At 37.1% G+C, this 57671-nt stretch carries 49 protein-coding genes (1 of these 49 running past the window's edge); 34 read left to right on the plus strand and 15 right to left on the minus strand.

What is annotated here, in order from left to right:
* The 16 genes from ACFILZ_RS05940 to ACFILZ_RS06015 all read left to right on the plus strand — a co-directional run.
* Positions 1-359, plus strand: a 359-nt coding sequence (locus ACFILZ_RS05940; protein WP_375610574.1) for a YadA-like family protein, incomplete at its 5' end; no start/stop codon positions are given.
* The gene (locus ACFILZ_RS05945; RefSeq protein ID WP_375606733.1) at positions 356-958 is read left to right on the plus strand and encodes an invasion associated locus B family protein; all 603 of its coding nucleotides are present in this window, start codon (positions 356-358) and stop codon (positions 956-958) included. The genes ACFILZ_RS05940 and ACFILZ_RS05945, both read left to right, overlap by 4 nt.
* Positions 959-1842: 884 nt before the next feature.
* Entirely contained in the window at positions 1843-3153 is a 1311-nt protein-coding gene (locus ACFILZ_RS05950) for a Ppx/GppA phosphatase family protein (RefSeq protein WP_375610573.1), read from the plus strand.
* A gap of 29 nt (positions 3154-3182) precedes the next feature.
* Positions 3183-3911: an RlmE family RNA methyltransferase gene (locus ACFILZ_RS05955; protein WP_375609166.1), complete on the plus strand. Its 729-nt coding sequence runs from the start codon at positions 3183-3185 to the stop codon at positions 3909-3911.
* A 198-nt stretch (positions 3912-4109) separates the two neighbouring features.
* Positions 4110-5135, plus strand: a complete 1026-nt coding sequence (gene obgE, locus ACFILZ_RS05960) for a GTPase ObgE (RefSeq protein WP_375606736.1) — start codon at positions 4110-4112, stop codon at positions 5133-5135.
* Position 5136: 1 nt separating this feature from the next.
* A complete protein-coding gene (gene proB / locus ACFILZ_RS05965; protein ID WP_375610580.1) occupies positions 5137-6276 on the plus strand; it encodes a glutamate 5-kinase in 1140 nt (379 codons plus the stop codon).
* Between the two features lie 45 nt (positions 6277-6321).
* Positions 6322-7578 carry a glutamate-5-semialdehyde dehydrogenase gene (locus tag ACFILZ_RS05970; protein ID WP_375606737.1) on the plus strand — a complete coding sequence of 419 codons (1257 nt, stop codon included), beginning with the start codon at positions 6322-6324 and terminating at the stop codon, positions 7576-7578.
* Between the two features lie 29 nt (positions 7579-7607).
* Entirely contained in the window at positions 7608-8201 is a 594-nt protein-coding gene (locus tag ACFILZ_RS05975) for a nicotinate-nucleotide adenylyltransferase (protein ID WP_375606738.1), read from the plus strand.
* A gap of 111 nt (positions 8202-8312) precedes the next feature.
* A complete protein-coding gene (rsfS, locus tag ACFILZ_RS05980; RefSeq protein ID WP_375610572.1) occupies positions 8313-8699 on the plus strand; it encodes a ribosome silencing factor in 387 nt (128 codons plus the stop codon).
* A gap of 1 nt (position 8700) precedes the next feature.
* A complete protein-coding gene (gene rlmH / locus ACFILZ_RS05985) occupies positions 8701-9183 on the plus strand; it encodes a 23S rRNA (pseudouridine(1915)-N(3))-methyltransferase RlmH (protein ID WP_375610571.1) in 483 nt (160 codons plus the stop codon).
* Between the two features lie 133 nt (positions 9184-9316).
* On the plus strand, positions 9317-10561 hold the full coding sequence (locus ACFILZ_RS05990) for a murein hydrolase activator EnvC family protein (RefSeq protein WP_375610579.1): 1245 nt from the start codon (positions 9317-9319) through the stop codon (positions 10559-10561).
* On the plus strand, positions 10551-11861 hold the full coding sequence (locus tag ACFILZ_RS05995) for a S41 family peptidase (RefSeq protein WP_375610570.1): 1311 nt from the start codon (positions 10551-10553) through the stop codon (positions 11859-11861). The genes ACFILZ_RS05990 and ACFILZ_RS05995 overlap by 11 nt, the downstream gene beginning before the upstream one ends.
* 39 nt (positions 11862-11900) lie before the next feature.
* The gene (locus ACFILZ_RS06000; protein WP_375606742.1) at positions 11901-12428 is read left to right on the plus strand and encodes an RNA pyrophosphohydrolase; all 528 of its coding nucleotides are present in this window, start codon (positions 11901-11903) and stop codon (positions 12426-12428) included.
* Positions 12429-12529: 101 nt separating this feature from the next.
* The gene (locus ACFILZ_RS06005; protein WP_375610569.1) at positions 12530-13090 is read left to right on the plus strand and encodes an invasion associated locus B family protein; all 561 of its coding nucleotides are present in this window, start codon (positions 12530-12532) and stop codon (positions 13088-13090) included.
* A gap of 326 nt (positions 13091-13416) precedes the next feature.
* Positions 13417-13710: a YggT family protein gene (locus ACFILZ_RS06010; RefSeq protein WP_375610568.1), complete on the plus strand. Its 294-nt coding sequence runs from the start codon at positions 13417-13419 to the stop codon at positions 13708-13710.
* 22 nt (positions 13711-13732) lie between these two features.
* Positions 13733-14047, plus strand: coding sequence for a DUF167 domain-containing protein (locus ACFILZ_RS06015; protein WP_375606745.1), 315 nt, complete (start codon positions 13733-13735; stop codon positions 14045-14047).
* A gap of 52 nt (positions 14048-14099) precedes the next feature.
* On the opposite strand, the gene ppa is transcribed toward ACFILZ_RS06015, so the two are convergent.
* The 3 genes from ppa to mgtE all read right to left on the minus strand — a co-directional run bounded on the left by ppa (position 14100) and on the right by mgtE (position 19175).
* Positions 14100-14630, minus strand: a complete 531-nt coding sequence (ppa, locus tag ACFILZ_RS06020; protein ID WP_375606746.1) for an inorganic diphosphatase — start codon at positions 14628-14630, stop codon at positions 14100-14102.
* Positions 14631-14698: 68 nt separating this feature from the next.
* Positions 14699-16525, minus strand: a complete 1827-nt coding sequence (gene typA / locus ACFILZ_RS06025) for a translational GTPase TypA (protein ID WP_375610567.1) — start codon at positions 16523-16525, stop codon at positions 14699-14701.
* Between the two features lie 1273 nt (positions 16526-17798).
* Positions 17799-19175 (minus strand): magnesium transporter, encoded by a 1377-nt coding sequence (gene mgtE, locus ACFILZ_RS06030; protein ID WP_375606748.1) that lies wholly within the window; start codon positions 19173-19175, stop codon positions 17799-17801.
* Between the two features lie 552 nt (positions 19176-19727).
* Between mgtE and ACFILZ_RS06035 the strand changes: the two genes are divergently transcribed.
* Positions 19728-21752 (plus strand): M3 family metallopeptidase, encoded by a 2025-nt coding sequence (locus ACFILZ_RS06035; protein ID WP_375610566.1) that lies wholly within the window; start codon positions 19728-19730, stop codon positions 21750-21752.
* 162 nt (positions 21753-21914) lie between these two features.
* Here the strand turns inward: ACFILZ_RS06035 and ACFILZ_RS06040 are convergent, their stop codons facing one another.
* Positions 21915-22991: an SGNH family hydrolase gene (locus tag ACFILZ_RS06040; protein WP_375606750.1), complete on the minus strand. Its 1077-nt coding sequence runs from the start codon at positions 22989-22991 to the stop codon at positions 21915-21917.
* A 14-nt stretch (positions 22992-23005) separates the two neighbouring features.
* A complete protein-coding gene (locus ACFILZ_RS06045; RefSeq protein WP_375610565.1) occupies positions 23006-24265 on the minus strand; it encodes a lytic murein transglycosylase in 1260 nt (419 codons plus the stop codon).
* Positions 24266-24531: 266 nt separating this feature from the next.
* On the opposite strand from ACFILZ_RS06045, the gene ACFILZ_RS06050 reads away from it, so the two are divergent.
* A complete protein-coding gene (locus tag ACFILZ_RS06050) occupies positions 24532-25422 on the plus strand; it encodes a UTP--glucose-1-phosphate uridylyltransferase (RefSeq protein WP_375606752.1) in 891 nt (296 codons plus the stop codon).
* Positions 25423-25461: 39 nt separating this feature from the next.
* Positions 25462-26454 carry an SIS domain-containing protein gene (locus tag ACFILZ_RS06055; RefSeq protein ID WP_375610564.1) on the plus strand — a complete coding sequence of 331 codons (993 nt, stop codon included), beginning with the start codon at positions 25462-25464 and terminating at the stop codon, positions 26452-26454.
* Between the two features lie 277 nt (positions 26455-26731).
* Here ACFILZ_RS06055 and ACFILZ_RS06060 read toward each other — a convergent pair whose 3' ends face one another.
* Positions 26732-27091, minus strand: a complete 360-nt coding sequence (locus tag ACFILZ_RS06060; RefSeq protein WP_375610563.1) for a hypothetical protein — start codon at positions 27089-27091, stop codon at positions 26732-26734.
* Between the two features lie 253 nt (positions 27092-27344).
* On the opposite strand from ACFILZ_RS06060, the gene ACFILZ_RS06065 reads away from it, so the two are divergent.
* The 3 genes from ACFILZ_RS06065 to guaB all read left to right on the plus strand — a co-directional run bounded on the left by ACFILZ_RS06065 (position 27345) and on the right by guaB (position 32365).
* Entirely contained in the window at positions 27345-28730 is a 1386-nt protein-coding gene (locus ACFILZ_RS06065) for a sigma-54-dependent transcriptional regulator (RefSeq protein ID WP_375606755.1), read from the plus strand.
* 414 nt (positions 28731-29144) lie between these two features.
* Positions 29145-30716, plus strand: coding sequence for a phospholipase D family protein (locus ACFILZ_RS06070; RefSeq protein WP_375606756.1), 1572 nt, complete (start codon positions 29145-29147; stop codon positions 30714-30716).
* A 149-nt stretch (positions 30717-30865) separates the two neighbouring features.
* Complete coding sequence (gene guaB / locus ACFILZ_RS06075) at positions 30866-32365, plus strand: IMP dehydrogenase (RefSeq protein WP_375610562.1); 1500 nt, start codon at positions 30866-30868, stop codon at positions 32363-32365.
* Positions 32366-32541: 176 nt separating this feature from the next.
* Here guaB and ACFILZ_RS06080 read toward each other — a convergent pair whose 3' ends face one another.
* Positions 32542-32688 (minus strand): hypothetical protein, encoded by a 147-nt coding sequence (locus ACFILZ_RS06080; RefSeq protein WP_273722522.1) that lies wholly within the window; start codon positions 32686-32688, stop codon positions 32542-32544.
* Positions 32689-33201: 513 nt separating this feature from the next.
* Here ACFILZ_RS06080 and ACFILZ_RS06085 point away from each other — a divergent pair.
* The 3 genes from ACFILZ_RS06085 (at position 33202) to ACFILZ_RS06095 (ending at position 37073) form a co-directional block, all read left to right on the plus strand.
* Positions 33202-34491, plus strand: coding sequence for an RsmB/NOP family class I SAM-dependent RNA methyltransferase (locus tag ACFILZ_RS06085; RefSeq protein WP_375610561.1), 1290 nt, complete (start codon positions 33202-33204; stop codon positions 34489-34491).
* 132 nt (positions 34492-34623) lie between these two features.
* Complete coding sequence (guaA, locus tag ACFILZ_RS06090) at positions 34624-36180, plus strand: glutamine-hydrolyzing GMP synthase (RefSeq protein WP_375610578.1); 1557 nt, start codon at positions 34624-34626, stop codon at positions 36178-36180.
* Positions 36181-36350: 170 nt separating this feature from the next.
* Positions 36351-37073 (plus strand): glycerophosphodiester phosphodiesterase, encoded by a 723-nt coding sequence (locus tag ACFILZ_RS06095; RefSeq protein ID WP_375610560.1) that lies wholly within the window; start codon positions 36351-36353, stop codon positions 37071-37073.
* Between the two features lie 271 nt (positions 37074-37344).
* Here the strand turns inward: ACFILZ_RS06095 and ACFILZ_RS06100 are convergent, their stop codons facing one another.
* On the minus strand, positions 37345-37632 hold the full coding sequence (locus ACFILZ_RS06100) for a hypothetical protein (protein WP_375682357.1): 288 nt from the start codon (positions 37630-37632) through the stop codon (positions 37345-37347).
* 414 nt (positions 37633-38046) lie between these two features.
* Between ACFILZ_RS06100 and ugpB the strand changes: the two genes are divergently transcribed.
* The 4 genes from ugpB (at position 38047) to ACFILZ_RS06120 (ending at position 42272) form a co-directional block, all read left to right on the plus strand.
* A complete protein-coding gene (ugpB, locus tag ACFILZ_RS06105) occupies positions 38047-39381 on the plus strand; it encodes a sn-glycerol-3-phosphate ABC transporter substrate-binding protein UgpB (RefSeq protein WP_375610559.1) in 1335 nt (444 codons plus the stop codon).
* Between the two features lie 95 nt (positions 39382-39476).
* The gene (gene ugpA / locus ACFILZ_RS06110; protein WP_375606761.1) at positions 39477-40361 is read left to right on the plus strand and encodes a sn-glycerol-3-phosphate ABC transporter permease UgpA; all 885 of its coding nucleotides are present in this window, start codon (positions 39477-39479) and stop codon (positions 40359-40361) included.
* Between the two features lie 10 nt (positions 40362-40371).
* Positions 40372-41223: a sn-glycerol-3-phosphate ABC transporter permease UgpE gene (ugpE, locus tag ACFILZ_RS06115; RefSeq protein ID WP_375606762.1), complete on the plus strand. Its 852-nt coding sequence runs from the start codon at positions 40372-40374 to the stop codon at positions 41221-41223.
* A gap of 2 nt (positions 41224-41225) precedes the next feature.
* Positions 41226-42272 carry a sn-glycerol-3-phosphate import ATP-binding protein UgpC gene (locus ACFILZ_RS06120; RefSeq protein ID WP_375610558.1) on the plus strand — a complete coding sequence of 349 codons (1047 nt, stop codon included), beginning with the start codon at positions 41226-41228 and terminating at the stop codon, positions 42270-42272.
* A gap of 1928 nt (positions 42273-44200) precedes the next feature.
* Here ACFILZ_RS06120 and ACFILZ_RS06125 read toward each other — a convergent pair.
* The 3 genes from ACFILZ_RS06125 to ACFILZ_RS06135 are packed head-to-tail and all read right to left on the minus strand — an operon-like array spanning position 44201 to position 46751.
* Positions 44201-45115, minus strand: a complete 915-nt coding sequence (locus ACFILZ_RS06125) for a metal ABC transporter solute-binding protein, Zn/Mn family (RefSeq protein WP_375610557.1) — start codon at positions 45113-45115, stop codon at positions 44201-44203.
* A 10-nt stretch (positions 45116-45125) separates the two neighbouring features.
* The gene (locus ACFILZ_RS06130) at positions 45126-45995 is read right to left on the minus strand and encodes a metal ABC transporter permease (RefSeq protein ID WP_375610556.1); all 870 of its coding nucleotides are present in this window, start codon (positions 45993-45995) and stop codon (positions 45126-45128) included.
* A 3-nt stretch (positions 45996-45998) separates the two neighbouring features.
* On the minus strand, positions 45999-46751 hold the full coding sequence (locus ACFILZ_RS06135) for an ABC transporter ATP-binding protein (RefSeq protein ID WP_375610555.1): 753 nt from the start codon (positions 46749-46751) through the stop codon (positions 45999-46001).
* Positions 46752-47431: 680 nt separating this feature from the next.
* On the opposite strand from ACFILZ_RS06135, the gene nrdH reads away from it, so the two are divergent.
* From nrdH to nrdF, 4 genes are read left to right on the plus strand one after another with little or no spacing between them, the layout of a single operon-like run.
* Positions 47432-47656, plus strand: a complete 225-nt coding sequence (nrdH, locus tag ACFILZ_RS06140; RefSeq protein WP_005774163.1) for a glutaredoxin-like protein NrdH — start codon at positions 47432-47434, stop codon at positions 47654-47656.
* The gene (nrdI, locus tag ACFILZ_RS06145; protein ID WP_375606767.1) at positions 47656-48054 is read left to right on the plus strand and encodes a class Ib ribonucleoside-diphosphate reductase assembly flavoprotein NrdI; all 399 of its coding nucleotides are present in this window, start codon (positions 47656-47658) and stop codon (positions 48052-48054) included. The genes nrdH and nrdI overlap by 1 nt, the downstream gene beginning before the upstream one ends.
* Positions 48036-50186, plus strand: coding sequence for a class 1b ribonucleoside-diphosphate reductase subunit alpha (gene nrdE / locus ACFILZ_RS06150; RefSeq protein WP_375606768.1), 2151 nt, complete (start codon positions 48036-48038; stop codon positions 50184-50186). The genes nrdI and nrdE overlap by 19 nt, the downstream gene beginning before the upstream one ends.
* An 11-nt stretch (positions 50187-50197) precedes the next feature.
* Positions 50198-51172: a class 1b ribonucleoside-diphosphate reductase subunit beta gene (nrdF, locus tag ACFILZ_RS06155; protein WP_273722534.1), complete on the plus strand. Its 975-nt coding sequence runs from the start codon at positions 50198-50200 to the stop codon at positions 51170-51172.
* On the opposite strand, the gene prmC is transcribed toward nrdF, so the two are convergent.
* The 4 genes from prmC to secA form a co-directional block, all read right to left on the minus strand.
* The gene (gene prmC / locus ACFILZ_RS06160) at positions 51169-52035 is read right to left on the minus strand and encodes a peptide chain release factor N(5)-glutamine methyltransferase (RefSeq protein WP_375610554.1); all 867 of its coding nucleotides are present in this window, start codon (positions 52033-52035) and stop codon (positions 51169-51171) included. The two genes, nrdF and prmC, sit on opposite strands and share 4 nt — an antisense overlap.
* Entirely contained in the window at positions 52032-53108 is a 1077-nt protein-coding gene (prfA, locus tag ACFILZ_RS06165; RefSeq protein ID WP_375606770.1) for a peptide chain release factor 1, read from the minus strand. Before prfA ends, prmC begins: the two co-directional genes overlap by 4 nt.
* Before the next feature lie 222 nt (positions 53109-53330).
* Positions 53331-53750: a Fur family transcriptional regulator gene (locus tag ACFILZ_RS06170; protein ID WP_375606771.1), complete on the minus strand. Its 420-nt coding sequence runs from the start codon at positions 53748-53750 to the stop codon at positions 53331-53333.
* A gap of 10 nt (positions 53751-53760) precedes the next feature.
* Positions 53761-56478 (minus strand): preprotein translocase subunit SecA, encoded by a 2718-nt coding sequence (gene secA, locus ACFILZ_RS06175; protein ID WP_375610553.1) that lies wholly within the window; start codon positions 56476-56478, stop codon positions 53761-53763.
* A 434-nt stretch (positions 56479-56912) separates the two neighbouring features.
* On the opposite strand from secA, the gene ACFILZ_RS06180 reads away from it, so the two are divergent.
* On the plus strand, positions 56913-57671 hold the 5' portion of the coding sequence (locus tag ACFILZ_RS06180) for a peptidylprolyl isomerase (protein WP_375610552.1). The gene runs 195 nt beyond the window's last position; the window shows 759 of its 954 coding nt (coding positions 1-759); its start codon is at positions 56913-56915; its stop codon lies beyond the right edge, outside the window.

Here is a 57671-nt window from a genome sequence, read left to right on the forward strand (position 1 = left end):
TTGAAGATGCCAATAAGTATACGGATGAGAAAATTAGTGGTCTTGTCAATGATGGTGTTAACGAGTCGAAATCCTATACGGATATGAAGTTTGAGACATTGAATTATGCTATTCAGGATGTTCGGAAAGAAGCAAGACAAGCTGCTGCTATTGGCCTAGCGGTGTCCAACTTACGTTACTATGATATACCAGGATCTTTAAGTGTTTCATTTGGGAGTGGTTTGTGGCGCAGTCAATCTGCACTTGCTATTGGTGCTGGTTATACATCTGAAGATGGAAATATTCGCTCGAATGTGTCTGTGACAAGTGCTGGAGGTCATTGGGGAATAGGTGCTGGAATTACTCTGAGGTTGAGATGATAATAGAAAAAATGGCTGTTATTGTAAAAACGAGAAGTATGTTAGTAAAGATTCTGTTTGCTCTTGCCTTAATAGGCAAGAGCGAAAGCTTTGCCAACGAGAACAATAATATTTATACAGTGCATCCACCGCACTTATCGATACCTAAGGGAGAACCTGGCGAAACACGTCGAATTATTATGCAGTTTTATGATTGGACTTTGATTTGTGACGAAAAACAAAAGCTCAAACATAAGCAAGGTATATGTAATGTGACACAGACGGTTCATGATCAAGAAGGAAATACCATTTTTAGTTGGTCTCTTGTTTCTACGACAAGTGGTCAAGCAGTGATGCTTTTTCGAACATTGCCAAATTCTGATATAAATGTTCCGATTCAAATGTTTGTAAAAGGTGTTAAAAAACCTGTTCTTATTAATTATACGCAATGTAATGAAACGGTTTGTTTGGCACAATCACCTGTAGGGCCGGTTTTGACTAAACAAATAGAGCAGAACAATAAGGTACGTATTTCCTATAAAACTAAAGAAGGTAAGGTATTTTCTTTTACTGTACCATTTAAAGGGTTAAATGCAGCACTTAATTCTTTCCGTCCTTAGAATCCATCGAGTATTTTTAACAAGAGTCATTTTTCCATAAATTGTTGTATTATATTTCTGAGTGTAAATTATAAGATTAAATAAGTAAGAAGTTTTATATAATATGATATCGAGATGATTTGTTGGAAATAGTGAGAGTTTTATGAAATATAAAGTCACAGTAAGTTCTTTATATGTAATAGAAAATCAAGTTAGTGTTTCCCGTAATGCTTAAAGAAAGATTTCGTTAGTTATTAAAAATAAAAAAGATTAGAAATAATCGATTTATTTCTTACAATAATGAGTAGACTAAATTCTTTTTTTAAGCGGTCTGGTTATGTATTAATATTTTTCAGATAAATTTATAATTCTAGAGATTTTTTTGAACGATAGTTTTTATTGGTATTCACAAAATAACAGCTATTGTAATTGCATTGTGAGTACTACAGAACTTTTATTCCAGCATAATCAAAGCTATTTCATTGTATATAACAAACGAGGCTCGTGTGTGGATAACGAGATTAAAAAAATTTTTCTTATAAGCCGTACTAATGTATAGGTTGTTGTAACCTTAAGAGTCAGCAAATAGTATGATAGTGTAGGTTTGTTACAATAGAGGTGTGCTCCGGTAAATGGTATAAAGAAAAGAGCATAATTTATAAAAATTAATGTGAACGTAAACGATTAATTTATAGTTTTCAATTCATAAAGAGAAGAATGATTTCATGAAAACAACCAAAAGATTATACCAAAATCTGAATAATGCTAGCGTAGAAAATTTTGATGATAGAAAAAGAAGGAATGGTTTCTTTTATCATTTGATGCTGCATTGTTGCTTTATTTAGGAGTGAGTAGAAAAGTTTTTGCGTTTATTTATTGGGGGAAACGCTCAAGGGATGAGAGAAATGACCCCGTTAAATTATGGTTCAAAAGAGTTGAAGCGAGGAGAAACATGCGATACTAAAGCAGATCAGTTCTATGATCCGTGTGGTAGTAATAAAAACAATCGTTCTGCATTGTCACGAACAGAGGCACACTCCATATTTGTTGATATAAAGGGACAACAGAGAAAAAAATATTGTAAACAGAAACAGGTTTTTATTCAATCGGAAACAGCTTTTGAGTTTCATGGTCAGACAATGATAGGAGCTCAAAAAACAAAAAAACTCAAAGTTCCTTTTCTTCGACGGTTTTCTCAAGTAAAATCCCCACCTCTTTATGCGGCGCTTGATCTGGGAACGAATAATTGTCGTCTTCTTATCGCATCTCCCAGTAAACCTGGATATTTTCGTGTTGTTGATGCTTTTTCTCGTATTGTACGATTGGGAGAAGGTTTAATAAATAACGGTTTTCTTAATACGCAAGCTATGGATCGTGCGATTGAAGCATTAAAGATTTGTCATTTAAAGTTAAAACAAAGGCATATTAAGCGTTATCGTTTGATTGCAACGGAAGCTTGCCGTTCAGCGGAAAATGGTAGGCATTTTATTCAGCGTGTTTTGGATGAAACAGGTCTTGAATTGGAAATTGTTGATCGGCAAACAGAAGCGCGTTTTGCGGTTACAGGGTGCAGTACGCTTGTTGAGCCAAATATTGATGCAATTGTGCTTTTTGATATTGGAGGAGGATCATCAGAAATTGTTCTCCTTGATGTTTCTCAAAAACGTTCTTTTCGTTTATCTGGACAGATTATCGCTTGGACTTCTCTTCCTGTTGGTGTTGTTACACTTGCTGAACGTTTTGGAGGAAATAATATTAGTTTAGACGATTTTGAAAAAATGAAAAGCTATGTACGAAGGTTGTTAAATAATTTTTCAGATCGTCATAAATTAGGAGAGTTAGCGCAAGGTCCGAAGTTTCATCTTTTGGGAACCTCTGGTACAGTTACGACTTTAGCAGGAATGTATCTTAATTTAGAGCGTTATGATAGAAGAAAAGTGGATGGCATTTGGATGAATGATGCAGACATTACTCTTATGACAAAACGCCTATTGTCATGGGATATAGAAAAACGCGTAATAAGTCCTTTTATTGGGCGAGAGAGAGCAGATTTAGTTTTAGCTGGTTGTGCAATTTTAGATGTTATTCGAGAAGTTTGGCCAAGTCAGCGTTTAAGGGTTGCTGATCGTGGATTAAGGGAAGGAATTTTAATAGAGCTGATGTTACGCGATGGTGTATGGTGTCGTCATAGAAAGAGCAGAGATTTCAAGCGTTAGAGAACTAAATATGGAGACAATGAATAACGATGAAAAAAATAACAAAAACACCCAAGGGTGGCTATGGAGGTTCAGGGTCACATGAATTATATCAGCGCGTAAAAAAGAAAGCAGGAACCATTAAAGCTTCATCACGGCGATGGTTAGAGAGGCATCTGAATGATCCTTATGTTCATCAGTCAAAAGTAGATGGTTATCGTTCACGTGCGGCTTATAAACTCATTGAAATTAATGAACGTTATAGTTTTTTGAAAAAAGGACAAAAGGTTATTGATCTAGGAGCAGCACCTGGGGGATGGTGTCAGGTGGCTGGGCATATAGTAGGGTCAAGTGATGAAAAGCCTAGCGTGGTTGGTATTGATTATTTGCATGTTGATCCGTTGCCTGGGGTTGTAATGCTGGAAATGGATTTTTTACATGCAGATGCACCGCAGAAATTAATTGATGCTTTAGGAACAAAGCCGGATGTTGTGCTTTCTGATATGGCTGCACCAACAACAGGACATCGTCAAACAGATCATTTAAGAACGATTTATTTATGTGAAGTTGCTGCTGATTTTGCTCTTTCTGTTCTAAAACCTGGTGGGCATTTTTTGGCAAAGGCTTTTCAAGGTGGAGCAGAAAACACTCTTCTCACAATACTAAAACAGCATTTTAAAAAAGTCTATCATGTTAAACCACCCGCAAGCCGATCAGAATCAGTGGAGCTTTATCTTTTAGCGCTTGAATTTAAGGGAAAAACAAAAATACAAGAATAGCACCTTCTTTTAAGAAGGCTTAACTTTACTTACGTATTTGAAAAAGCTTAACTTTACGCATGTATTTAAGTATGATGATTTTTTCAAATAGTTATTCAGAGATATTTAGAGTTTCTCTGTTAACAATGATGAAAAACTGGTAAAATTAATATATTGCCTATAGAGGTAGAAAGATTGATTCCTCAGTGAGCGCTTCCAATGAAATTTCTTGATCAAGCTAAAGTTTATATTCGTTCTGGTAATGGAGGTTCCGGAGCAGTATCATTTCGTCGTGAAAAATTCATAGAATTTGGGGGGCCTGATGGGGGGAATGGGGGGCGGGGAGGTGATGTCTGGGCGCTTGTTGTTGATGGGCTTAACACGCTGATTGATTATCGATACCAACAACATTTTAAAGCAAAAACAGGGGGACATGGCAAGGGGCGTAATATGACGGGTGAGAAGGGTGATGATGTCATCCTTAAAGTTCCGGTTGGGACGCAAATTTTTGAAGAAGATAATACAACGTTAATCTGTGATTTAACGGAAGTGGGACAGCGCTATCGCCTTGCAAAAGGCGGGAATGGCGGTTTTGGCAATCTTCACTTTACAACATCGACAAATCGGGCACCGCGTCGTGCAAATCCAGGTTTGTCTGGAGAAGAGCGTGCAATATGGCTTCGTTTGAAGTTAATTGCTGATGCGGGACTTGTTGGTTTACCAAATGCTGGGAAATCGACTTTTTTAGCTTCTGTGACGGCTGCAAAACCAAAAGTTGCAGATTATCCTTTTACCACTCTACATCCTCATCTTGGTGTTGTACGAATTGATGGTCGTGAATTTGTTTTGGCTGATATTCCGGGGTTAATCGAAGGAGCCCATGAAGGGGTGGGAATTGGAGACCGTTTTTTAGGACATGTGGAACGTTGTCGTGTCCTCCTTCATTTGATTTCTGCTCAAGAAGAAGATGTTGCAAAAGCATATCAAATTGTGCGTCATGAACTTGAGTCTTATGGAAACAATCTAAGTAATAAGACTGAAATTGTCGCTTTAAGCCAAATAGATACGCTCACGGTTGACGAGCGTAAAACGAAACAGGAAGCTTTACAAAGAGTAACGGATCAACCTGTTATGATGTTTTCTGCGGTTAGTCGCGAAGGTTTAGAAAATGTGCTGCGTGCTGGTGCACGTATTATTGAAATTTCACGTAAAGAGGAGAACGGTGGGGATAGCAGGATTGATTGAGATGGCTGTTGGATTGCAAAAACTCACACACTATAAACGTATCGTGGTCAAAATTGGATCTGCACTTTTGGTTGATCCTCAGACAGGGTTACGGGTTGAATGGCTTAAAAGTTTGATCAGTGATGTTGTTGGATTACACAAAAAAGGTGTAGAGATATTATTGGTGTCTTCAGGGGCTATTGCTTTAGGAAGGACATTGCTACAGCTTCCTAAGGGGGCTTTGAAATTGGAAGAAAGTCAGGCATGTGCTGCTTTGGGGCAAATTGAGTTAGCGAAAACCTATGGTGATGCGCTTGCTCAACATGGGCTCAAAACAGGCCAAATTTTGCTTACTTTATTTGATACGGAGGAGCGAAGACGTTATCTCAATGCACGTGCAACGATTGAGATGCTTTTATATTTGGGAGCTGTGCCTGTTATTAATGAGAATGATACTGTTGCGACAACTGAAATTCGTTATGGTGATAATGACCGTTTAGCTGCACGTGTGGCAACAATGGTGAGGGCAGATCTTTTAATACTTTTATCTGATATTGATGGTCTTTATACAAAGTCTCCCCATAGAGATCCTACGGCTGAATTTATACCTTTTGTTGCATCCATTACGCATGATATCGAAAAAATGGCAGATGTTGCTGCTTCAGAGTTTTCGCGGGGAGGAATGAAGACTAAGCTTGATGCCGGAAAAATAGCTAATGCTGCTGGAACGGCGATGATTATCACTTCAGGCAAACGTATGAATCCCCTTGCTGCAATTGACAAAGGTGAACGCAAGAGTTTTTTTGCAGCAAGTAAGAAATCTGTCAATGCTTGGAAAACATGGATTTCTGGTCATTTAGATCCATCTGGTGTTTTGACGATTGATCAAGGAGCCATTAGGGCTCTTGAATCAGGAAAATCATTATTAGCAGCAGGGGTTATTGGCGTTGAGGGAAATTTCCAGCGTGGGGATACGGTTGCAATTGTTGGTACAGATGGAGTTGAGATTGCGCGTGGACTTGTAAGCTATGACAAAGATGAGGCTGTACGCATTATAGGACATAAAAGTGAAGAAATTGAAGCTATTCTTGGGTATGAGGCGCGCTCTGCTATGGTGCATCGTAATGATATGATTGTACGTTGCTTGATCAATTCTGTTTAAAAAAGTTACTTTTGTTTTTATTATTTTGGCAGAGTGGATGATACGATGACTTTAGAAGAAAAAATGAAAGATATGGGACAAAAAGCACGCTATGCCGCTGCAGCATTGGCTGTTGCTTCTTCTGAGCAAAAGAACAATGCATTAGAAATGATCGCTTTAAGCCTAGAGGCTTACTCAGATGAAATTTTACAGGCGAATTGTTTGGATTTAGAGAAGGCTGCTCAGAATAATTTGAAAGCAGCAATGATTGATAGGCTTAGATTAGATGAATTGCGTTTGGGTGCAATGATAGATAGTGTTCGTCAAGTTGCTCATTTATCTGATCCTGTTGGGCAGGTCATAAGTGCGTGGACACGCCCCAATGGGCTTCATATAAGTCGTGTAAGAACACCTCTTGGTGTAATTGGCATTATTTATGAGAGTCGCCCAAATGTTACAATTGATGCGAGTGCTTTGTGTTTAAAAGCGGGCAATGCTGCGATTTTGCGCGGTGGTTCGGATAGCTTTCATTCTTCTCATGCACTTCATTGTGCGTTGGTACAAGGATTAGAGCGCTCTGGTTTACCCAAAGATGCTATCCAAATGGTTGGAACGACAGATCGTGCTGCCGTTGGGGAAATGCTCAAAGGATTGGATGGAGCGATTGATGTGATCGTACCACGTGGTGGAAAGAGCCTTGTTGCCCGCGTTCAGTCTGATGCACGTGTTCCAATTTTTGCTCATTTGGAGGGACTTTGTCATATTTATATTGATAAATCGGCAGATTTAGATATGGCACGCAATATTGTTTTAAATGCAAAGCTGCGGCGAACAGGGATATGCGGTGCTGTTGAGACAGTTCTCATTGACAGCCAAGCATTAAAAAAGTTTCTTCCTGTTTTAACTGCTTTACAGGAGAAGGGATGTGAAATTCGCGCCACAGAAGATATTGTTTTTCTTATGCCAGATGTAAAATTAGCCTCTGAAGAAGATTGGTCACATGAATATCTTGATGCTATTCTTTCTGTTAAAACGGTTGAGGGGGTTGAGGGAGCTATTGCTCATATCAAGCGTTATTCATCAGGACATACGGAATCGGTTATTGCTGAGGATTTGGAAGTGGTGAAGATCTTTTTTAATCATTTAGATTCAGCTATTTTATTACACAATGCATCGACACAGTTTGCTGATGGAGGTGAATTTGGTTTTGGAATGGAAATTGGTATCGCAACAGGAAAAATGCATGCACGTGGTCCCATAGGTGTTGAACAGCTAACATCATTTCAATATCATGTTAAAGGAAATGGTCAGGTTAGAGTTTGAAAAGCCTATTTTTTCCATGGAAAAATTGTATGCCACATGTTGAAAGATCTAATGTTGTAGGTCTCTTTGGTGGTTCTTTTAATCCGCCGCATGCGGGGCACCTTCTCGTTGCAAAAATTGCCATTCGGCGTTTACATCTTGATCAGTTATGGTGGATGGTTAGTCCAGGCAATCCTTTAAAGGATTGTACACAGTTACTCCCTTTAGAGGAGAGAATGCGATTAAGTTTTAAACTTATTGACCATCCGAAAATTCGCTTGACAGGTTTTGAAAAAGCTATAGGGAGCAAAGTATCGGTAGATACAATTTTCCATATTCTTACCCATTACAGTGGTGTAAATTTTGTATGGATTATGGGAGCGGATAGTTTTACAACGATACATCATTGGTATCGATGGCGTGATATTGTCTCTATGCTTCCTATTGCGATTATTGATCGTCCTTTAGGCCATAGGTCGGCACTCTTTTCTCCTATGGCACAGATTTATCGCCGATTTCGTTTGGATGAGAGAGAAAGTGGGCGCTTACCTTTTATAAAACCGCCAGTTTGGACTTATTTGCATGGACCTTTATCTTTTCAATCTTCAACAAACCTTCGTTTGGAGAAGAATGATTTTTCTTGAACATTTCATAAGATTCTGCTTCTTTCTAAAGAAGTCTCTTTTTGACATTACACAACGATAAGAAAGGATATTGATCTGAAAAACGTTGCACACAAACACTCTTATGATATTATGCCTTCAAAAGAAAAAAAAGTTTTTTCTGTTAGTGAGAGTCTTGAAGTTATTCTCAAGAGTTTAGAAGATACAAAAGCAGAAGATATTGTTGCTATTGATATTCGAGGGAAGTCATCTTTGGCTGATTATATGGTCATAGCTTCAGCAAATTCGCAGCGTCATGTATCTTCTGTTGCTGATCATTTATTACATACTTGGAAAGATAGTGGGCAGGGGCTTGCGCGTGTAGAAGGGCTTGCTGGAGGTGACTGGGTATTGATTGATACAGGTGATATTATCATTCATCTTTTTCGTCCAGAAATTCGTCTTTTTTATAATTTAGAAAAAATATGGATGACGCCGGATTTAAACGATACGGCTTTGCTTCTCTTCGGAGATCATTAAAATGCAAATTTCTATTTTTGCGGTTGGTCGTATGAAAAGTGGGGCAGAGCAAACATTGGTTCAACATTATTTGGATCGTTTTTCTAAAAGTTCTGGTGCTGTAGGCTTTCATTTAAAAAAGTTACAAGAGATACCAGAAAGTCGTGCTCAAACAGTTTGTCAACGTATGGAGGAAGAGGGGAGAAAACTTATTGAATTTTTACCTGAAAAATGTCGATTAATTGTGTTAGATGAGCGTGGAGAATCGATTTCGTCAACTTCTTTTTCTGAAAAATTGAGGTGTTATCGTGATGAGGGAATTCGAGATGTCGTCATTGCTTTGGGAGGACCTGATGGGCATAATGAGCAAATAAGGAAGCGTGCTGATTTTCTTTTATCTTTTGGTTTGATGACGTGGCCACATCAAATTGCACGTATTCTTCTTACAGAACAACTTTATCGCGCTGTAACAATTGAAAATAATCATCCGTATCATCGTTTTTAATATTTTTGTTCAATTTTTAGCACTTATTTATATGTTTATTAATATTGTTTTAGCTGACACCATTTAAAGCATCTCTAATGTATACGATGAGGTGTCATGGTTTTTGCAAATGAAAAAGCTTCTTCATAGAAAGATGCTATATTTATATGAGGAGTGCGTCATATTTGTCATTCTGCTCTTGAGTATGTTTTTTTGCTTTTCTGTATCGCATGCGGAAGATACAATGAGGAGTACGGAAGTCCATAAAGAATTGGGAGAAATTCGCCAAAATATTTCACTTTCGCGTGAGCGTGTTGCTTTTCTTATGCATCAAGTTGAGCATTTAAAAAAAGATCAACGTGTTTTGAGTGATGCACTCATAAAGGCGGCTAAAGAAGAACGTATAGTAGCAGATGATATTGCTAAAAGGGAAGAAAAGCTTAAAAAAATGATAGAAAAGCGGGTACAAGTCTATCAAAGTTTAAAAAATCGTCGTGCTGAATTTGCAGAAGTTCTTGCAATTTTGGAGCGTATGGGATTGAATCCGCCTCCTGCTCTTATGATACAGCCAGAGGACGCGTTGGCTTCTATACGTAGTTCTGTTTTATTAGGTACAGTTATTCCTCAGATGCAGGAGAAAACACGAGATTTAACAGTAAAACTCAAGGAGTTGACCAATTTGAGTAATTCCATTACTAGGGAATATACAGGATTAAAGACAAAACTGCAAAATCAAGCAGAGCAGCGAAAACGTTTAGAGCTTTTATTAGACAAAAAAAACAAACTACAAACAAAATCAGAAAAAGAACTTACAGAACAGCAACGAAAAAATATTGCTCTTGCTAAAAAAGCGCAGTCTTTGGAAGAATTGATTTTAGAGCTTGATCGTCAGTCAAAACTTAGCTCTGATGCATCAGTACAGGTACGGAAAAGTTTGCAATTGTTAGAACAGTCCAATTTTGAAAGCCGAAAAGGTTCTTTACTTTTTCCTGTTTCAGGAAAAAGAATACATCACTCTAACAAAAGTTCGCAGATTACGCGCTTTGGTGAAACGATAGAAACAGAGTCAGGAGCTGTTGTTATATCACCTGTGGATGCTTTTGTTGCTTTTGCTGGGCCATTTCGTTCTTACGGACATTTAATCATTCTCAACGTTGGAAATGGTTATCATATCATTCTTACTGGAATGTCGAGAATTAATGTAAAACAGGGGCAGTTTGTTCTTTCAGGTGAGCCTCTGGGTATAATGGAGATGCAATTTATTTCAAACAGTGTTGCATTGGATATAGGAAAAACTTCTCCAATGCTTTACATTGAGTTTAGAAAGCAGGGAAAACCTGTAAATCCAACTCCTTGGTGGCAGACTGAAAAAATAAGAAGGAGCCAAAATGATTCGTAAAGTTATTCTTTTGGTCGCTGGGGTATTGCTCGGCGCCTGTTCAATGATTATGGTGCAGTCTGTTGCTGCGAATAATGAAGATAATGCATATAAAAAGCTAGCTATATTTGGCGATGTTTTTGAGCGTGTGCGTATGCAATATGTTACAGTTCCAGATGATAAAAAGCTTATTGAAAATGCTATCAATGGCATGCTCACATCACTGGACCCTCATTCATCTTATTTGAATGCCGAAGAAGCCAAGGATATGCGGGATTCTACGAAAGGAGAGTTCGGAGGTCTTGGTATTGAGGTCACTATGGAAAAAAACTTAATTAAAGTTGTTTCACCAATGGATGATACTCCTGCTTCAAAAGCAGGTATTCTAGCAGGAGACCTTATTTCAAAAATTGATGATGTACAAACGAATGGTCAAACATTGAATGAAGCTGTTAATAAGATGCGAGGTGCTCCTGGAACATCAATTACCTTAACAATTATTCGTTCTGGCGTTGATAAGCCATTTGAAGTGAAGATTATTCGTGATATTATCAAAGTAAAAGCGGTGAAATATCGGGTTGAGGGTGACATTGGATATGTGAGAGTTATTCAGTTTTCTGAGCAGACATTAAATAATCTTCTAGCGGCAATTAAAGATATCCAATCTAAAATTCCTGAAGATAAGCTAAAAGGTTACGTTCTTGATTTGCGGCTTAATCCGGGTGGGCTTTTAGATCAAGCTGTTAATGTTTCGAGTGCTTTTCTCAATAAAGGTGAAATTGTGTCGACTCGTGGGCGCAAAAAGAGTGATGTGACAAGATTTGATGCGAAGCCAGGTGATGTCATCAATGGAAAACCGCTCATTGTTCTTATTAATGGTGGTTCGGCAAGTGCTTCCGAAATTGTTGCGGGTGCATTGCAAGATCATCGTCGTGCAACAATTTTAGGGACGCAGTCTTTTGGTAAAGGATCTGTTCAAACAATTATTCCTTTGGGTGAAAATGGGGCTTTACGCTTAACAACAGCACTTTATTACACGCCATCTGGCACTTCTATTCAAGGAACAGGGATCACGCCTGATATTATTGTAGAGCAGCCACTCCCCGAAAAATATAAGGGTTATGATGTAAAAGTTGGTGAGTCTGCATTAAAAGGACATATCAAAGGAAAACGAGAGAGTAATAAAGGATCTGGTTCAGCTGCTTTTGTTCCCAAAGACCCTAAAGATGATATTCAATTGAATGAGGCCTATAAACTATTACGAGGTGAAATGGTAAATGCAGCATTTCCACCAGATCCCAATAAGGATGTGTTAAAGTGAGAATTGATATCTATAGCTTGCGATTTTGAGGAATATTAAATGGATGCAGGTATTAATTTGAAGATTCTTCCATATCGCAAATGTGTTGGGATTGTTGTCTTTAATCATGAGGGTAAAGTGTGGGTTGGGCGTCGTTTAATGATGCCCATTCATCCAGATGCAGATATTGACATATCTCATCGTTGGCAGCTTCCTCAAGGAGGGATTGATGAAGATGAAAAACCATTAGATGCAGCGTATCGTGAACTTTATGAAGAAACGGGTATTCGATCTATAAAGTTGATTAAAGAAGCACAAAATTGGTTTCACTATGATTTTCCACAAGAACTTATTGGGTGCACATTAAGCAATAAATATCGTGGACAAATACAAAAGTGGTTTGCTTTCCAGTTTACAGGAAAGCTTTCTGAAATTGCGATTAATCCGCCGCCAGAAGGCAATAAAGCGGAGTTCGATCAATGGAAATGGGTTGATCTAGAAACCCTTCCTTTAATTGTTGTTTCTTTTAAAAAGCATGTTTATATGAAAGTTGTTAGCGAATTTCGAGGTAGCCTTCGGTTGTTATAAAAGCTATATGATTATAAGAAAGCTTTTTGTATTGAGATGCTTTATATTAATTTATAAATAATAAATATGTTTCTCTTTTATGTAAAGAACAGGGATATAAAATGAAAAAGTTATTTAATTTACTTATAGTTTGTACTCTTTTGAGTATTTCATCTGTTGCATTTGCAACAGGTTCAAAGCCTTCTGCACCAAAAGATGCAGTAGAGACATTACCAAATGGTGCTTCTTCTTTAACTGAAACCTATGGCTTGTGGACCATTAATTGTGGGTTACAAGAAGGGAAAAAAGTTTGCTTTATGCATCGTCAAGAAGTAAATGAGCAAGGGCGTGTTGTTGTGGCTATGAGCCTTATTCTCAATGCTGAGGGTGTTGTATCAGGTAGCTTAACCGTTCCTTTTGGCATTTTGGTTTCTAAACCTGTTCGTTTGCAAGTTGATGAAGGGAAAGCTGTTATTGAAACTGGTATAAGGACTTGTGTGCCAGCAGGTTGTGTGGTTCCTGTCGTTTTTGACAAAAATCACGTAGCAGCTTTGCGTTCTGGAAAACAGTTAAAGTTGGCGATGACAATTGCTGCTGCAGGTGAACCAGCTTTGAATGATTTATTTGTTCAGCTAGATGGTTTTAGCAGTGCTCTTAATCGTTTGACTGCTTTGCAAAAATAATTTTAAAACTAAAAACGGCCTTTTAAAGGCCGCTTTTAGTTTGTTTGTTTTTTATAATTAATAATTAAAACGATGAGATTTAAGATTAATCCTATAAGGGATATTCAGATTTTTTGCCGTTTCTTCTATTTTATGTGCTATTTTTAATTTTGATATTTGTTTTCTAACTGCATCGTCATTAAATAGAGAGATGAAGAATTTAGATGTCTGGTTTTTATTCAAGAAAAAAGAGTATTGAAATATAAAACCATTTTTTGATACACAGGCCTGCTTTAATGAAGGTTTTCTATACGCTCTTCTGTTTCCTTGATTGAAAGGGATGACGCATGATTTATGCATTGCTTCGAACGATTGATTTGATTTTTGAGATTTATATTGATATTTTAATCGCTAGTGTCATTTTTTCTTGGCTTTATGTCTTTAATATCATAAATTCACGCAATCGCTTTGTTGTTTTGATAGGAAGCTTTCTATATCGTCTTACAAATCCCGTTCTAAGCCGTATCCGGCAAATTTTACCCAATTTGGGAACAATTGATATTTCACCTATTATAGTGTTCGTTATTATTTATTTTATTCGTACTTTTATGTGGCGTGTTTACGCAAACATGTATGTATAGAAATGTTACTTGAGGCGAATACATGTTTTATCAAGTTGATAAAAATAACTTGATTTTATTTGTATATCTCATTCCCAAATCATCTGTTGACAAAATAATAGGGGTTGAATGTAGGGATGGTGAAAAGCAATATCTGGTTATACGCCTTCGTGCTGTTCCTGAAGATGGAAAAGCGAATAAAGCTCTCATTAAATTTCTTGCGAAGCAGTGGAAAATCCCATCTTCTTCTATTTCTCTGAAAAGCGGCGCAATATCTCGCTACAAACAACTTTACTTTTCAACACATTTAGAAGAGCTAAAGCAGATATGGCAATCCTTTAGAGATTGCATCTCGTAGAAAAAATAAAGAACAAAGCCTATTTTTTATAGGCTTTATTTTATTAAAATCGTTATACTTTTTTATTGCGCTCAACAGCTTGCTTAATTAATTCATGAGCAAAGTTTTTATCACGCCATCCTTCAATTTTAGCCCATTTTCCAGGTTCCAGATCTTTATAATGCTTGAAGAAATGTTCAATTTGTTTGAGTGTAATCTCGGGCAGATCTGTATAGTCATGAATATTGATATAGCGTTTTGTTAATTTTGTCGTGGGAATGGCAATAATTTTTTCATCTTTACCACCATCATCTTCCATCATTAGAGCTCCGATGGGGCGAACATTGATAACACAACCAGGTATAAGTGGACGGGTATTACAGATAAGGACATCAATAGGATCACCATCATCTGAAAGCGTATGAGGGACAAAACCGTAATTTCCAGGATAAACCATCGATGTATGAAGAAAACGGTCAACAAATAATGCACCCGACTTTTTATCCATCTCATATTTTATTGGCTGACCACCAAGAGAGACTTCCACAATAACGTTAATATCTTCTGGTGGATTTTTGCCTACGGGTATTTCCTTAATATTCATAGAGACATCCTTTCTGGAATATAGTGAGGCTCAATACAATTAAATATTTTACCAAAGAGATTATGAAATTAACTTGAAATTGATGCACGTGTTTTTTCAAAACGTTTACGTTCATTGGGATCAAGATAGAGTTTGCGTAGACGAATATTTTTAGGGGTTACCTCCACAAGTTCATCATCTTGTATCCATGATAAGGCACGTTCTAATGTCATTTTAATGGGAGGCGTTAACTTTACCGCTTCATCTTTTCCGGAAGCGCGCATATTAGTAAGTTTTTTTCCTTTTAACACATTAACTTCTAAGTCATTATCGCGTGAGTGGATGCCAATAATCATACCTTGATAGACTTTCACACCTGCATCAATGATCATAGGTCCACGATCTTCAAGATTAAAAAGAGCATAAGCAACAGATTCACCGTTGTCATTAGAAATCATAACACCATTAACGCGACCAGCAATGTCTCCTTTATAAGGTTCATAAGCATGGAAAAGGCGATTCATAATTGCTGTACCACGTGTGTCCGTTAAAAGTTCAGATTGATAACCAATAAGTCCTCTAGTTGGGGCGTAAAAGACAAGGCGGACACGATGACCTCCAGAAGGACGTAATTCTACCATTTCACCCTTACGTTCAGACATTTTTTGTACAACAGTACCGGAATATTCTTCATCGACATCGATAACAACTTCTTCGATTGGCTCAAGAATTGTTCCATTTTCATCTTTTTGCATAACAACACGTGGACGTGAAACACTAAGCTCAAATCCTTCACGGCGCATATTTTCAATAAGAACTGCAAGCTGTAATTCTCCTCGTCCTGAAACGTAGAAAGAATCTTTATCGGCTGATTCTTCAATTTTAAGAGCGACATTGCCTTCAGCTTCTTTTAACAATCGGTCACGAATGACACGACTTGTTACTTTATCTCCTTCAGTTCCTGCAAGGGGGCTATCGTTGACGAGAAAACTCATCGTCACAGTAGGAGGATCAATTGGTTGGGCAGTAAGGGGTTCATTAACCGTAGGATCACAGAAAGTATCAGCGACGGTACCTTTTTGCAGACCTGCAATCGCAACAATATCACCAGCACTTCCTTCTTCAATAGGTTGCCGTTCTAGACCACGAAATGCTAGAATTTTTGAAATCCGCCCAGTTTCTAAAAGTTTTCCATCTTGTCCCAGAACCTTGACATTTTGATTGGGTTTTAGAGAGCCGGAATGAATACGACCTGTAATAATTCGTCCCAAAAACGGATCTGCTTCAAGAATAGTTCCAATCATGCGGAACGGGCCTTCTGCGACGCTAGGGGAAGGAACATGCCGCGTTACAAGATCAAATAAAGGACCTAATCCTTGATCTTTTGGTCCCTCGGGGGCTTCAGCCATCCATCCATCGCGTCCTGAACCATAAAGAATGGGAAAATCAAGCTGTTCATCAGTTGCGTCAAGAGCAGCGAAAAGGTCAAAAACCTCATTAATAACTTCATCAACGCGTGCATCAGGTCGGTCAATTTTATTAATAGCAACAATAGGGCGCAAACCTACTTTCAATGCTTTGCCAACGACAAATTTTGTTTGTGGCATTGGTCCTTCAGCTGCATCAACAAGGACGATGGCTCCATCAACCATATTGAGGATGCGTTCAACTTCTCCACCAAAGTCAGCGTGTCCTGGTGTATCAACAATATTAATTCGAGTATCTTTCCAAACAACAGATGTCACTTTCGCTAGGATTGTAATTCCGCGTTCTTTCTCAATATCGTTTGAATCCATCATACGTTCGCTTGTACGTTGATTATCACGGAAGTTTCCTGATTGCTTGAGAAGCCCGTCTACAAGCGTTGTTTTCCCATGGTCAACGTGGGCAATGATGGCAATGTTACGCAATCGCATAAATTTTCTTCTTTTCGTTTAATGAAATTTCATTTGAGGCAAAGTCTTTATATTCTTTGCCTGATTATTAGAAAACCTTTTACATGTTTTTTTATAATTTTGGAAGATGGAGGCAATATTTTTATGGCAAAACTATTTATCCAAGTCTTTAAGGCTCTATTGAGCTTCAATTTCTGAAGCTTCGTAAAAGTTTTTTATAATACGTATGTTCTATTCTCGAGCTAAGAATTATCCCAAAAATCACAGTCAATTTGATTTTTATCAATATGACACAAGAAATTTATATGAATTCTTGTAAGAGTAAGTAAGTATAAAGCTAGCGGTATTGTTGTTGTTGTTGTTTTGCAAAGAGATTGATAAAAATCCGGAATATCTCTCAATCCATAGCCAATTTATTGACAATTTTACAATATTTTTATTCTAAATAAAGCTTTTTCTTATTCAATAACTTGTCAATCAAAATCCAGATCTAATGCAATCGTGTATTTGAGGTAAATATTGAGACGATTAAGAATTTTATAAGAAGTTCTAGCTTTTGTATGCCAGATTAGGGCAAGAGTTATATCTTTTGATTTATTTATGAACCCGGAATACAGTCTTATTTAGAAAGAATATGAAGGTATCCAAAGAAAATTCCCATTTTTGCCGTTAATCCAATTTATGATTTCAAAAGCATCTAAAGTAATATTTTTTAAACCATGGAGATAGTGCATTGCCTTACACTTTTTTGTTAATTGCATTCTCTAATAGGAGTATGCTTTTCATGCCAAACAGAACACTTTAAACAGAATATACTTTTTGTTGCATATTCATGTACTTAAGAGAGATCGCTTAATGTACACTACATCCATTCCATGATAGGGCTCATAAATGATATAACATACGCGAATAGTATACTATTAACGCCTTTGTGAAGAAATATAAAGCTTGTTGAGTATCATCATTATTATTCTTTCTCAGCTGTCAATATTGCGCCAGTTTTTGATACGAGAGAGAGATGATATAAGAAGTATTTTATTTTTTCTTGAATAGTTTTTAGCCATACACCGATCTCGTTTGTGACTGGCAAGAAGATGACTTTAATCGATTTAATATGAGAAGCTTTATGATGAGGTGAAATTACGCTATTCGGAGCTATTATTCAAAAAAAATAATAAATTATCTATAGAGCGGTGCGCTAGAAAAATAAATAATAAAGCTTATTCTCTTATGGAAAGAATCTTAGGTTACATGACAAGATTTTTCCATAAGTAAGAGTTTTTACTTTACATGTTTAAAGGAGAGTTCCTGACAAAATGAGGGAAGCTACAGAAAAATAGATTATAATGCCCATGACATCTACTAAAGTTGCCACAAAAGGAGCAGAAGCACTTGCTGGATCAAATTTTAAACCTTTAAGAATAAAAGGCAACATAGATCCAGAAAGAGAACCAAAGGTAACGATTCCAACTAAAGCTGTACCCACTGTTGTCGAAATAGCAATCCAATGTTGGCCATAGTCGTAGATACCCAGTTTTTGCCAAAGAGCAATGCGCGTAACACCAATAATTCCGAGTAAGAGACCAAGGGATAATCCTGTTGGAATTTCACGAATAATAACTTTCCACCAGTCTTTTAATGTGAGTTCACGTAAAGCCAATGCACGGATAATAAGGGATGTAGCTTGTGAGCCGGAATTTCCTCCTGAGCTCATAATGAGAGGTATGAACAGTGTAAGAATAATCGCTTTTTCGAGTTCTGTTTCGAAATGCTGCATAGCGCTTGCTGTCAGCATTTCACCGATAAAGAGTAAAGCGAGCCACCCGCCACGTTTTTTCATCATTTCAGGAAACTTAATTTGCATATAGGGCTTATTAAGCGCTTCCATACCCCCAAATTTATAGGCATCTTCATTCATCTCATCGACCATAGTATCAAGCACGTCATCAACGGTTACAATGCCAATGACATGGTTACTTTCATCAACTACAGGCACAGAGAGAAGATCATGGCGTTGGAAAAGGCGTGCGATATCTTCATGATGTGTGAAGGGCGATATTGTAATGGGCGAGTCATGGGTAGGGACATTAAGAATTTGTTCATCAGGTGAGGCAAGAATAAGGTTACGCAGTGAAACAGCTTTGAGAAGAGTACCTGTTTTAGGATCAATCACATAGCTGGTATAAACTGTTTCACGTGTTCGCTCGACTTCACGAATGTGATCCAAAGTTTTTTGTATGGTCCAGTTCGAAGGAACGGCTATAAACTCTGTTGTCATCAGTGCTCCTGCTGTATGGTCAGGATAACTGGTGAGTTTTTTAAGTTCAGCGCGCGTTAAGGGGTTAAGCAAGGCATAAAGTCGTGTGCGGGTTTCTTTATCCATTTCTTGAAAGACGTCTGCAGCAGCATCGGCAGACATGCCATCAAGAATTTCAACAGCACGATTTATAGGGAGAAGTTCTAGGATGGCAGCAGGTTGCTCAAGCTCTGGTTTATCAAAAAGTTCGATAACATAATCAAGAGGTAGAAGACTAAGAATAGTGACACGTTCCATGATATCGAGATCATTGATGATATCAATAGAGTCTGCAAAATGCTGATTTTTTAATTTTTCAGCGAGAGCTTCAGGAGAAAAATTTTTGAAGTCGAAGGCCGTTTTAATTTCAGTCATGATAAAGTCCCTCCTGAAGAGTTGGGGAGTTGTAAATCTAAATAATAGATGAGATAAAAACAAAAGTTTATGGAAGATTTGAAAAAACCTCCCCGACTATATTTCCAATTGTTAATATTTTAAGTTAAAGTCAAGGATAAATTATCAGTTATGAACAAGTTTCTGAATCACTGAAACGAGAATACAGCTTAATTTGAGGATAATATAAAAACGTAAATGTAAAAATCAGTTCTGATTTTTACCATCATTTCTTTAATGAAGTTTTTGATTTTCAAAAGAATCTACAGCAATATTTTATAAAGAGTGGAGATTATGCTTTTCTCCAAGTGTTTTTGTTAATATGCAATTCTATTGTGATGTGCGAGCGAATAATCTTTATTGCTTCAATATAATATGGTTTGAAATGGAAGAACTGTACGATTTTCAGGTTTTTTATTCAATAGCGTTTTGAAAGGTAGTTTTGAAACTCACAAAATAGTTTTAGTATGTTATCAATTTGTGTCGTAAAGATAATTGTTACAGTTTAAATTTATAATGGAGACATAAAGTATTATGACAAAAGCAGCAGTGCTGGACTGGAAGGGATTTTCAGGTCTTCCTGATTTTTTTTCTATAAGTGATGAAGATTTTAAACCCGCTTTTGAACAGGCACTTCAAGAAGCAGAAGAAGAACTAGAGGCAATTGCGATGGTGCAAGAACCACCAACGCTTGAGAATTTTTTGCAGCCTTTTGAGCTTTGCGGCAAAGCGCTTGATCGTGTCTGTTCAATATTTTTCTTACGCACTAGTGCTCATACGAATGTATTAATTCAACAGCTAGAGCAAGAGTTCGTTGTAAAACTTTCTCGTTATTCTTCAAAAATGATGATGGATGCGCGGATATTTGCGAAAATAGATATGCTTTATAAACAGTCGCAACAGGGGACATTTGAGAATGAAACAACACGTGTTCTTGAATTATGGTGGAAAAAGTTTGTTTGTCATGGTGCAAAATTAGATGAAAAAGCGAAGAAACGGCTTGTAGAAATTAATGAAAGACTCGCTTTTTTAAATGCTACTTTTGGGCAAAATGTCTTAAACGATGAAGCTGAATGGATTCTATTTTTAAAACAAACAGACTTATCTGGTTTACCGGAAGATCTCATTGCTTCAATGAAAGAAATTGCGTACGAAAGAGGCAGTGAAGAAGCCTATGCATTAACACTAGCACGCTCAATTGTTGAACCTTTTTTAAAATTCTCTGATCGTCGTGATTTGCGTAAAGTTGCATTCCAAGCTTGGGCTAAACGTGGTGAAAATAATAACAAGAATGACAATCGAACCATTATTTTAGAGATTGTTGCGCTTCGAGATGAGCAAGCTAAATTATTGGGATATAAATCTTTTGCGGATTTAAAACTCGATAATACTATGGCTAAAAGTGTTGATTCTGTTATGAATTTGCTTATGCCTGTATGGGAGCGAGCAAAAGCGAAGGCTTCTACTGAGCAAATTGAATTACAAAATTTTGCCAATAATCAGGGAAGCAATGAATCTTTAACAGCTTCGGATTGGCGTTATTATGCTGAAAAACTTCGCACTGAAAAATTTTCTTTTGATGGCGCTGAAATTAAATATTATTTTCAACTTGACCATATGATTAAAGCGGCTTTTGGAGTAGCAGAAAAACTCTTTGGCATTACATTTGAAGAAAAAAATGCTGTTGCACTTTGGCATCCTGATGCACGTTTATGGGAAGTAAAAAAATCTGATGGAAGCTTACTTGGGCTTTTCATTGGTGATTATTTTGCACGTTCTTCAAAACGGTCTGGTGCGTGGATGAGTAGTTTGCAATCACAACATAAATTGGAAGGCGGACAAAAGCCCATTATCTACAATGTTTGTAATTTTGCTAAACCATCCAAAGGGGAGGTTGCTCTTTTATCTCTTGATGATGCACGTACGCTTTTTCACGAGTTTGGGCATGCATTGCATGGTTTGCTTTCTGATGTTGTATGGCCATCTGTATCGGGAACATCGGTTTCGCGTGATTTTGTTGAGCTGCCTTCTCAACTTTATGAACATTGGTTAACTGTACCAGAAGTATTAAAATCTTATGCTATACATGCAAAAACAGGGCTTCCTATGCCACAAGAGTTGATAGATAAAGTTTTAGCAGCACAGACATTTAATGCTGGATTTTCTGCGGTTGAATTTATCTCATCAGCTCTCGTGGATATGGCTTTTCACCAAGGAGAAAAAGTCACTGATCCAACAGTGTTTGAACGCCAAGAATTAGACAAGCTGCAAATGCCTGATACAATTATTATGCGCCATCGTCCTCCACATTTTACGCATATATTTTCAGGGGATGGTTACGCCGCTGGTTACTATTCTTATATGTGGTCAGAAGTGCTTGATGCTGATGCTTTTCAGGCTTTTGAAGAAACGGGAGATGTTTTTAATTCAGAGCTTGCTAATAAGTTGAAACGTTTTATTTACTCTGCTGGGGGAAGTCGTGATCCAGAGGAGCTTTATAAAGCTTTTCGGGGACGGATGCCTTTACCAGAGGCAATGATTAACAAACGTGGATTGTAAGATATAACGGCATGGTGCTAACCATGCCGTTTTCATATTCTTCGCAAAGATGTAGTTGCAATTTATGCAAATTTTCTCTTCATTATAGCTATGTAAACAGTGTTTTTATCTTATTCGCTTTTTGTTTATAGGGGAAAATAGATTTTGTATTTTAAATAGACATTATGGGAAAGAAAAATTATCAGCTCGATCTTTTTGATGTCCATTTGGTGGAAACCATGATTTTTCTATAAAACTTGATTTTTTTCTGCCTATGAGGTGGGTGTTTTGTTGTACCATATCATTAAGGCTCATTGGAGGCTGACGCATAATTTTACTTGGCTCTTGATTCTCTGATTCTTGTATAAGTTTTTTAATAACTTGATCGGTTGAGTAAGAATTTTCATGAGAAAAGGCATGAAAATTTAAAATATTTTTCAATGGCTTTTCTAAATAAGCAGCAAGTTTTTTCTTTCCTTCAGAAGTGAAATGCATGCCATTATTGGTGCGCAATTTGGTCATTTTTCCATTAATATCATAGCCTGAAAAAGAAAAGTTTCCTTCTTCATCACTAAAGCCACTCCAGATATCAAGAAAATATCCTCCTGCTGTTTCTGTTACTTGTTTGTAGAGCGCATTAAAAATTTTCATTTTTTGTGTCAAAAGGTCATTTCCAAAAGAAGGTTGACCTATCCATATCCACGATTTTCCAGAGGCATGAAGACTTTCAGCAATTTCGATAATTCTTTGTTTGTAGATGTGCATCCATTCTGATTGATCTGTGTTAATCGTGCTATGAGAGTCTATGATGGGTTGATTATCATTGGCCCCGATCATCATGATAATGACATCGGGGTTATTTTGATTAATGAGTTTAGAAATATTGCTTTGCCAAGAATAATAATCAGTTCGAACTAATCCGGAAGCTGGCATTGTGTTGTTCATAATAACGATATCACTATTATCTATAAAAAACTTCTTAAGTGCATCGGCAACAGCAGAAGCTGTAAAATCTCCTATGACAAGAATGCGCTTTGCGTTCTCATTTTTTAGCTTTTGTATGTTTTTTTGTGTTACGATCTTTTTTTGCGGCTTGTTTATTTTTTGTTCTATAATTTGCGGTGGTTGTTGCGTCTGTTTGTTATGTTGTGACAACCATTTGAAGAAGTTCGTTGCTTTACTTGGGGATGGTTGTATGATCCCCACAATAGAAAATGAAAACAGTAAGAATATCAAGTATATAAGACGCAAAAGAGACAAGACCTTATTCTCCATTATTGTTGGCGAAGGAGAAAAAGCACTTGAGATGATGGATATCCATTTTCTTTTAGACCGTAATGCAGCTGAAAAGCTTTGATTGCTTTGCGAGAGGCTGTTCCGATTTTTCCATCAATATCTCCTTTATAATATCCCAATGCACTTAAGCGAGATTGCAGTTCTTTACATTCTTGGAAGGTAATAGGCTGAAAAGGTCTTTGCCAATCATGCACTAATCCAGGACGTCCAGCAATGCGATCAGCAAGAAGGGCAACGGCAAGAGCATAACGATCTGCATTATTATAACGTTTTAGAACAAAGAAATTTTTTGTGACTAAAAATATAGGTCCTTTTTCTCCATCTGGATATTTTAACATTGCTTGTTCAGCTAATGTAGGAAGAGGATGCCCATTAGCGTATTTTACACCTAATTTTTTCCATTGTTCAAAGGAATACCAGCCTTCAGGAAGTTTTTTTCCCTGCGGCACTTTTACCTCTACTCCCCAAATAAGATTAGGTTGCCAGCCATTTTTGTGAAGAAGATTAGCAGCAGTAGCCAGAGCATCTGGAACAAAGTTCCAGATATCACGCCGTCCATCTTGATTTATATCAACAGCATAGGCGAGATAACTGCTTGGAATAAATTGTGTATGTCCCAATGCTCCGGCCCAAGATCCAGTGAGTTGAGAGCGTTTAATTTCACCACTTTGTAGAATTTTCATAGCAGAAATAAGTTGTGTATGTGCGTATTTTTCGCGTTTTTTATCGGCATAGGCTAGGGTTGCAAGCGAGCGAATGGTATCATGCATGACACTTTTATTGGCTAAAATTTTCCCATAATTGCTTTCCATTGACCAAATAGCAAGCAGAATATTACGGTCAACACCAAAACGTTCTTCAATTTGAAGAAGCCATTTATTCCATTTTTTTGCTTGGCGCCGTCCTTCTATAATAGCAATATCATGGACACGATTATCGAAATAGTTCCATGAAGGAGCAATAAATTCCGGTTGGTATGCGGCGCTTTTTAAAACTTCTGGATCAATGGCATTAATGTCTTTAAATGCCATATGAAACGTAGAAGGGCTAATATTGTGAGCAATAGCTATTTTTTTAAACTCTTTAATCCAGTGTTTAAATCCGCTATCCGCATGTGAAAATGATGCAAAAAACATTAAAAAAGCAGACAAAAGAATGGCAGAGCCAGTGACAAGGGGTCTCCAAGCTATTGACTTCTCTAAAAAAAAAGAGAAACTCTTCAATTCTGTTTTTTGCATTTTGAAATCCCCATTAATATTCAATTCATTAGATGTGCAATAACTTTATTTTGTATTTAGTTTAATCGATAATATGATCAAGAATAGGAAAAAACTGAAATAAATAATTCGTTTTAATTCCTTCAATAAATTCTCAGATTCTTTTTACATTTTTGATTGCCTATTATAATGATAATCAAAACAATAAGATATCTTTTTTACCATTTCGTAAAAACATATGATAAATAAAACAAAAAAGTTATATGAATTCATTGAGGAGGGTGAGTGTGCGTAAAATCCGGAAAGCAGTATTCCCAGTAGCAGGTCTTGGTACGCGTTTCCTTCCTGCAACAAAAACGATTCCTAAAGAAATGCTAACAGTTGTTGATAAACCTGTTATTCAATATGTTGTGGATGAGGCGAGGGAAGCTGGTATTGAGCATTTTATTTTTGTGACTGGACGCAACAAAGCAGTCATTGAGGATTATTTTGATGCGCAAGTTGAATTATACACGACACTTGCTGAATGTGGAAAGAAAGAAGATCTTGCGCATTTATATCGTTTACAGCCGTTGCCAGGGACAACGTCTTTTACACGGCAACAGCAACCTTTGGGACTAGGGCATGCTCTTTGGTGTGCACGTGAATTAGTTGCAGGGGAACCTTTTGCTTTGTTATTACCGGATATGTTGATACAAGCGAAAAAGGGCTGTCTTTCTGAAATGATGAGCCTTTATGAAAAAACAGGTGGGGGGAATATTATAGCAGTTCAGGAATGCGATCCTAGAGAAACACATAAATATGGTATTGTTGGGAAAGGCAAACAGATTGCAAATGGTTTTGAAATCACAAAAATGGTAGAGAAACCAGCACAAGGAACGGCACCATCAAATTTGTACATCAATGGACGTTATATTTTGCAGCCAGAAATTTTTAATATTCTTTCCACTCAAGAACGAGGAGCAGGAAATGAAATTCAATTAACAGATGCTATGATACGGCTTTCAAATGAGCAAGATTTTTGGGGGTTGCAAGTAAAAGGGCGCACTTTTGATTGCGGTTCTAAAGCTGGTTTTATTGAAGCCAACGTTGCATTTTCTTTAGCACGCGCTGATATGCACAGCCACGTTTCTGCTTCATTGAAAAATTTACTAGAAACCATTAATGTTGAAAAGTGATATAGATCTCTCACTTAATTTTATTGATCGAATTTGATTATGACAATACCGTCTCCTCGTATGGCTTTGCAAGGTGCAGTAGCATCAGCGCTTAAAACACTTGCTAGTGAAAAGCAGGGGCTTGAAGCTCTTGAAAAAGCTCTTCTGGAAAGTCTTTCTTCTTCTTTTGAAGCGGTTGTTCAAACTATTAGAAATGCGCGTGGACATGTGGTCATTACTGGTCTTGGAAAAAGTGGTCATATAGGGACAAAAATTGCAGCAACCTTAGCCTCAACTGGAACACCTGCCTTTTTTGTTCACGCTGCAGAAGCCAATCATGGTGACCTTGGTATGATTGGCTCTGATGACGTTATTCTTGCTTTATCATGGTCTGGTGAAACTCAAGAGTTAAGTGGTATTATGAGCTATGCTGCACGTTTTCGTATCCCTCTTATTGCAATGACATCAAATGAGCATTCTGTGTTAGGACGACAAGCTGATATTGTGCTATTATTACCAAAGATAGAAGAGGCTTGCCCCCATGGTTTAGCCCCTACAACTTCAACAATTATGCAATTGGCAATGGGAGATGCATTAGCGGTTTCTCTTTTAGAAATGCGTGGTTTTACCGCAACGGATTTCAAAATATATCATCCTGGTGGTTCTCTTGGTGCAAGCCTTAAATACGTGTGTGATATTATGCATGAGGGTGATAGTATTCCTCTGGTTATGCAGGGAACAGCTATGACTGAAGCGATGAATGTTTTGGTGGAAAAACATTTTGGTTGTGTTGGTGTTGTGAATCAAGAAGGTGAACTAATCGGAATTGTAACTGATGGCGATCTTGCACGTAACATTCATTTTAATTTATCAAAATTTAATGTTGACGAGGTGATGACCAAAGCTCCTAAAGTTGTAAAGCCAAATACACTTGTTGGTGCAGCAACAGCTTTTATTAATGATCATCAGATTGGTGCATTTTTCGTGGTTGAAGATAAAAAACCGATAGGAATTGTTCATTTTCATGATCTTTTGCGCATTGGCGCTGCTTAGATTAAGGTTCCCTATCAAATAAATGTTATTTTAGGTTAAAATAGATTGAATGATACAAAGTTACAATTTTATTGTGAGGTGGCCTTACTGATATTTTGTGGAAGAAAATGAATGTTTTACGCATTTCATAATGTTTAGAAAACTCTACGGATAGAGATTGTATCAGTTTCTTTACGTATTTGAGAGAAGATTCTCTGTCAGGAGGAGAAAGGAACACCTCCTGCTTAATGTATGTATTTTGTCTATCTTATAAGAAAAACTCTATTTTATATTTTGTCTAAGATTTTCGTTTAAGAAAAAATTGTGCTCCTGTAGGTGAGGTGCAGAGAAGTTGTGTGGAGTCATATGACATTGTACAATTGACTCTAGAGATTGTTCCACGAAGAATAGAGCGTATTTCAATTTCTATATTTTGAGCATTGAGATAATTATATGCTCCTTCTGATAGCTTTTCTTCTGTATCTGCTGCATGTGTTTCAAAAACACCATTGTGGAAGGAGGAAATAATACCATTCTCATCAACCCATTTTCCATCAATTCCTGTTGGCATATTTGAGTTATAATATCGCGAAAAGTTACAGGCACTTAACAGCAAGGCGGTAATTGTAAGACATAAAATATGATAGGTATGTTTCATTTATTGCACTCTATTTAGATTATTTTGCTCTCTAGTTTCTATAACATTATTAAATTATCCCATGAGTCAATATGAAAAATTTGATGAAAATCAATGAAAAAGCAAAAAAATGGAAAAAAATGCCTTAATGTTGTATTTAATTGACAGCTTGATGAAGTTCGTAAGTGAAACACAAGAGGTAAAATATTTCTTATGGTTTACAACAATTTTTATATTAAGCTGCTGAGTAGTCTCAAAGGAGATTATTGACATTATGGTTGGTCCCATTCTTGTTGCGAGTGAAGATTATGGAAGACGTATAGAACTTTCTTCTATGCTGCGAGGTTTTGGTTATCGTGTCATTGAAGCAGAAAATGGTCTCCGTACGATTGATCTTTTACACAGGCGTAAAAACATTGTGCTCGCACTCCTTGATGTCGTTATGAGTGATTTGAGTGTGAGCGATTTGATTAAAATGATTAGAGTTGCTGGTGTTTCTGTTCCTATTGTTGTTATAGCACAACAAGAGAATCAGCATTTACTCCAGAAAGCTTTAACAGCTGGAGCTATTGATTATTGGATCCATCCAGTAACATTATTACGCGTAAGAGTTACTTTGGATATCCTTGCTCTTATTTCTGCCTTGGAGCATGAGGTTCGAGATATTCGGCGAAAAAAAGAGAATCATTTACGGTTTTCTGATCTTTGCGTAAAAAGTAGGGCTATGCAGATAGTGTTAGAACAATCGAGACAAGCAGCAACTTCTTTACAGAATCTTTTGATAGAGGGGGAAGCTGGAACAGGACGTGAGACTTTAGCTCGGATTATTCATCATGAGGGATTATTCTCGGAGGGTGTTTTTATTCGCTTTCAATGTTCAGCTATCGTTGATCCAGAAGAAGAAAATCAGCAGTGGTTTAAAGAATTCCTGCCATTGGTTTCTTCTCTTGAAAAAGGGACACTTTGCCTTTGTGATATTGATCGACTTGAGCCCATACAGCAAAAACGGTTTGCTCATTACCTTAAAGAAAGGGAAAGGGATACAAAAGGAGATTTTTTTCCTTTTCGGATCATTGCTATTTCAACATCACGTTTAAAGGATTTGGTTAATGAGAACTTTTTTTTGCATAGTTTGTTTGAACAATTTTCTCATTTGTCTATTAGCGTCCCTGCTTTACGAGAATTAAGGGATGATTTTCCAGAGATCACACAACGTTTGATTGATCGCATTATTACAGAAACAGGGCGATCACATGTCCATGGTTTAGCAGGCTCTGCTCTTTCCTTGCTTATGCAGTATGATTGGCCTGGCAATAGAAATGAGCTTGAAACCTTTTTATTTCGTGCGATTTTACTCAGTGAAGGACCGTTATTAACGGTTCGAGATTTTCCGCAATTAATGGGAAATTCATTAATGAATGTTCCCAATATCATTGAGGGTAATATGCAAGAAGATGATGAACAAGAATCGATAAAATTTTTGAATACTGATGGGCATGTGCGTACTTTTGCAGAGATGGAACATGATATTATCGAGAAAGCGGTTAAACATTATAAAGGACATATGAGTGAGATTGCACGCCGCCTTCATATTGGTCGCTCTACACTTTATAGAAAAATGGAAGAATTGAGAGCAATAAGAAATCAAGAACGAAAGTAAAATTCATAACAAATTTCTTCTCATGACAAGCATGAGTTTCAAAAAAATAGAGTGGATTTTGATAAATTTCGTGGGGGGAATCTTAAGAAAACAATCATTTATTGTAAAATTTATCTATAGAGGATGATTTTGTAGATTTAAATCAAATATAAATTTTATGTGACTATTTTAATCGTTTGTTTCAATTTATACAGTTTTGGTTAAATTTGCATTTATTAAAACTATTAAAACAGAGAAGCATTTTTAAAAACTTTTAAATACTACCGCTAAAATTTTTGTATCATCAATATTAAATTTATACTCTCTTAAGCAAGAGGTGGCATTTTATCTGCTATACGATTAAGATGAAGTGAATTAGTGTTATCGTTTGCATTACTGATGATGTGATAGTTTAAAATAGAAAGTTTGCCCTCTTTGACTCTTTTACAGATTATTATTGGTTTTGTCCTCTTTTTTTTTATTGCATCTATGTTGGCAATCTACACTTATGGGCGTTTTGTGAAAAATGCTAGGGGGCAATGTTCTTATGCGTTACCTATTCAGAAAGATGAAACTAAGCTTGATCGTATCGTCAGTCAATTAGCTGAGGAAGAAAATGGATTGGGGATTGATAAAGATGCCCTTTCCCTCATTATCAGCAATTTGGATGCGTTTTGTGTTCGTGCAATAGGAGCCGCAGAGGCTGGGCGTAGCCTTGATCTGATGTATTATATTTGGGACGATGATTTAACGGGACGCCTATTATTAAGTGAAATAGTTGAAGCAGCTGATCGGGGGGTTCGGGTACGGCTTCTTTTGGATGATATTAATGCTCAGTCACGTGATCCAGCTTATATTGCGCTAGATAAACATCCTCATATTGAGGTGAGAATGTTTAATCCAGGGCGATCGCGTCAAGGTGGTTTACGCCGTGGTTTAGAAATTATATTACGGGCAATTACTGTAACACGTAGAATGCATAATAAAGCTTTTATCATTGATGGTAGGGTTGCTTTTGTCGGAGGGCGTAATCTTGCAGATTCTTATTTTGATGCTGGTAAAGAATCTCATTTTCGAGATTTAGATTTGATGTTAATCGGTCCCTCTGTTAAAAAGGTGGAAAGTATCTTTGATGATTTTTGGAATAGTGCTGTTGTTTTGCCAATTCATACTTTGGTTGTTCCTAAAAGCGCAAGTGATCTTAGCTATTGGAGAGATAAATTACGAAAATTTCGGGATTCCAAGGTTGCAAAGGTTTATTTAGATTATGTCAAAGAACACATTAACTTTAGTTGTTTTATCCAAACAGGAAAGCGGTTATTTTTAGCAGATAAAGTTGTTGTTCTTTCTGATCCTCCAGAAAAAGCATTGCGTAAAAAAGCAAGTAATTGGCTTATGAAGGCACTTTCAAAGGTTATTGGAAATGCCAAAAAAACGGTTCAGATTACGTCTCCTTATTTTGTTCCTGGTAAGGTTGGCACGCAGAATTTTAGTAATTTGGTTTCAAAGGGTGTTAATGTCAAAATTCTGACAAATTCTTTAGCCGCTACTGATGTAGCTTTAGTGCATGGTGGTTATGTCCCGTATCGTAAGGCATTGTTGAAAAGTGGTGTTAATCTTTATGAATTAAAAGCGGAAGGCAATACTCATGGGTTGCGATTGTTTCGATCGAGTAAGGCAAGTTTACATGCAAAAGCTTTTTTAATTGATCATAAAACAGCTTTTATTGGATCTTTAAATTTTGATCCAAGATCAGCATCATTAAATACAGAAATGGGCATTCTTTTTGAATGTGCTCCCATTACAGAAAGATTAGATTTGTTGTTTTCTGAAGAAACCACAGGGGAAATGAGCTATCATCTGCGTCTTGGTGATAATAATCGTATTTATTGGGATTTTATTGAAAATGAAAAAAAATATAGCATTGACTATGAGCCAGAAAGCAATTTTTGGCGTCGCGCATTTGCAAAAATAATAAGTTGGTTACCTATTGAATCACAATTGTAAATCTTTATAAACCACACTTAAAAAAAATATTTATTTTTCTTTTCATTTTGTTTGTAGCATGGCATAATTTTTTGCCAATCTACCATGTATGAGAACCGCAGTTGTAGTTTAAAGCTTCTTGCGGTGTTTTATTATAAAAGGAATTTGATATGGCAAAGATTGTTGAAACGGGGACAGGTGCATTGGCACTAACTTTTGATGATGTACTTTTACAACCCGGTCATTCTCTTGTTATGCCTAGTCAAGTGGATCTCAGTACGCGCATTGCAGCGGATATTAAGCTCAATTTGCCATTGCTTTCTGCGGCAATGGATACGGTAACAGAATCGCGTTTGGCAATTGCTATGGCTCAAGCTGGTGGTCTTGGGGTTATTCATCGTAATATGTCTCCTGCAGAGCAGGCAGAAGAAGTTCGCCAAGTAAAAAAGTTTGAATCTGGTATGGTTGTTAATCCAGTCACAATTGGACCAGATTCAACACTTGAAGAAGCAAAATCTTTGATGCGCTCTCATGGTATTTCCGGTATTCCGGTTGTTGAAAATGGTGCTAAAGGTGAAACTGCTGGACGGCTTGTTGGCATTTTAACCAATAGGGATGTGCGTTTTGCATCGGATCCCAAACAAAAAATTTATGAATTAATGACGCATGAAAATTTAATTACAGTGCGTGAAAATGTTCAACTCAATGAAGCGAAGTATCTTTTACACCATCATCGTATTGAAAAATTATTAGTTGTGGATGAACAGAATCGCTGTGTCGGACTGATAACAGTTAAGGATATCGAAAAAGCGAAATTAAATCCGAATGCTGCTAAAGATTCTCAAGGGCGCTTGCGTGCTGCAGCGGCTAGTAGTGTTGGGAATGATGGGATTGAGCGTGCTGAACGTCTCATTGACGCAGGCGTTGATGTTCTGGTCATTGATACAGCACATGGACATTCTCAACGTGTGTTAGAAACTGTTGAACGAATTAAAAAGATGACTTCCTCTCCAGCTGTTATTGCTGGGAATGTGGCGACTGCTCAAGCAACGCAGGCATTGATTGACAGTGGTGCAGATGCGATAAAAGTTGGAATTGGTCCTGGCTCTATTTGCACAACGCGTATAGTTGCTGGTGTCGGAGTACCTCAACTTGCAGCCATTATGAATGCTGCAGAAGCTGCTGAAAAAGCGGACATTCCCATAATTGCAGATGGTGGGATCAAAGCTTCGGGTGATTTTGCTAAAGCTTTAGCGGGTGGGGCTTGTGCAGCGATGATTGGTTCTCTTTTAGCAGGTACAGAAGAAAGTCCTGGAGAAGTTTATCTTTATCAAGGTCGATCTTTTAAAGCCTATCGCGGTATGGGATCTGTTGGTGCTATGGCACGAGGATCGGCTGATCGCTATTTTCAAGATGACGTTCGTGATGAACTTAAGTTGGTTCCTGAAGGTGTGGAGGGGCAGGTGGCTTATAAAGGTCCTATAGCATCAGTTCTACATCAGCTTGCTGGTGGACTTCGCGCTTCGATGGGGTATGTTGGGGCAAAAGATCTCGTAGAGTTTCGTGAAAAAGCAACGTTTGTTCGTATTACGAATGCAGGACTCCATGAAAGTCATACGCATGATGTTTCTATCACTCGGGAGAGTCCAAACTATCGTGGGCCTGTTTGAAGAAATAAGAGTCTAGCATCATATTGCATAAATATAAAATCTTCCGAGAACAAAAAAGAGAGGCTGTTCTTCTTTCTGTTTGTGATTTGGAATAAAATCCTAAAAGGAAAGAATTAGAGACTAAAACTCTAATTCTTTCTTCTAGACTATGTGAAATAAGTTATATACAATTAGAATTAACTTTTTGTTGTCTTCCGTCCAGTCTTTGACGCACGTTGGCGAGTGTTTGTCTGATCACTTTGGACGGATTTCTTTCCGTTGTTTGAGGGCATTGTATTATGACGGCTTTTAGATGAAGTTGTTTTTCCATTATTATAAGTCATTATTTTCTCCTTTTAAATTTCCTGGCAGTTGCCAGTAGAGTAAAAACGGTCATGCCAAATAGTGGTTCCAAGCATTTTCTAAAAAGTTAATTTTTTGATGAGCGTCAGATGAACTTGTTTAATTTTATGAAAATATTTTTTCTATTTTTTCAGAAGGATAGCCATCAAAAGATGGGAGGTATTTGCTTTTTCTGTTATTCAGATAATCTTCGTAAATTTTATTTTACACAATGATAGAGAGGTTGTTTTTTGCATAATGCATGGCGGAAATAAGTTCTTTATGGATGGCTACGTATCTTTTAGTATAAGAGGTAGAAGGATAAAAAGGAAATGGGCAAAGCGATAAAGGGAGAAATCTAGATACTCTAAATTGGGTTTTATAAAAAGTTTGATCAGATCATTTTAATATTGAATGTAGATTTTTATGGCTTTGAGAAGGTTTCATTGGCAAGAAGAAGATAATATTATTTTTTTAGATGATTTAAAATTTTATTATTTTAATGGGAGAAATGAATGCGATTAGGTGGGCGTTTGCAAGCAGCAATAGATGTTCTCACAGAGATAGAAATGAAGCATCGCCCAGTAGGAGAAACTTTAAAGGATTGGGGTCTTTCTCATCGCTTTGCTGGAGCAGGTGATCGCGCAGCTATTGGTACAATCGTTTATGATGTTTTAAGACGGCGCTATTCTTTACAATGGCGTATGGAGAGTGATGATATTCGGGCTATTGTTTTTGCTACCTTATTAGATACTGGAAAAATGACGTTGGAGCAAATTGATAGTACGTTAGAAGGAGATCGGTTTGCACCGCAGTTATTAGAGGATAAACAGCGCGAATCTTGGCAAAGGAGGCAATTAGTGGATGCGCCAGACTATATTCGTGGTGATATTCCCCGATGGTGTCAGGCACATCTGCGTCCTTTATTTGGCGATAATTGGATCACTGAAGCGGCTGCGTTAGCAACGCGTCCTTCTTTAGATTTACGGGTAAACAGCCTTAAGGCAACACCAGAGAAGGTGCTGAAAGAATTAGCAAAAAGAACTAAATCTCAAGCTCTATCATGGTTTCAGCAAGCTTTAAGAATAGCACCGATTGAAAAGTTCAACCGTCATCCCAATGTTCAAGTTGAACCAGCTTTTCAAAAAGGATACTTTGAAATACAGGATTTAGGATCTCAAATTGTTGCTCATCTTGTAGAAGCGCAAGAAAGCATGCAAGTATTGGATTATTGTGCAGGTGCTGGTGGCAAGACATTAGCTTTAGCTTCTGATATGAACAATCGTGGGCAAATTTATGCTTATGATTCTGATAAAGCACGCCTAGCTCCAATTTTTGATCGTCTTCGACGCGCTGGTGTTCGTAATGTCCAAGTACGAGTGCAGAAAGAAGAATTGAGGTCATTAACAGGTCAGATGGATAGAGTTCTAATAGATGCACCCTGTAGTGGGACAGGAACATGGCGTCGTCGTCCTGATGCGAAATGGCGTTTAACATTAGAACAGGTGAGACAGCGCCAAACAGAACAGAGGACTATTTTGAATGAATCTATAGTTTATCTTAAGCCAAATGGGCGCTTAGTCTATATTACCTGTTCTCTTTTTACAGATGAAAATGAGGAACAAATTTCCCATTTCCTTCAACAACATTCTCATTTTTATCCCATAGATATGCAGGCACTTTGGCAGCAACATTTTAGTTTTTCTCCTGTGCAACCGGTTTTTTCAAATTATGGACTTACTTTATCGCCTGCAACAACACAAACAGATGGTTTCTTTTTATCAGTGTTGCAAAAAAAACATTAATCCATATTTTTGCATTTTTTATCATAAATTTTATGAGAATAATCTTTTTCTTAAGAAAACAGGCTTGTGAAAAGAGAAAGATTGAATCATAAATCTCATTCGTTTTCTTTTACAATTGTTGATTGGTTTTCCATGAGCATATCACATCCAGACACTGTTCTTATTATTGACTTTGGTTCACAAGTTACACAACTTATTGCACGACGGGTGCGAGCAATGGGGGTATACTGTGAAATTGTTCCTTTTCAATTAGCTTTAGAAGCTACCAGACGGATCAATCCTAAAGCTATTGTTTTATCAGGGAGTCCTTATTCCGTTATGGATGAAAGTTCGCCGCGTGTTCCAATGGAAATTTTTGAGGCAGGTATTCCGATTCTTGGTATTTGCTATGGCGAACAAGTCATGTGTATTCAGCTTGGAGGAAAGGTTGAAGCTGGACATGAGCGTGAATTTGGGCGCGCTTTTTTGGAAGTACAAGAGAAGAGTGTACTTTTTGATGGAGTGTGGGAAAAAGGATCTTGTTATCAAGTATGGATGAGCCACGGTGACCGTGTGGCAGCTTTACCAGAAGGTTTTCGTGTCATAGGAACCTCAAAAGGAGCTCCCTATGCGGCTATTGCTGATGAGAAAAGGCATTTTTATGCGGTACAGTTTCATCCTGAAGTTATCCATACACCAGATGGTACAAAACTTTTGCAAAATTTTGTTCATAAGATCTCTGCTATTAAAGGTAATTGGTCAATGGCTTCTTATCGTGAGCAGGCAATTGCGACAATACGACAAACAGTTGGGAAAAATCGTGTGATTTGTGGTCTTTCAGGGGGAGTGGATTCATCTGTTGTAGCGGTACTCCTTCATGAAGCCATAGGAGATCAACTGACATGTATTTTGGTAGACCATGGGCTGATGCGCAAGAATGAAGCTGAAGAAGTTCTCACGCTCTTTCGTGATCACTATAATATAGAGCTTATTCACGTTAATGCTGCTGATGTGTTTCTTAATGCTTTAAAAGGTGAGACAGATCCAGAAAAAAAACGCAAAACAATTGGTCGCCTTTTTATTGAAGTTTTTGAAGAAGAAACGAAAAAAATAGGAGGTGCAGAGTTTTTAGCACAAGGAACACTTTATCCAGATGTCATTGAGAGTGTGTCTGCTATTGGTGAAACGGTAACCATTAAAAGCCATCATAATGTGGGTGGACTACCAGAACAGATGAAGATGAAACTTGTAGAACCGTTGCGTGAGCTCTTTAAGGATGAGGTTCGCTCGCTAGGGCGAGAGTTAGGGCTACCGGAGCAGTTTATTGGTCGCCATCCTTTTCCAGGTCCCGGCCTTGCAATTCGGTGTCCAGGTGCTGTAACACGTGAAAAATTAGAAATTTTACGCGAAGCAGATGCTATTTATCTTGAGGAAATCCGTAAGGCCGGACTTTATGATGAAATTTGGCAAGCTTTTGCTGTTCTTCTTCCAGTTCAAACTGTTGGTGTTATGGGGGATGATCGCACTTATGAATTTGTTTGTGCTCTTCGCGCTGTCACATCTGTAGATGGAATGACCGCTGATTTTTATCCCTATGATATGGCATTTTTAAGTAAGACAGCAGCACGTATTATTAATGAAGTTAGAGGAATTAATCGTGTTGTGTATGATGTAACCTCAAAGCCTCCTGGTACCATTGAATGGGAATAATTGAAATGAAGGATAAGCCTTTTTCAGAATAAAATATGACTGAGGGTTTGATATTCAGAAAAATGTAGAAAAAATATTTAAAAATTATTGTGCATTTTCATGTTGATATAAGTCTTTATCTGAAAATCTGTACGTCAATATATTGAAAAGTGAGAAGTATGAAATTTTGCATGTCTGAGAAAAAAATTGTTGCACACCGTGGAGGAGCTCATCTTTATCCTGAAAATACCCTTTCGGCATTTAATAATGCTATAGCGTTAGGTGTTGATGAAGTTGAATGCGACGTTCATTTGCTAAAAAGCGGTGAGGTGGTTGTCTTTCACGATTTTCATCTAGACCAATTGGTTGGCAAAAAGGGATATATTCACGACATTGATAATGAAACACGCAAACAACTCTGCGTGAAAGGTAGCCGAGAAGCACCTCCTTTATTAGAAGAGGTGCTTGATCTTCTAGCACCAACGAATGTTGCGTTACATATTGAAATCAAAACATGTGGTGAAGTGGAGCGTGAAATAATATTATCTCAAAAAGCGCTTGCGCTCATAAAAAGCCGCAATTTAACAGAACGGGTTTCTGCAATTAGTTTTGATCCTTTAGTTCTTCGTCCTTTTATTGAGGCAGGAATACCATCTGGTCCATGTGTTGATAATTTTGAAGGTGATATGCACCGTCATTTTTCTGAATGGAAACAATTGGGGTATACTGATCTAAGTTTAAATGGCTCTATTGTTACACAGGATTTTATTGAATCAGCTCTTGAGGCTGATTTTATTGTAGGGGTATGGACAATTAATGGAAAAGCTCGGTTATCACATTGGCTTGATATGCCTGTACATTATATTACGACAGATCAACCTGATCTTGCATTGACATTGCGAGCACAAAGGTAAAAAATATATACCTTATAAAAGAAATCCTTGTACGCTTCATAAAGCGAGCTTAATGGAAGAAAACAAGAAATATTTTTTTACACGTAACAATAACACATTAATTTATAATGATAATTAATAGTTTTTCATGTTGAATGAGAATTCTTAACATATAAGTTTTTTTCATTTCAAATCTTTTTACAATGGATCAATCAAAATCATTCACTTGCACATTACAAGTAGGCTTGGTGTGTGGATAAATATCTCGTGAGAAAAGAATAAAAATTTTCATTTAAACACTCTCAAATGCAAGACTTGTTGAAGCATGAGGGTTCATAGAGTGGTGCTGTTTTTCACTTTTTGAAGCATAAGAATGATGGCGTGCAAAAAGTTTTATACACTTTAGTGGAGGGACTTTAATATTCCATTTTATAGAAGCTATCATGAGATATAGATGTATTGAAAGATTTTTTAACAGCATGAAAATTTTGTAAGACAATGCCGTTTTGTTTTGCATGAAGGGCATGACCCCATTGTCAGGGAAGGAGGCCATTAAATACTTTAAAATAATTTTCTTCATTTTAAGAAAAAATCTATTTATCTCTTTGTTCAATGTAGTATCAACACCGTTTTAAGGCATAAATCGAAAGTTATAAGACAAATAACAAAATAATAAACAACTCTTTTTTTAAAAAGTAAGTTCAAATATTACAATAGTCATTGAATAACATTTACGATCTATATCTTTTTACCTATTTCCTTGTTTATTTAAACCTTCTCATTTTTTTAAATATTTACAATCGAATGACTCATGAATACATAAGAAAGCTTATAAAAGAAAACGAATAAATCTAAACAAATTCATTTGACCTTTTGGTGGTTCCTGTTTAAATGAGCCAGCATATTTTTATAATAAAATCGGCATGGCATGTTCATGTGTGATACTATAAATTTAGGGGTAGTTTGTATTCCATCACTTCAGAAAGGGTGAACCATGAGTCGTTTTTATCTTTCCATAGTAGCTACGGTTGCTATCATAATAACAACAGCGGGAATAACAGAAGGTTTCGCGCAGACAAAAATTAGCTTTTGGCATTCTATGAGTGGTGAACTAGGAAAGGAAACTGAAAGTCTCATTAACGATTTTAATGCGAGTCAATCTGAATATAAAGTTATTCCTTCATATCGCGGTGAGTATGAAGAGGGTTTGATTTCACTCATTGCAGCATTTCGTGGAAAGAAACAGCCGGTGCTCGCTCAAATTTATGACGTTGGTACTGGAACTATGATGGCAGCAAAAGGCGCAATCTATCCATTTTATCAACTTATGGCTGATACAAAACAAGAGTTCGATCCTACAGATTATTTTCCTGCTATTAGTGGCTATTACTCCGATGAACAGGGGCGTATGGTTTCTATGCCATTCAATATTTCAACACCAATCCTTTATTATAACAAAGATATCTTTAAAAAAGCAGGGCTTGATCCAGAACAGCCTCCTAAAACGTGGCAAGATATAGAAGATTTTTCCAAAAAAATTATTGAGACTAAAGCGGCAACGTGTGGTTTTACAATGACTTATGCAGCTCAATGGATTGGTATAGAAAACTTTTCAGCGTTGCATAATGTTCCTTTTGGAACGAAGGAAAATGGCTTTAAAGGATTTGATTCAGAACTTACATTTAATGGACCTTTACAAGTGCGTATGTGGGCTGACTTGAAAAAGTGGTCTGATCAAGGTATTTTCCGCTATGGTGGTCCTGCTGGCGCATTAGATTCAACACCAATGTTTATGGCACAAAATTGTGCAATTTTAATGCAATCTTCAGGATCATATGCTGGAATTGTTTCTGAAGCTCAGTTTAATGTGGGGGTTGGTATGCTACCATACTATAAGGATGCAGAAGGAGCGCCGCAAAATTCAGTTATTGGGGGAGCTTCTATTTGGGTGTTTAAGGGACATACTCCAAAGGAATATGCAGGGGCAGCCGCTTTTCTTAAATTTCTTTCAAAAACAGAAAATCAAGCAAGGTGGCATCAAGAAACAGGTTATCTTCCAACCACAAAAGCGACTTATGAATTAAGCAAAAAACAACATTTCTATGAAAAAACGCCAGGTGCTGATATAGCTATTAAACAGATCAATCTTAATCCTCCAACAGTTAATTCGAAAGGTATAAGATTTGGTAATTTACCACAAATCCGTACTATTCTTGATCAAGAGTTGGAAGCTGTTCTTCGTGGTTCAAAAACACCGAAAGATGGTTTAGATGAAACCGTTAAACGTGGAAATAAACTCTTGCGTGAATTTGAAAAATCCAATCATTAATTTCGTTTTATTGTTAAACATTAAAGACTCAACAAAAATCGTTGAGTCCTTTTTGTTTATCTTTTTAAAGTCTCTACATTTAAAGAGCCCTACGAATGCAAGAAAAGCATGCATATTTTAAAAATAGTCTCCTTTCTTACGGGTTGCTTTTTCCTCAGCTCCTTGTGACTTTTTTGTTTTTCTTTTGGCCTGCTGCTCAGGCAATAAAATCATCCTTTGAACGCGAAGATCCTTTTGGCTTTACAACAACTTTTATTGGTCTTGAAAATTATATAACCGTTCTTTCTGATCCTACTTATCGGCAATCGCTTCTTACAACCGCAGTATTTTCCATCTCAGTTACTGTCGCTTCAATGACAATATCACTTCTCTTAGCTGTCTGTGTTGATCGTGTCATCCGTGCAAAAAAGGCTTATACAATGCTTTTGCTCTGGCCCTATGCTGTTGCTCCAGTATTGGCCGGTATATTATGGTTGTTTATCTTTCATCCCACTATTGGGATTATCCCTTTTCTTCTCGAAAAAATAGGGGTTTTATGGAATTATCGTATTAATGGCACTCAAGCGATGCTTCTTATTGTCATTGCGGCTAGCTGGAAACAGATTTCTTACAATTTTCTCTTTTTTCTTACAGGTCTTCAGTCTGTTCCGCGTTCTCAAATAGAAGCAGCCGCCATTGATGGTGCTGGTCCCTTTAAACGATTTTGGACTGTGATCTTCCCACAAATTTCACCAACAACGTTTTTCCTTCTTATTGTCAATGTCAATTATGTTATGTTTGATACTTTTGGTATTATTGATAATACAACTTCTGGAGGTCCTGCGCGTGCAACGAGCATCCTCGTCTATAAAGTATATGATGATGGCTTTAGAAATCAAATAATCGGTGCATCGGCAGCACAATCAACACTATTGATGTTGATGGTTATTGTCTTAACGTTTATCCAGTTTCGCTGGATTGAGCGCCGTGTACAATATTAGGAAACAAATTATGGTTGAAAATCGCCCTGTTTTGAAAGTTATAACCCATATAACGCTCATTGTTGGTATTATCATTATTTGCTTTCCAGTTTATGTTGCTATCATTGCATCAACTCATAGTTCAGCAGCATTTACCTCAGGAACACTTCCTCTTTTGCCTGGGAAATATGCTCTGGAAAATTATAAAACAATCTTTGGTGATGGCCTTGCACAGCTGGGTTTACCCAACCTCTGGCCACTTTTAATGAATTCATTCATTATGGCTCTTGGGATTAGTATTGGAAAAATTATTATTTCACTTTTGTCTGCTTATGCAATTATTTACATGCGCTTTCCCTTCCGAAAAACTGCTTTTGTTCTTATTTTTGTTACATTGATGCTCCCTGTCGAAGTTCGTATTCTTCCAACCTATGAGATTGTTGCAAAATTGGGGATGGTTAATACCTATAGTGGAATGATTATTCCACTTATTGCATCTGCAACCGCTACATTTTTATTTCGCCAGTTTTTTTTGACTGTTCCAGATGAACTCTTAGAGGCGGCACGTGTTGATGGTGCAGGTCCAGTTAAATTTTTTAAGGATATTCTTCTTCCTCTTAGTAAAAGTAATATCGCTGCTTTATTTATCATTATGTTCATTTATGGATGGATACAATATCTCTGGCCTCTTATCATCACAACGGATCAAAATCATCAAACGATCCTTATTATTTTAAAACAGCTTATTGTCGAATCACTTCAACATGATCCTCAATGGAATATACTCATGGCAGTATCGGTTGTTGCCATGGTTCCCCCTGTTCTTGTTGTTATCTTCATGCAGCGGCTTTTTATCAAAGGCCTTATTGAAACGGAGAAATAATTGTGGCCATAATCCAGTTATCAAATATAAAAAAACAGTATGACAACGGCATTCTGGTCATTGATGATTTAAACTTAACTATTGCCGATAAAGAGCTTCTTGTTCTTGTCGGTCCTTCAGGGTGTGGAAAATCAACCTTATTACGTATTATAGCAGGACTTGAACAAGTCACCTCAGGTGAATTATGCATTGATAACGAATGTATCAATAATCGTGAACCAGCTGATCGTGATATTGCTATGGTTTTTCAAAATTATGCCCTTTATCCCCATATGACAGTTCGTGGAAACTTAGAATATGGTCTTAAAAATCGTAAAACTCCTAAAGAAGAAATTAAAAAACGTATCGCACATGCTGCAAAGCTTTTGGAGATAGAACCATTTCTTGATCGTAAACCACGACAATTATCAGGAGGACAACGTCAGCGTGTTGCAATGGGGCGTGTGATTGTACGTCAACCCCGTGTTTTTCTCTTTGATGAACCTCTTTCAAATCTTGATGCAAAATTACGGGCGCAAATGTGTATTGAAATAAAAACACTACAGCGTTCATTAGGAACAACGAGCCTCTATGTTACCCATGATCAACTAGAAGCTATGACATTAGCTGATAGAATAGTGGTTTTGAATAAAGGAGCTATCGAGCAAATTGGAACACCAATGGAAATTTACGATACTCCAGCAACAACATTTGTTGCTGATTTCATTGGTTCTCCTCCTATGAATTTTCTTGATCGCCATGTCTTAGAACAACATTTAGGGCATTCATTTTCTTATGGCGAAGAAACCGATCTTTTAGCCTTCAGACCTGAGATCATCTTATTGGGCGAACATCCAGATAAAGGGCCTGTCTTTCACACAAAAATTGAGCTTATCAAGCCTATTGGAACAGGTTGCCATGTTTTAACGCGTTGGAATGGTATCATCTTTACGATTGAAATAAAAGAACGCTTGACACACGACTATGGTCAAAAACTAAGTTTCACAGTTGCTCATCAGAATTTTCATACTTTTAATAAAAACACAGGAAAGCGCACAAATAATAAGTAAGCATTAATTGATGTGATACGACTCTCTTTTATGTTGCGTCATGATAATGGTGTGTTTTGACTTGCTCAATTACATTTACAAACTCAGGTTGTAACCGATGGGATTAAAAACAAAATTTTAACAGTTTTGGTAATGATCTATTGTCCCATAGCGCTGAGAATGTCAAAACATTTATATGAAGAAATTTTACATTTTCACGGTCTGTAAGAAGAATATAATTTTCAAACATCATTTTCATTATAAAAAAATATCAATATAGAATAAATCTTTATTAACCATATTTTTACTCATTTATAATTTTGTTATAAAAAAACAACATATTATAATATGTTTCTTGATGTAATAATTTATGTGTATTATAAAAGTAAATGAGAGAAATAGAGAGAAAAAATGAGTCATAGATAAGGGAGGATGCGCCCCATATCTGAGCTTTGATCCCTAACATAAGAAGTCTATTTGATCCATAAAATACGACGCTGTTCTAAATAGTCTCTACGAGAATAGGCGCATTCTATTTTACTGCTGGCCATATGATCTAAAATAGTTTCAGAGCTCCTATAAGAAGCATTTGTTTTTTTACCAATCACATAAATTAGAGAGAAACCTATGCGCGCATGCTGCAAGTTTATTTTTTCTCATGTAAATCACTATGTAATTCTCAGCAAGGGTATCTGATAAGTTGCAAAAAATCACTGAGAGATAGAAGGTGTGCTTATTTTAGAATTTTCATTGCTTTTAGCGATAAAAGCAGATGAAACACATCTGTAACATCTCATCGATCTTTCTATATTCTTGAGTTAAAAATTGCCTATAGATCATCCTAAAACAGATCTTTATGAATATAACATAAGGGATTGGTGCGAACACCTATAAGAATCAGTAGGGACAAAGGCAGTTATATTATTGTTTTGCAAAGCATTTTATAAAAGCTGGTATATTTTTTCAATATATTGCCAGTCTATTAATGGTTTTATGATATTATTTTCTTATAAAGCGCGTGCTTTTTTGTTGCTTATAAATCAACCTAAACTTTATACAGCAGTATGTTTGAGACAAATATGAAGACGGTTCAGTGCTGTATTCAGTTTTGTATGCTAAAGTAGAATAAGCTTATCTGCTTTGTGTAATTTCTAAAATGAGGAGACAGCTTAATTTAGGCAGAATATGAAAGCATCAAATAAAAAATAGATTTTATCTTTAGCCTCATCTTTTAATTTAGTATTGCGATTTTCAAAAACATCTAAGCCAATGTCTCTTACATAATGGCGATTAAGCATTGCCGAGCACATTTTTTTACGTTCGTTGAATAAAATTGCATCTCTCATACAAAACAGAATACCTAAACAGAAGGCTGTTGGGTTGCCAATTTACGCACTTTTTTAAAAAAATATCTTGCTAGGTTGTTCAAACTATTTTTTCACGCAGTCGTTTATAAATAGTATAACATAAAATCCATTGTGTATTGCCATCTTTATGCGTATAAAAATACAAGCTTGGGCCATCATCATACTCTCTTTCAGTCTCCAACATTGCAACAATTATTGTGTTGAGACTCTTCATAAGAGGCATTTTTTCTTCAAGTGGTTTTTATTCATACACAATTCTATTTGCATGTTATAAATGAAGTTGGATAGATAAAAATACTTTAAGAAAGAGACACCAAATTCTTCTTATGAATCTTTCAAGTATCGAGAGTTATTGTAAAAGAAGCATTGAAAAATAGAATGCTACTGCTAACAGTTTGGGCACCATGAGGCAATAAATCCACTTACTTTATCTATCTTAGAATCTATAGAGTATAAATTTCTCTGTAAAAGTAATTTTATTTCATATCAATGTTATCAATTATAGCTGTTGGGGCATCATTAGTAACATAACCATAGACTTACGATTTTATGAACTCTTTTTTATCTCTTTTATAGAAGATCTTAATGTTTTGTGATAGCATCAATGATGGTATTCACATTATGTTCCATCATATCGAGATAAGTTGCTGCAGGGCCATTTTTGTTTGACAATGCATCAGAATAAAGTGTTCCACCAATTGTTAAACCTGTTTCTTTTGCAATCTGTTTTATGAGACGAGGATTAGAGATATTTTCAACGAATAGGGCAGTTGCTTTATTCGCTTTAATTTGTTTAATAAGCTTGGCTACATCGGCTGCGGTTGCTTCAGTTTCTGTTGAAGCACTTTGAGGAGCAAGGATAGTAAAACCATATTCCTTGGCAAAATAGCCAAAGGCATCATGAGATGTGATAATGATACGTTTATCTTTAGGAATGGTAGCAATTTTTGTTTTCAGGGTATCTTGTGCTATTTTAAGTTTTTGGATGTAGGTTTCGGCATTTTTTTTGTAGCTGGTGCAGGATTGTGGATCAATTTTACAAAAAGCAGCAGCAATATTCTTCACATAGATTTCAACATTGGGAATTGTTTGCCAAGCGTGTGGGTCAATAACGCTGTGATGATGGGCATTATGTTCTTGTTTTTTCATTTCGAGAGGGGGTATATTATCACTAACTTTGACAAGAAGTGCTTTTGTACCGCTTGCTGTGATAAGGCGGTCAATGAACCCCTCTAAATGAAGTCCGTTGATGAAAATAATTTGAGCATTTCTAAGAGCTTGAGCATCATGAGGGGTAGGTTCATAAGTGTGGGTATTCGCATTGGGACCTACAAAAGTGGTCATAGAGATATGGTTGTCTCCTACATTTTTTATGAGATCTGCAAGAATGGAAAAGCTCGCAACAACTTTGATTTTATTGTGTGCAGAAGCAGAAAGTGGAGAAAGGGCAAGCAATAAAGCTCCAAGAAGAACAAATTTTTGAGCAAATTTAGGCACGTTTTTTTCCTTAAAGTGAGGAGGTATAAAAGAGGTGGGGAAACCATGCTACAATAAAGCCACGTGGACTTATCAAACAGGAAACAAGATAAATAAATCCTGCGATAATGATGATAGCAGGGCCGGAGGGAAGTGAAAGATGAAAAGAAAGCAGGAGACCACCTACGCTAGAAATGATTCCAAAAAGAGTGGAAAGCGCGCAAATAGGGCCTAGCCGTGAAAACCAAAAACGGGCTGTAATGGCTGGAATCATCATAATGCCAACGGAAAGTAATGTTCCTAGTGATTGAAAGCCTCCAACTAGATTCAGCACCACAAGTCCAAGCAATGAAATATGAATATATTTACTCAATGGAGAGAGTGATTTAAAAAAGAGGGGGTCAAAGCTTTCTAAAACGAGTGCACGCCAAAAAATACAAAGGCTGCATAGTGTAATCAGCATTATAGTAGTGATTAACCAAAGGGCTTGTGCATCAAGTGCAAGAACCGATCCGAATAAGAGATGAAGCAGCTCAATTGTTGAGTCTTTCAGTGAGATAATAATAACACCTGCCGCGAGTGCAATAAGATAAAAGACGGTCATGGATGCATCTTCTTTCTGAAAGCTGTTTCGTGAAATCAAAATGGTTGCTAAAGCAACAATAATGCCAGCAAAAATACCACCAAGTGTCATAGATATAAGGGAGAAGCCGCAAATGAGAAAAGCAGTTGCAACACCAGGAAGAATGGCATGAGAGATAGCATCTCCTGTCAAACTCATTCCACGGAGCATCAAAAACACACCAACAGGACAAGCACTAATAGAGAGGAGAATAGAGCCGATAAGAGCGTTTTGCATAAATTGAAAATCAACAAAGGGGGCAAGAAAAAATGCATACACGTCTTATAACCTAAGAAAGAGAGGATCATTAATGAGAAGATTTTGTTTTTGTGCGCTAATAGGGAAAGAATTGGATGTGAGAGGTGGCATAACGTGATGAAGGGTGTTGTTTAAAAACTGTGTTGTTTCTCCATAAAAGGCGTTTTGTTGATCAATTTGAATCATTTGGGGAAAAAATTCTTGCACGATGAGAGGGTTATGGAGTGCTGTGAGAATTGTGCGTCCTTGCTGTTGCCAGTATGTGATCAGTGCAAGAAGGTCTTTTTGGGTATTATGATCTACACCATTGAAAGGTTCATCAAGCAAAATAATATTGGCATCTTGTACAATGATACGTGCAAAAAGAGCGCGTTGCAATTGCCCGCCTGATAATGTTTCAAGCGAACGGGGTGCGAGTTCTGTAAGCCCAACCATTTTAAGCGCATTTTGAATCTTAGAATCATAAGGGCGCTGATTCTTCCATAATCCACAAAAAGACCACAGTCCTGTTTTTACAAGCGTTTTCACATCAATTGGAAATGTTTGATCTACATGACATTGCTGAGCAAGATAAGCAATGCGGCTTTTTTTTGGTTTTGTAATTTTTCCTTTAAGAGGTTTAATCAATCCGGCGATGGCTTTTAGCAGTGTCGATTTTCCAGCGCCATTATCACCTGTTATTGCAACCAATGAACCAGCTTTTAACTTTGCTGAAAAGTTCTTTATTGCTATTCTATTCCTATAGCCTAATGTTGTCTTATTGAAGTGCAGATCCATATTTTTTACCATCGTTGCTTATTATTTTGGAAACTATGTAATAATATAACGTTTGTCAACAAAATGTTATATTATTACATAGTTTTGAGTACTGAAAATTTTAGTGGGAAGATCGTGGAAAATTAAAAATAATAATTGAATTCACCTTGACGAAAGAGAGAGTATATATACTATATATAGTATCAAAATGATTGGTGATTCTAAATAAGCACAAGAGAGGGTGTTAGTGTGTTTCGTTTGGTATCTAAGTTATTTCCATTATTGTAAAGAGTTTATTGGCCAAAGGTATAGCAGTATTTTTACTGAAGAATCTCTTTTGGAAGGATTCCCTTTCGTTTTTGTAATTGATTTTTGCCGTAAAAGAGTAAACAGAGCTCTTGAAAAACGGTAGTTTAGAACGTTAGTTTTTTAGACAGCAGGAGGGAATTGTAATGCAAGCAAAAGATTGTTTTATAACTAGGGGGCTTTGCCATTTAAGTTGTAGAATAATCGCTTATTCTCATCATAGTTTTTGAAGTTATTTGATGAGGAATTCTGTTATGTTTAAGAAGCTGTGTATTATTTGAAAATAACCACATGTTTTGCTTACAATTTCTGTTTTTTGTTATTCTTGAGTACCTATAAAATTATTAGATTGACCTTTCAGGGTTGATTGTTTGGAATTGTGAAAGTTGAAGAAAATGTCGATCACTATTTATAGTAAACCATCTTGTGTCCAATGTGATGCTACACGCCGCGCTTTTGATGCAAAAGGCATTCATTATCGTGTTGTTGATATTTCCTGTGATGAACAAGCATATAGTTTTGTTCAATCTCTGGGGTATCGTCAGGTTCCTGTCGTTGTTTGTGGTGAAAATCATTGGTCTGGTTTTAGACCAGATATGATTAGTGGTCTTTGTGCTTAATGGGGCTTATTGTTTATTATTCGAGTGCAACGGGTAATACAGAACATTTTGTCTCGCAGCTTGGTCAACGACTCTTCAAAATTGATAAAAAAAAGCCTTCTGCATTGGTTGGTGAACCTTATGTATTGGTTGTTCCTACATATGCAGATGGCGAAGGAAGAGGGGCCGTGCCAAAGGCCGTTGTCCAGTTTCTTAATGAATCTGAGAACCGAAAATTAATTTGTGGTGTTATTGGCGGTGGGAATCGTAATTTTGGTCGCTATTATAATTTAGCAAGTAAAATTATTGCTGAAAAATGTTGTGTCCCTTGCCTTTATCGTTTTGAGCTGCGTGGAACTGATGAAGATGTTATTTATGTAAAAAAGGGATTGGAAAGATTTTGGAAACAATTGGTATAGGACAATCGCAGAAATCGGATCAGGTTACTGATTATCATGCGTTGAATGCAATGCTTAATCTTTATGATGAAAATGGTCATATTCAATTTGATATGGATCGGCTTGCTGCGCGGCAATATTTTCTTCAGCATGTTAATCAAAATACAGTTTTTTTTCATAACCTGAAGGAAAAAATAGATTACTTAATAGAAGAAGGTTATTATGAAAAAGCTTTGTTTGAGCTTTATGATTTTTCGTTTATTAAAAAGCTTTTTAAACGTGCTTATGCATTTAAATTTCGTTTTCCTACCTTTTTAGGCGCGTTTAAGTATTATACCAGCTATACACTGAAGACTTTTGATGGGAAACGTTATCTTGAACGTTATGAAGATCGCGTCTGTCTTGTAGCTTTATATTTGGCACAAGGGAATAAAGCTCTTGCGGAAAGTTTTGTGGATGAAATTATTACAGGACGTTTTCAACCAGCAACGCCGACATTTCTAAATGCTGGCAAAAAACAACGTGGTGAATTGGTTTCGTGTTTTTTGCTACGTGTTGAAGATAATATGGAATCGATAGGTCGTTCGGTTAATTCGGCTTTGCAGCTTTCAAAACGTGGTGGAGGTGTGGCGCTTTGTTTGACCAATTTGCGGGAAGCTGGAGCGCCAATTAAGCAAATAGAAAATCAGTCCTCAGGTGTTTTACCGGTGATGAAACTCTTGGAAGATTCTTTTTCTTACGCCAATCAGCTTGGGGCACGACAGGGGGCTGGAGCTGTTTATTTGCATGCTCATCATTTAGATATTATGAAGTTTTTGGATACAAAGCGTGAAAATGCTGATGAAAAAGTTAGAATCAAAACGCTTTCGCTTGGTGTCGTTATTCCTGATATTACTTTTGAGCTTGCACGGAATAATGAGGATATGTATCTCTTCTCATCGTATGACATCGAGCGTGTTACAGGTAAACCCTTTAGCGATATTTCTTTAACGGAGCATTATCGATCCTTTGTTGATAATGCAAAGATTCGTAAAAAGAAAATAAGTGCACGCGTTTTTTTCCAGACACTAGCGGAAATTCAATTCGAGTCGGGTTATCCCTATATTTTATTTGAGGATACTGCTAATCGATCGAATCCGATAGCTGGGCGCATAAGTATGAGCAATTTATGTTCAGAAATTTTGCAGGTGAGTGAGGCGAGTGAACTGGAGACAGATTTAACGTATCGCACGATTGGAAGTGACATATCCTGTAATCTTGGATCCATGAATATTGCCAAAGCAATGGAAAGTCCTGATTTTGGACAGACCGTAGAATCTGCTGTTCGTGCTCTGACTGCTGTTTCGGATATGAGCAATATTGCTTGTGTACCTTCCATTGCGAAAGGCAATGCCGAAAGTCATGCGATTGGTTTGGGACAAATGAATTTGCATGGGTTTCTAGCGCGTGAGCAGATTTATTATGGATCTCCAGAAGCGATTGATTTTACCAATATCTACTTTTATATTGTGACATATCACGCCATACGTGCTTCCAATTTAATTGCGCGCGAACGTCAAGAAATATTTGCAGGGTTTGAAAAATCAGCTTATGCAGATGGGCGTTTTTTCGAAAAATATATTGAAAAAGAATGGAAACCGCAATTTGCGCTTGTACAAGAGCTTTTTGCACGGAACAATATTGTTATTCCAAGTCAAAATGATTGGCAGGAACTCAAAGATTTAGTTGTTGAGTATGGGTTGTATAATCGCAATCTACAGGCTGTTCCACCCACGGGATCTATTTCCTATATTAATCATGCCACTTCTTCTATTCATCCAATTGCTTCAAAAATTGAAATTCGCAAAGAGGGAAAAATTGGGCGCGTTTATTATCCCGCTCCTTATATGGATAATACGAATTTGAATTTTTACCAAGATGCTTATGAGATTGGGCCTGAAAAAATTATAGATACCTATGCTGTTGCAACACAGCATGTTGATCAAGGTCTTTCATTAACATTATTTTTTCCCGATACAGCGACCACACGTGATATTAACCGCGCACAAATTTATGCTTGGAAAAAGGGTATCAAGAGTATTTATTATGTACGATTACGGCAAGTAGCATTAAGTGGAACAGAAGTAGATGGCTGTGTTTCGTGCAGTTTATAGGAGATCATCATATGACAAAGATTACAACCAAAAATCCTGTTGTGTGTGCTGTTAATTGGAATAGATTACATGATGAGAAAGATCTTGAAGTATGGAACCGCTTAACTGGGAATTTTTGGTTACCTGAGAAGGTTCCACTTTCCAATGACATTCCCTCATGGTCAAGCTTAACGGATGAAGAACGCAAGCTAACGATTCGTGTTTTTACAGGACTAACGCTTCTTGATACAATTCAAAACACTGTAGGAGCCATTTCGCTTCTGGCTGATGCGATAACAGAGCATGAGGAGGCAGTTTTGACGAATATTGCCTTCATGGAAGCGGTTCATGCACGTTCTTATTCCTCTATTTTTTCAACCCTTTGTTCGACGGTAGAAGTTGATGATGCGTTTAGATGGTCAGAAGAAAATATTCATTTGCAGAAAAAGGCTAGATTAGTACTTGAGCGTTATGAAGCAAATGATCCACTTAAGAAAAAAATTGCTTCGACTTTGCTGGAAAGCTTTTTATTTTATTCTGGTTTTTATTTGCCCATGTATTGGGCCAGTCGCGCTAAGTTGACCAATACAGCAGACCTCATTCGACTAATCATTCGTGATGAAGCAGTTCATGGTTATTATATAGGTTATAAATTCCAATTGGGCTTTGCAAAGCTTGATGAAGCCAAAAGACAAGAAATTAAAGATTTTGCTTTTAACCTGCTCTTTGACCTTTATAACATCGAGTGCAAATATACTGAAGATCTTTATGATGCACTTGGATTGACGGAAGATGTTAAAATTTTTCTTCATTATAATGCTAACAAGGCTTTAATGAATTTAGGTTTTGAAGCTCTTTTCCCCCCTGAGGTTTGTCGTGTTAATCCCGCTATTTTGGCAGCTTTATCACCAAACTCTGACGAAAATCATGACTTTTTTTCAGGGGCTGGTTCTTCTTATGTCATTGGCAAGGCGGTTGCTACCACGGATGATGATTGGGAATTTTAATGTTTGCATGCAAATAGAAGTGCGCGGGGTATTCCACTGAGGTCTTTGCGCATTTCTAAACATTGAAAGCCATTTGTTTCAAACAAATTGCAAACTTCTTTTTCTTGAGAGTAACCAATTTCAACAGCGATAGTGCCGTTTTCTTTTAAGTGGTTGGCTGCTTCATGGGCGAGCTTACGATAAAAATCAAGACCATCTTTTCCACCGATAAGAGCGCGTAATGGATCATGTAAGCGCACTTCTTTTGCAAGTTTTTTGATATCTTTTGCGGGGATATAAGGTGGATTGGAAACAATGAAATCAAAGCGACCAGTGACAGAATTAAACCAATCGCTAAGAAGAGGTGTGAAGCGATGTACTACTTCAGCATTTTTTGCATTTTTTGTCGCTGTTTTAAGGGCATCTTCAGAAATATCGACAGCGACTGCATAGGATTGTGGAATGTGTTTAAGAATGGCAATGGCAATGGCGCCACTTCCTGTCCCCATATCAAGGAGTGTTATTTTTCTCGAATTTTCGACATATTTTTTGAGGAAAGGGAGAACAAGATCTATCAACGTTTCTGTATCAGGACGGGGTTCTAACGTCTCTTGAGACAAAGCGAAGGATATGCCATAAAATTCTCGTTCTCCTATAATACGGTAGACGGGTTCGCCTGCAATCCGCCGTTGGACAGCCTGTTCTATTTGTGTAATGTGCTCAGAAGATAGAGGTATATCTGGTTGAGAAATTCTTTCAGCAGCATTTATTCCTGTTATCCATTCAATGAGTATTTTCGCATCGAGATTGGCTTCAGAAATTCCTTTCATGCGCAATTTTTCTTGAGTTTGTTGGATGACATTTTTGAAAGAATATTTGTTCAATTATTGTCCATTTCCATCAGGAGTGCTGTTTGGTGATCTGAGATGAGTGCATGAATAAGCTCATCAAGATCTCCTTCCAATATGCGATCAAGCTTATACAGGGTCAGATTAATACGGTGATCCGTGATGCGTCCTTGTGGAAAATTATAGGTACGAATACGTTCTGAACGATCACCAGAACCAACTTGGCTCTTACGGGAAGCTGAACGTTCATTTTCCGCTTTTTGTCGTTCGATATCGAATAAGCGTGCCCGTAAAATTTGAAGGGCTCGTGCTCTGTTTTGATGTTGTGATTTTTCTGCTTGTACGACCATAATTCCTGTTGGAATATGCGTGATACGAACAGCTGAATCCGTTGTATTAACATGCTGTCCTCCTGCTCCAGATGCACGCATTGTGTCGATACGAATATCTTCAGGACGAATATCAATATCAATATCTTCAGCCTCTGGAAGTACAGCAACGGTAGCAGCAGATGTATGGATACGTCCACCTGTCTCTGTTTCAGGGATGCGTTGCACACGATGGACACCTGATTCATATTTCAATTTAGAAAAGACACCTTTTCCTGAAATGCTAGCAATAATCTCTTTATATCCGCCAACTTCCCCCTCACTGAGTGAAATAACTTCTACTTTCCAATGGTGAGCATGGGCATAACGTTCATACATGCGAAAAAGATCACCGGAAAAAAGTGCTGCTTCTGATCCACCCGTTCCTGCTCGAATTTCAATAATAGCGCTTTTTTCATCAGCAACATCTTTAGGCAAAAGCAGAATCTGGAGTTCTTTTTCAAATTGCTCTCCTTTTTTATATAACGATGGTAGCTCTTCCTGGGCAAGGTTACGCATCTCTATATCTGTTTGTTTATCGTTGATAATCGCTTCTAATTCTGTAATCTCTCCGTAAAGAGCATTTAATGCGCGTATAGAGGTAATAACGGGTTGTAGTTCTGCATATTCAGAAGCTAATTTGACATATGTTTCAGCATTTGGATTTGTTGTCATTTGGCTTTCAATTATTTCAAAGCGCTTTTCAAGCTGTTTCATACGATCTTGTGGCAAAGAAACCATGATAATATTGGCCTAATTTTTCATAATACAATTTTTATAATATTTTTTTGCAATGATTTTTTGTGATAATATCGGCAATGAATTACCGTATAGCATCATACAAAAAGAGGTAATAAAGCAATTCTTTTTTTTTGCCAATGAAAACTATTATATTTTAAAGGTAAATTTTTATAAAATTTGATTTGCCTGAGGTATTTTATCTAATGATATATAATCATTTTTTTAAGAGTTTTTTTTTCCGTAAAGTTCAAGGCGATGATGAATAATATCATAGCCAAGGGATTTTGCAATTTCCTCTTGCAGCTTTTCAATAACATCAGAATGAAACTCGATAACTTGTCCTGTTTCTATATCAATAAGATGATCATGATGTTGCCCATCTGCTTGCTCAAAACGAGATGGACCACCACTAAAGCTATGGCGATGAATTGTTCCATTTCCTTCTAATATTTTCATGGTTCGATAAACCGTTGAGAGTGAAATATTCGAATCTATTTTGTTTGCACGCTGAAAAATTTCAAATGCATTGGGATGATCATTTGTATCCGTCAAAATATCAAGAATAACACGTCGTTGACGTGTTACTCTTAAACCAGCTGTGCGCAATTCTTGCTCATAATTTCGCTTTTTATTCATTTGCATAGTTTACTTTTCAAACAAAGGCTCCATGACAGTGTTTGTATTTTTTCTCTGAACCGCAAGGACAACGCTCATTACGTCCAACTTTTCCCCATGTGGTTATATCGTTAGGGTCACGATCTTGTGGATTAACAAATCTATTTTCTTGTGATCGTGCCCATAAGGTTGGAGCATTTTCTTGACTTTGATCATTAAAGACGGATGAAACAGCATCCGTTTGCTCAGGCATGGTTGGTTCTGTGGGTTGTTGAATAATTTCGAAGCGCATAAGTTTAGAAGTGACAATTCTGCGCAAATTTTTCAACATACTTTGAAAGAGTTCAAATGATTCTGTCTTATATTCATTGAGTGGATCCCGCTGCGCATAACCACGAAACCCAACAACAGAACGCAAATGGTCTAAACTTACCAGATGTTCACGCCATAACGTGTCAATAGTTTCGAGCAACACTGCTTTATGAAAATAAGCCATAACTTCTGGAGAATATCGTTCAGTACGATCATTTTCAAGTTTTGTAACAGCATCTGATACACGCTCTAGAATTTGCTCCTCGGCAATTCCATCTTCTTTTGCCCATTCTTCCACTGGAAGCTCAAGATTAAAGAGTTGTTGAAGCTCTTCTTCGAGAGTTTTTGCATCCCATTTTTCAGAATATGTCCCTGATGGAATATAAGCCTCTACGAGATCCTCTACGACTTCATTACGCATTTCAAGGATCATTTCTGATAAATCATCTGCATTCATGACCTCCATACGCTGTTCAAAAATAACTTTGCGTTGATCATTCATGACATCATCATATTTTAGCAGATTTTTACGAATTTCAAAGTTTCGTGCTTCGACCTTTTTTTGTGCTTTTTCAAGGGCTTTATTAATCCATGGATGGATAATAGCTTCATTTTCTTTCAATCCAAGTTTTTGTAGCATACCATCCATACGGTTGGAGCCAAAGATACGCATAAGATCATCTTGAAGAGAGAGAAAGAATTTTGAGCGACCAGGATCGCCTTGGCGACCAGAACGTCCACGAAGCTGGTTATCAATACGACGGCTTTCATGACGTTCAGTAGCGATAACGTAAAGCCCTCCAGCCGCTAAAGCTTTTTCTTTAAGTTGCTTGACATCTTTTTTTATTTCTTCAATTTTAGCTGTCCGCTCTGGACCTTCGGGGATATCCTGTAACTCTTGTCGAATGCGCATTTCAACATTACCACCAAGTTGTATATCCGTACCGCGTCCTGCCATGTTGGTTGCAATGGTGAGAGCTCTAGGAACTCCTGCTTGCGCAATGATATATGCTTCTTGTTCGTGATAGCGAGCATTTAAGACTCTAAAATCGGTAATGCCTTCTTTTCGCAAACGTTCTGCCAATTGTTCTGATTTTTCAATAGAGGTTGTTCCAACAAGAATAGGCTGTTCTTTTTCGTGTGCTTGACGGATATCACGCACAATTGCCCGATATTTCTCTTCTGCTGTTCGATAAATCTCATCATCTTCATCAATACGTTGTATTGGCAAATTTGTAGGAACTTCGACAACGTCAAGACCATAAATATTTCTGAATTCTTCGGCTTCTGTTGTTGCAGTTCCAGTCATGCCAGATAATTTTCTATACATACGGAAGTAATTTTGGAAAGTGATGGAAGCAAGTGTCTGGTTTTCTGGTTGAATAGCAACATGCTCTTTAGCTTCTAAAGCTTGATGAAGTCCTTCAGAATAACGCCGCCCAGGCATCATTCGCCCTGTAAATTCGTCAATAATAACGATCTCATCATTGCGAACAATATAATCTTTATCGCGAGCAAACAGTTTGTGAGCTTTTAGAGCATTATTGACATGATGAACGATAGCGACATTTTCTATGTCATAAAGACTCTCACCTTTAAGATGCCCAGCTTGTTCGAGCATTTTTTCAATTTTTTCAGTACCAACTTCGGTAAAGGTCGTTGTTTTTTGTTTTTCGTCTATTTCATAGTCTTCTGGAGTTAAGGCAGGAATAAATGTATCAATAAGGTTATAGAAGTCAGTACGATCTTCTAGAGGACCAGAAATAATAAGGGGGGTACGGGCTTCATCAATAAGAATCGAATCAACTTCATCAACAATTGCGTAATGATGTCCACGTTGGACCATTTGACTATGATCGAAGGCCATATTATCACGCAAATAGTCAAAACCTAGTTCATTATTTGTGGCATAGGTGATGTCGCATGCATATGCCTCTCGGCGGGCTTCACTATCAAGATCATGAAGAATCACGCCTGTTGTAAGCCCTAGAAAACTAAAAATTTTCCCCATTGTTTCAGCATCACGACTGGCGAGATAATCGTTTACTGTCACAACATGAACGCCTTTACCTTCCAATGCATTGAGATAAATTGGTAGAGTTGCCATTAATGTTTTACCTTCACCAGTACGCATTTCAGCTATGCCGCAGTCGTGAAGGACCATTCCACCAATAAGTTGTACGTCAAAAGGACGCATGTCATAAACACGTTTTGCTGCTTCACGAACAGTTGCGAAAGCTTCTGGTAAGAGCAAATCAATACTTTCACCTCCACTAAGACGTTTACGAAAGGCATCTGTTTTTTGGTAAAGCTGCTCATCACTTAATTTTACGAATTGTTCTTCCAAAGCATTAATTTGTGCAACTTTTTGGCGGAGTGCTTTGAGGCGTCGCTCATGAGCTGAACCAAAAAATTTACGTGCAAAAACACCTAAACCGACCATCACTGGCCCTTTCTTTTAATTATTGTCACTTTTGTTGGGTAATTCATACGTTTTCCCCATTCTCTACATTTTCTTTAAGTTTTCTGATATCATTAGAGATATAATGAAATGCAGATGGTATCATTATACTTGCTGGTGTGCAATTTTCCATTTTAATTGTAACGCAGAGATAAGAGGCTAAGCGCGCTATGTCAACTTTAGGTATGCTATTTAACTGATACAATACAAAGTAATTGAAGATACAATATGTCATTTTTCTCTATGATCATGTTTTTCATTTGCATTAGATAGGGTTGTAGAAACCGAGATAAAAGAACGATTTTATATTTTTTACAATGAAATTACTAATTTATTTCTCTATATTTAAAGAATAAAGTGTTATGGTAAAGAAAATTGGAATCTTGAACCTGCCTTCACTTTTAAGGAGTATATTTATGAAATTCAACTTTATCACGCTGTTTTTAGCATCAACTTTATTGGCAAGTACAAGTTTAGGGGTGAAAGCCCAAGAAGGTGTGAATTCACCATCGAATGATTTAAAAACTTTGGAGAAAGCTTCTGAAAAAGCAATTTCTCCTTCTCATGTTATGGCAGTTATTGATGGGAAAAATATTACAGCAGGTCAATTGGATGATTTAGCACTTGAAATAAATCCTAATTTAGCACGTTTTCCTGATGAACAACGTCGTATGATGGTTCTAAAAGCTTATTTGGATATGCAAGCACTTGCAAAAGAAGCAAGAAGCAAGGGTCTTGATAAGACAGAAGCTTACGATAAACGTATGGCAGTTATGCGTGATAATGTTCTTCAACAGCTTTATTTTAAACAGACGATTGTTGACAAAATATCGGATACTGATTTGGAAGCTCTTTATAAGCAGGAAGTCGCTGCTTTACCTAAAGAGGATGAGGTTAAAGCACGTCATATTTTGGTCAAAACGAGAAAAGAAGCAGAAGCTATCATTAAGCATTTAAATAAAGGTGAAAATTTTGAAGAGATTGCAAAGAAAAGTTCAACAGATGGTTCCGCTGCTGTTGGAGGTGATCTTGGTTATTTTAGCCATGGTCAAATGGTCAAGCCTTTTGAAGATGCCGCATTTGGTTTAAAAGTTGGCGAATACACTAAACAACCTGTTGAAAGTCCTTTTGGTTGGCATATTATTAAATTAGAGGATCGTCGTGTAAAACAACCT

It is taken from the genome of Bartonella sp. AP40SXNS (assembly GCF_042195825.1).
Taxonomy (GTDB): domain Bacteria; phylum Pseudomonadota; class Alphaproteobacteria; order Rhizobiales; family Rhizobiaceae; genus Bartonella.

Coding starts and splice junctions, on each gene's coding strand:
- ACFILZ_RS05970 (WP_375606737.1), top strand. CDS start 6,322: ATGACTTTAGAAGAAAAAATGAAAGATATGGGACAAAAAGCACGCTAT.
- nrdH (WP_005774163.1), top strand. CDS start 47,432: ATGTCGATCACTATTTATAGTAAACCATCTTGTGTCCAATGTGATGCT.
- ACFILZ_RS06065 (WP_375606755.1), top strand. CDS start 27,345: ATGGTTGGTCCCATTCTTGTTGCGAGTGAAGATTATGGAAGACGTATA.
- ACFILZ_RS06035 (WP_375610566.1), top strand. CDS start 19,728: ATGACAAAAGCAGCAGTGCTGGACTGGAAGGGATTTTCAGGTCTTCCT.
- ACFILZ_RS06015 (WP_375606745.1), top strand. CDS start 13,733: ATGTTTTATCAAGTTGATAAAAATAACTTGATTTTATTTGTATATCTC.
- ACFILZ_RS05990 (WP_375610579.1), top strand. CDS start 9,317: ATGCTATATTTATATGAGGAGTGCGTCATATTTGTCATTCTGCTCTTG.
- rsfS (WP_375610572.1), top strand. CDS start 8,313: ATGCCTTCAAAAGAAAAAAAAGTTTTTTCTGTTAGTGAGAGTCTTGAA.
- guaA (WP_375610578.1), top strand. CDS start 34,624: ATGAGCATATCACATCCAGACACTGTTCTTATTATTGACTTTGGTTCA.
- ACFILZ_RS05995 (WP_375610570.1), top strand. CDS start 10,551: ATGATTCGTAAAGTTATTCTTTTGGTCGCTGGGGTATTGCTCGGCGCC.
- prfA (WP_375606770.1), bottom strand. CDS start 53,108: ATGGTTTCTTTGCCACAAGATCGTATGAAACAGCTTGAAAAGCGCTTT.
- ACFILZ_RS06055 (WP_375610564.1), top strand. CDS start 25,462: ATGACAATACCGTCTCCTCGTATGGCTTTGCAAGGTGCAGTAGCATCA.
- ACFILZ_RS06170 (WP_375606771.1), bottom strand. CDS start 53,750: ATGCAAATGAATAAAAAGCGAAATTATGAGCAAGAATTGCGCACAGCT.
- ugpA (WP_375606761.1), top strand. CDS start 39,477: ATGCAAGAAAAGCATGCATATTTTAAAAATAGTCTCCTTTCTTACGGG.
- obgE (WP_375606736.1), top strand. CDS start 4,110: ATGAAATTTCTTGATCAAGCTAAAGTTTATATTCGTTCTGGTAATGGA.
- ACFILZ_RS06000 (WP_375606742.1), top strand. CDS start 11,901: ATGGATGCAGGTATTAATTTGAAGATTCTTCCATATCGCAAATGTGTT.
- ACFILZ_RS06060 (WP_375610563.1), bottom strand. CDS start 27,091: ATGAAACATACCTATCATATTTTATGTCTTACAATTACCGCCTTGCTG.
- ACFILZ_RS06085 (WP_375610561.1), top strand. CDS start 33,202: ATGCGATTAGGTGGGCGTTTGCAAGCAGCAATAGATGTTCTCACAGAG.
- ppa (WP_375606746.1), bottom strand. CDS start 14,630: ATGAATATTAAGGAAATACCCGTAGGCAAAAATCCACCAGAAGATATT.
- secA (WP_375610553.1), bottom strand. CDS start 56,478: ATGGTCGGTTTAGGTGTTTTTGCACGTAAATTTTTTGGTTCAGCTCAT.
- nrdI (WP_375606767.1), top strand. CDS start 47,656: ATGGGGCTTATTGTTTATTATTCGAGTGCAACGGGTAATACAGAACAT.
- ACFILZ_RS05955 (WP_375609166.1), top strand. CDS start 3,183: ATGAAAAAAATAACAAAAACACCCAAGGGTGGCTATGGAGGTTCAGGG.
- ACFILZ_RS06005 (WP_375610569.1), top strand. CDS start 12,530: ATGAAAAAGTTATTTAATTTACTTATAGTTTGTACTCTTTTGAGTATT.
- ACFILZ_RS05950 (WP_375610573.1), top strand. CDS start 1,843: ATGACCCCGTTAAATTATGGTTCAAAAGAGTTGAAGCGAGGAGAAACA.
- ACFILZ_RS06095 (WP_375610560.1), top strand. CDS start 36,351: ATGTCTGAGAAAAAAATTGTTGCACACCGTGGAGGAGCTCATCTTTAT.
- nrdF (WP_273722534.1), top strand. CDS start 50,198: ATGACAAAGATTACAACCAAAAATCCTGTTGTGTGTGCTGTTAATTGG.
- ACFILZ_RS06010 (WP_375610568.1), top strand. CDS start 13,417: ATGATTTATGCATTGCTTCGAACGATTGATTTGATTTTTGAGATTTAT.
- proB (WP_375610580.1), top strand. CDS start 5,137: ATGGCTGTTGGATTGCAAAAACTCACACACTATAAACGTATCGTGGTC.
- typA (WP_375610567.1), bottom strand. CDS start 16,525: ATGCGATTGCGTAACATTGCCATCATTGCCCACGTTGACCATGGGAAA.
- ACFILZ_RS05975 (WP_375606738.1), top strand. CDS start 7,608: ATGCCACATGTTGAAAGATCTAATGTTGTAGGTCTCTTTGGTGGTTCT.
- ACFILZ_RS06045 (WP_375610565.1), bottom strand. CDS start 24,265: ATGCAAAAAACAGAATTGAAGAGTTTCTCTTTTTTTTTAGAGAAGTCA.
- ugpB (WP_375610559.1), top strand. CDS start 38,047: ATGAGTCGTTTTTATCTTTCCATAGTAGCTACGGTTGCTATCATAATA.
- ACFILZ_RS06135 (WP_375610555.1), bottom strand. CDS start 46,751: ATGGATCTGCACTTCAATAAGACAACATTAGGCTATAGGAATAGAATA.
- ACFILZ_RS06100 (WP_375682357.1), bottom strand. CDS start 37,632: ATGAAGAAAATTATTTTAAAGTATTTAATGGCCTCCTTCCCTGACAAT.
- mgtE (WP_375606748.1), bottom strand. CDS start 19,175: ATGACTGAAATTAAAACGGCCTTCGACTTCAAAAATTTTTCTCCTGAA.
- ugpE (WP_375606762.1), top strand. CDS start 40,372: ATGGTTGAAAATCGCCCTGTTTTGAAAGTTATAACCCATATAACGCTC.
- guaB (WP_375610562.1), top strand. CDS start 30,866: ATGGCAAAGATTGTTGAAACGGGGACAGGTGCATTGGCACTAACTTTT.
- ACFILZ_RS05945 (WP_375606733.1), top strand. CDS start 356: ATGATAATAGAAAAAATGGCTGTTATTGTAAAAACGAGAAGTATGTTA.
- ACFILZ_RS06080 (WP_273722522.1), bottom strand. CDS start 32,688: ATGACTTATAATAATGGAAAAACAACTTCATCTAAAAGCCGTCATAAT.
- rlmH (WP_375610571.1), top strand. CDS start 8,701: ATGCAAATTTCTATTTTTGCGGTTGGTCGTATGAAAAGTGGGGCAGAG.